This window comes from Seleniivibrio woodruffii (assembly GCF_029267515.1).
Taxonomy (GTDB): domain Bacteria; phylum Chrysiogenota; class Deferribacteres; order Deferribacterales; family Geovibrionaceae; genus Seleniivibrio; species Seleniivibrio woodruffii_A.
In genome coordinates, this window is record NZ_JAJUIS010000007.1 from 114,720 (window position 1) to 165,404 (window position 50,685).

At 47.8% G+C, this 50,685-nt stretch carries 46 protein-coding genes (1 of these 46 cut by a window edge); 14 read left to right on the top strand and 32 right to left on the bottom strand.

Going from position 1 to position 50,685, the window contains the following annotated elements; translation table 11 throughout:
• The 3 genes from Q7P67_RS09045 to Q7P67_RS09055 form a co-directional block, all read right to left on the bottom strand.
• Positions 1 to 1,386: the 5' portion of a methyl-accepting chemotaxis protein gene (locus Q7P67_RS09045; RefSeq protein WP_303851639.1), read on the bottom strand. 261 nt of this gene lie to the left of the window's left edge; only the first 1,386 of its 1,647 coding nucleotides appear in the window; its start codon is at positions 1,384 to 1,386; the stop codon falls past the left edge of the window.
• A 140-nt stretch (positions 1,387 to 1,526) separates the two neighbouring features.
• The gene (locus tag Q7P67_RS09050; RefSeq protein ID WP_303851640.1) at positions 1,527 to 3,341 is read right to left on the bottom strand and encodes a KUP/HAK/KT family potassium transporter; all 1,815 of its coding nucleotides are present in this window, start codon (positions 3,339 to 3,341) and stop codon (positions 1,527 to 1,529) included.
• A gap of 70 nt (positions 3,342 to 3,411) precedes the next feature.
• Entirely contained in the window at positions 3,412 to 5,184 is a 1,773-nt protein-coding gene (locus Q7P67_RS09055) for a histidine kinase dimerization/phosphoacceptor domain -containing protein (RefSeq protein ID WP_303851641.1), read from the bottom strand.
• A gap of 120 nt (positions 5,185 to 5,304) precedes the next feature.
• Between Q7P67_RS09055 and Q7P67_RS09060 the strand changes: the two genes are divergently transcribed.
• The 4 genes from Q7P67_RS09060 to ccsB all read left to right on the top strand — a co-directional run bounded on the left by Q7P67_RS09060 (position 5,305) and on the right by ccsB (position 10,018).
• Positions 5,305 to 5,661 (top strand): response regulator, encoded by a 357-nt coding sequence (locus Q7P67_RS09060; protein ID WP_303851642.1) that lies wholly within the window; start codon positions 5,305 to 5,307, stop codon positions 5,659 to 5,661.
• Positions 5,662 to 5,851: 190 nt separating this feature from the next.
• Positions 5,852 to 7,498 carry an ammonia-forming cytochrome c nitrite reductase subunit c552 gene (locus Q7P67_RS09065; RefSeq protein ID WP_303851643.1) on the top strand — a complete coding sequence of 549 codons (1,647 nt, stop codon included), beginning with the start codon at positions 5,852 to 5,854 and terminating at the stop codon, positions 7,496 to 7,498.
• Between the two features lie 80 nt (positions 7,499 to 7,578).
• On the top strand, positions 7,579 to 8,940 hold the full coding sequence (locus tag Q7P67_RS09070) for a cytochrome c biogenesis protein ResB (RefSeq protein ID WP_303851644.1): 1,362 nt from the start codon (positions 7,579 to 7,581) through the stop codon (positions 8,938 to 8,940).
• Between the two features lies 1 nt (position 8,941).
• Positions 8,942 to 10,018 carry a c-type cytochrome biogenesis protein CcsB gene (gene ccsB / locus Q7P67_RS09075; RefSeq protein WP_303851645.1) on the top strand — a complete coding sequence of 359 codons (1,077 nt, stop codon included), beginning with the start codon at positions 8,942 to 8,944 and terminating at the stop codon, positions 10,016 to 10,018.
• Between the two features lie 184 nt (positions 10,019 to 10,202).
• On the opposite strand, the gene Q7P67_RS09080 is transcribed toward ccsB, so the two are convergent.
• Positions 10,203 to 10,994 (bottom strand): mechanosensitive ion channel family protein, encoded by a 792-nt coding sequence (locus tag Q7P67_RS09080; protein WP_303851646.1) that lies wholly within the window; start codon positions 10,992 to 10,994, stop codon positions 10,203 to 10,205.
• 134 nt (positions 10,995 to 11,128) lie between these two features.
• On the opposite strand from Q7P67_RS09080, the gene ilvA reads away from it, so the two are divergent.
• The 3 genes from ilvA to Q7P67_RS09095 are packed head-to-tail and all read left to right on the top strand — an operon-like array spanning position 11,129 to position 16,067.
• Positions 11,129 to 12,325, top strand: coding sequence for a threonine ammonia-lyase (gene ilvA / locus Q7P67_RS09085; RefSeq protein WP_303851647.1), 1,197 nt, complete (start codon positions 11,129 to 11,131; stop codon positions 12,323 to 12,325).
• On the top strand, positions 12,322 to 13,290 hold the full coding sequence (locus tag Q7P67_RS09090; RefSeq protein WP_303851648.1) for a hypothetical protein: 969 nt from the start codon (positions 12,322 to 12,324) through the stop codon (positions 13,288 to 13,290). Before ilvA ends, Q7P67_RS09090 begins: the two co-directional genes overlap by 4 nt.
• Positions 13,291 to 13,337: 47 nt before the next feature.
• Entirely contained in the window at positions 13,338 to 16,067 is a 2,730-nt protein-coding gene (locus tag Q7P67_RS09095) for a ChaN family lipoprotein (RefSeq protein WP_303851649.1), read from the top strand.
• A gap of 85 nt (positions 16,068 to 16,152) precedes the next feature.
• On the opposite strand, the gene Q7P67_RS09100 is transcribed toward Q7P67_RS09095, so the two are convergent.
• The 5 genes from Q7P67_RS09100 to Q7P67_RS09120 all read right to left on the bottom strand — a co-directional run bounded on the left by Q7P67_RS09100 (position 16,153) and on the right by Q7P67_RS09120 (position 23,853).
• On the bottom strand, positions 16,153 to 17,895 hold the full coding sequence (locus Q7P67_RS09100; RefSeq protein WP_303851650.1) for a YgiQ family radical SAM protein: 1,743 nt from the start codon (positions 17,893 to 17,895) through the stop codon (positions 16,153 to 16,155).
• Positions 17,882 to 19,783: a long-chain fatty acid--CoA ligase gene (locus Q7P67_RS09105; RefSeq protein WP_303851651.1), complete on the bottom strand. Its 1,902-nt coding sequence runs from the start codon at positions 19,781 to 19,783 to the stop codon at positions 17,882 to 17,884. The genes Q7P67_RS09100 and Q7P67_RS09105 overlap by 14 nt, the downstream gene beginning before the upstream one ends.
• Before the next feature lie 728 nt (positions 19,784 to 20,511).
• On the bottom strand, positions 20,512 to 22,518 hold the full coding sequence (locus Q7P67_RS09110) for a chemotaxis protein CheW (protein WP_303851652.1): 2,007 nt from the start codon (positions 22,516 to 22,518) through the stop codon (positions 20,512 to 20,514).
• A gap of 10 nt (positions 22,519 to 22,528) precedes the next feature.
• Complete coding sequence (locus Q7P67_RS09115; RefSeq protein ID WP_303851653.1) at positions 22,529 to 23,413, bottom strand: P-loop NTPase; 885 nt, start codon at positions 23,411 to 23,413, stop codon at positions 22,529 to 22,531.
• A 2-nt stretch (positions 23,414 to 23,415) separates the two neighbouring features.
• Complete coding sequence (locus Q7P67_RS09120) at positions 23,416 to 23,853, bottom strand: DUF2062 domain-containing protein (protein ID WP_303851654.1); 438 nt, start codon at positions 23,851 to 23,853, stop codon at positions 23,416 to 23,418.
• A 321-nt stretch (positions 23,854 to 24,174) separates the two neighbouring features.
• Here Q7P67_RS09120 and Q7P67_RS09125 point away from each other — a divergent pair, with 321 nt between their 5' ends.
• On the top strand, positions 24,175 to 24,990 hold the full coding sequence (locus Q7P67_RS09125; RefSeq protein ID WP_303851655.1) for a helix-turn-helix domain-containing protein: 816 nt from the start codon (positions 24,175 to 24,177) through the stop codon (positions 24,988 to 24,990).
• Between the two features lie 230 nt (positions 24,991 to 25,220).
• Here the strand turns inward: Q7P67_RS09125 and Q7P67_RS09130 are convergent, their stop codons facing one another.
• On the bottom strand, positions 25,221 to 26,480 hold the full coding sequence (locus Q7P67_RS09130) for an ammonium transporter (protein ID WP_303851656.1): 1,260 nt from the start codon (positions 26,478 to 26,480) through the stop codon (positions 25,221 to 25,223).
• Positions 26,481 to 26,500: 20 nt separating this feature from the next.
• A complete protein-coding gene (locus Q7P67_RS09135; protein WP_303851657.1) occupies positions 26,501 to 26,839 on the bottom strand; it encodes a P-II family nitrogen regulator in 339 nt (112 codons plus the stop codon).
• Positions 26,840 to 27,052: 213 nt separating this feature from the next.
• On the opposite strand from Q7P67_RS09135, the gene Q7P67_RS09140 reads away from it, so the two are divergent.
• Positions 27,053 to 29,293: an ATP-binding protein gene (locus Q7P67_RS09140; RefSeq protein ID WP_303851658.1), complete on the top strand. Its 2,241-nt coding sequence runs from the start codon at positions 27,053 to 27,055 to the stop codon at positions 29,291 to 29,293.
• Here Q7P67_RS09140 and Q7P67_RS09145 read toward each other — a convergent pair.
• Genes Q7P67_RS09145 through Q7P67_RS09220 form a run of 16 tightly spaced genes read right to left on the bottom strand, consistent with a single transcriptional unit; the run spans position 29,290 to position 41,413 of the window.
• Positions 29,290 to 29,511, bottom strand: a complete 222-nt coding sequence (locus tag Q7P67_RS09145; protein ID WP_303851659.1) for a hypothetical protein — start codon at positions 29,509 to 29,511, stop codon at positions 29,290 to 29,292. The two genes, Q7P67_RS09140 and Q7P67_RS09145, sit on opposite strands and share 4 nt — an antisense overlap.
• Positions 29,508 to 29,783, bottom strand: a complete 276-nt coding sequence (locus Q7P67_RS09150) for a hypothetical protein (protein ID WP_303851660.1) — start codon at positions 29,781 to 29,783, stop codon at positions 29,508 to 29,510. Before Q7P67_RS09150 ends, Q7P67_RS09145 begins: the two co-directional genes overlap by 4 nt.
• The gene (locus Q7P67_RS09155; RefSeq protein WP_303851661.1) at positions 29,780 to 31,183 is read right to left on the bottom strand and encodes a LamG domain-containing protein; all 1,404 of its coding nucleotides are present in this window, start codon (positions 31,181 to 31,183) and stop codon (positions 29,780 to 29,782) included. Before Q7P67_RS09155 ends, Q7P67_RS09150 begins: the two co-directional genes overlap by 4 nt.
• A 14-nt stretch (positions 31,184 to 31,197) precedes the next feature.
• Positions 31,198 to 32,277, bottom strand: coding sequence for a hypothetical protein (locus tag Q7P67_RS09160; protein WP_303851662.1), 1,080 nt, complete (start codon positions 32,275 to 32,277; stop codon positions 31,198 to 31,200).
• 2 nt (positions 32,278 to 32,279) lie between these two features.
• Positions 32,280 to 33,251 carry a hypothetical protein gene (locus Q7P67_RS09165; protein ID WP_303851663.1) on the bottom strand — a complete coding sequence of 324 codons (972 nt, stop codon included), beginning with the start codon at positions 33,249 to 33,251 and terminating at the stop codon, positions 32,280 to 32,282.
• Positions 33,251 to 33,970: a carboxypeptidase-like regulatory domain-containing protein gene (locus Q7P67_RS09170; protein WP_303851664.1), complete on the bottom strand. Its 720-nt coding sequence runs from the start codon at positions 33,968 to 33,970 to the stop codon at positions 33,251 to 33,253. The genes Q7P67_RS09165 and Q7P67_RS09170 overlap by 1 nt, the downstream gene beginning before the upstream one ends.
• Entirely contained in the window at positions 33,963 to 34,466 is a 504-nt protein-coding gene (locus Q7P67_RS09175; RefSeq protein WP_303851665.1) for a hypothetical protein, read from the bottom strand. The genes Q7P67_RS09170 and Q7P67_RS09175 overlap by 8 nt, the downstream gene beginning before the upstream one ends.
• Complete coding sequence (locus Q7P67_RS09180) at positions 34,463 to 36,091, bottom strand: hypothetical protein (protein ID WP_303851666.1); 1,629 nt, start codon at positions 36,089 to 36,091, stop codon at positions 34,463 to 34,465. The genes Q7P67_RS09175 and Q7P67_RS09180 overlap by 4 nt, the downstream gene beginning before the upstream one ends.
• Position 36,092: 1 nt before the next feature.
• The gene (locus Q7P67_RS09185) at positions 36,093 to 37,262 is read right to left on the bottom strand and encodes a hypothetical protein (RefSeq protein ID WP_303851667.1); all 1,170 of its coding nucleotides are present in this window, start codon (positions 37,260 to 37,262) and stop codon (positions 36,093 to 36,095) included.
• A complete protein-coding gene (locus Q7P67_RS09190; protein WP_303851668.1) occupies positions 37,262 to 38,212 on the bottom strand; it encodes a hypothetical protein in 951 nt (316 codons plus the stop codon). The genes Q7P67_RS09185 and Q7P67_RS09190 overlap by 1 nt, the downstream gene beginning before the upstream one ends.
• Position 38,213: 1 nt before the next feature.
• Positions 38,214 to 38,582, bottom strand: a complete 369-nt coding sequence (locus Q7P67_RS09195) for a hypothetical protein (RefSeq protein WP_303851669.1) — start codon at positions 38,580 to 38,582, stop codon at positions 38,214 to 38,216.
• Positions 38,583 to 38,584: 2 nt separating this feature from the next.
• Positions 38,585 to 38,938 carry a hypothetical protein gene (locus tag Q7P67_RS09200; protein ID WP_303851670.1) on the bottom strand — a complete coding sequence of 118 codons (354 nt, stop codon included), beginning with the start codon at positions 38,936 to 38,938 and terminating at the stop codon, positions 38,585 to 38,587.
• Positions 38,935 to 39,306 (bottom strand): hypothetical protein, encoded by a 372-nt coding sequence (locus tag Q7P67_RS09205; protein WP_303851671.1) that lies wholly within the window; start codon positions 39,304 to 39,306, stop codon positions 38,935 to 38,937. The genes Q7P67_RS09200 and Q7P67_RS09205 overlap by 4 nt, the downstream gene beginning before the upstream one ends.
• Before the next feature lie 55 nt (positions 39,307 to 39,361).
• Positions 39,362 to 40,345 carry a major capsid protein gene (locus Q7P67_RS09210; RefSeq protein ID WP_303851672.1) on the bottom strand — a complete coding sequence of 328 codons (984 nt, stop codon included), beginning with the start codon at positions 40,343 to 40,345 and terminating at the stop codon, positions 39,362 to 39,364.
• A gap of 9 nt (positions 40,346 to 40,354) precedes the next feature.
• Positions 40,355 to 40,717, bottom strand: coding sequence for a hypothetical protein (locus tag Q7P67_RS09215; protein ID WP_303851673.1), 363 nt, complete (start codon positions 40,715 to 40,717; stop codon positions 40,355 to 40,357).
• A gap of 9 nt (positions 40,718 to 40,726) precedes the next feature.
• Positions 40,727 to 41,413, bottom strand: coding sequence for a hypothetical protein (locus Q7P67_RS09220; protein ID WP_303851674.1), 687 nt, complete (start codon positions 41,411 to 41,413; stop codon positions 40,727 to 40,729).
• A gap of 152 nt (positions 41,414 to 41,565) precedes the next feature.
• On the opposite strand from Q7P67_RS09220, the gene Q7P67_RS09225 reads away from it, so the two are divergent.
• On the top strand, positions 41,566 to 42,525 hold the full coding sequence (locus Q7P67_RS09225) for a lipopolysaccharide assembly protein LapB (RefSeq protein ID WP_303851675.1): 960 nt from the start codon (positions 41,566 to 41,568) through the stop codon (positions 42,523 to 42,525).
• Between the two features lie 297 nt (positions 42,526 to 42,822).
• On the opposite strand, the gene Q7P67_RS09230 is transcribed toward Q7P67_RS09225, so the two are convergent.
• Both Q7P67_RS09230 and Q7P67_RS09235 read right to left on the bottom strand, forming a co-directional pair.
• Complete coding sequence (locus Q7P67_RS09230; RefSeq protein ID WP_303851676.1) at positions 42,823 to 44,994, bottom strand: S8 family peptidase; 2,172 nt, start codon at positions 44,992 to 44,994, stop codon at positions 42,823 to 42,825.
• Between the two features lie 29 nt (positions 44,995 to 45,023).
• A complete protein-coding gene (locus tag Q7P67_RS09235) occupies positions 45,024 to 45,383 on the bottom strand; it encodes a helix-turn-helix domain-containing protein (protein ID WP_303851677.1) in 360 nt (119 codons plus the stop codon).
• Positions 45,384 to 45,492: 109 nt separating this feature from the next.
• Here Q7P67_RS09235 and Q7P67_RS09240 point away from each other — a divergent pair, with 109 nt between their 5' ends.
• The gene (locus Q7P67_RS09240; protein ID WP_303851678.1) at positions 45,493 to 45,744 is read left to right on the top strand and encodes a helix-turn-helix domain-containing protein; all 252 of its coding nucleotides are present in this window, start codon (positions 45,493 to 45,495) and stop codon (positions 45,742 to 45,744) included.
• Between the two features lie 89 nt (positions 45,745 to 45,833).
• Here Q7P67_RS09240 and ftsY read toward each other — a convergent pair whose 3' ends face one another.
• The 3 genes from ftsY to Q7P67_RS09255 form a co-directional block, all read right to left on the bottom strand.
• The gene (gene ftsY / locus Q7P67_RS09245; RefSeq protein ID WP_303851679.1) at positions 45,834 to 46,832 is read right to left on the bottom strand and encodes a signal recognition particle-docking protein FtsY; all 999 of its coding nucleotides are present in this window, start codon (positions 46,830 to 46,832) and stop codon (positions 45,834 to 45,836) included.
• 106 nt (positions 46,833 to 46,938) lie between these two features.
• A complete protein-coding gene (locus Q7P67_RS09250; protein WP_303851680.1) occupies positions 46,939 to 47,982 on the bottom strand; it encodes a spore photoproduct lyase family protein in 1,044 nt (347 codons plus the stop codon).
• Positions 47,963 to 48,766 carry a hypothetical protein gene (locus Q7P67_RS09255; RefSeq protein WP_303851681.1) on the bottom strand — a complete coding sequence of 268 codons (804 nt, stop codon included), beginning with the start codon at positions 48,764 to 48,766 and terminating at the stop codon, positions 47,963 to 47,965. Before Q7P67_RS09255 ends, Q7P67_RS09250 begins: the two co-directional genes overlap by 20 nt.
• 261 nt (positions 48,767 to 49,027) lie before the next feature.
• On the opposite strand from Q7P67_RS09255, the gene Q7P67_RS09260 reads away from it, so the two are divergent.
• From Q7P67_RS09260 to rsmH, 3 genes are read left to right on the top strand one after another with little or no spacing between them, the layout of a single operon-like run.
• On the top strand, positions 49,028 to 49,474 hold the full coding sequence (locus Q7P67_RS09260; RefSeq protein WP_303851682.1) for a division/cell wall cluster transcriptional repressor MraZ: 447 nt from the start codon (positions 49,028 to 49,030) through the stop codon (positions 49,472 to 49,474).
• A 22-nt stretch (positions 49,475 to 49,496) separates the two neighbouring features.
• Entirely contained in the window at positions 49,497 to 49,721 is a 225-nt protein-coding gene (locus Q7P67_RS09265; RefSeq protein ID WP_303851683.1) for a hypothetical protein, read from the top strand.
• Positions 49,669 to 50,595 carry a 16S rRNA (cytosine(1402)-N(4))-methyltransferase RsmH gene (rsmH, locus tag Q7P67_RS09270; RefSeq protein ID WP_303851684.1) on the top strand — a complete coding sequence of 309 codons (927 nt, stop codon included), beginning with the start codon at positions 49,669 to 49,671 and terminating at the stop codon, positions 50,593 to 50,595. The genes Q7P67_RS09265 and rsmH overlap by 53 nt, the downstream gene beginning before the upstream one ends.
• The last annotated feature ends 90 nt before the right edge of the window (positions 50,596 to 50,685 follow it).

Here is a 50,685-nt window from a genome sequence, read left to right on the forward strand (position 1 = left end):
GCCGTTTTCAACCTTTTTGCTGGCTGCCTTCATGTTATCCGAAGCCACAGACGATTCTTTCTGAAGGTTTAGAATGATAGTCTCTATCTCTTTGATAGCCTTCTGGGAGCGCTCCGCAAGTTTCCGCACCTCGTCGGCAACAACAGCAAAACCGCGTCCGTGTTCCCCTGCCCTTGCTGCCTCTATTGCCGCATTAAGAGCAAGAAGGTTAGTTTGATCTGCTATATCGTTTATAACGTTAAGTATGTTTCCTATCTCCTCGGAAGAGTTGGAAAGCTGACCAATGGTTTTGCCGAGGTTTTCCACTTCGTCTTTAATTGATATGACGCTGGAAACAGCTTCCAGAAGCATTTCCCTTCCGTCGTGAATAAAGCTGTTTGCCTGTTCCGCTTTGTCCGTAACGTCCTGAACAGAGCGAACAACCTCTGATGCGGAGGTGCTCATTTCCTCCGTTGCCGATGCGACAGCGGAGAGCTGTAATGTCTGTTCATGGAAGTTCTGCGCCAGTTTTTCAGATGTTGCGGATAGTTCCGAGTTGCCTGAAGCTATGCTGTCAGAGTTCTGTTTAACTGTGTTTATGATATCTCTGAGTTTATTTATAAACTGATTGAAGTGTTTGGCGAGCTCGCCCACTTCATCCCCTGAGGTCACGGGGAGCTTTTTCGTAAGGTCGCCTTCGCCCTCTGAAATGTCTTTAAGCATACCGGCAGTCTGTTTGATGCTTCTGACAATCACCGAACCGAGTTTAAGAGCAACAGCCGCGCCGACAAGAAGACCGAAAATAATGACGCTTATGAACATGTATTTGGCTGTGGTAAAGGTGGTGTTTGCGGCGTTGTGTTCTCCCTCTGCGTCTTTGAGGTTGGTTTCTGTAAGGGTGTTCAGGTTTTCACGCATGGCGTCGAAAAGTTTACTCGCTTCGCCGTATGAGAGGGCGGCTGCGGCAAGTCTGGAATCTTCGGTGTTTTCCGCGGAAAGTTTGAGCACCTGCTGTGATACAACCTTCCACTTTTCATAATCCGAGTGGAATTTGTCTATAGTATCCGCAGTTTTGTCAGTTCTGCTCAGTGCCTCATATTTACCGAACCGGGTCAGAACCTGTTCCATATTTTCGTTGTAAGAGTCAAGAAAATCCTTATATTCCGCTGCATCCGCAGGTGTCACAGTCAGGGCGCGTTCCGCCAGCAGAAGCTGGTGCAGATCCCTGTCCGCCTCAATAAGGTAGTCCATGGACGGCAGACGGACGGAAAAAATTGAGGCCTGTGTGTTGTTTATTTTGGTAAGCCCGAAGTGACCTATCACTCCGCATATAGAGAGCATGAGCATCAGCGTGCCCAATCCAAGGTTGATTTTGGTTCTTATGGAAAGATTAGCAAGAAAATTCATAGTAACCCCACAGGAAGGATCATTTTTTGTATTTATTATGATTATATGTGCTCAAATATGAGAATCAAAGCAAAAAATCTGAAGTTTAGAAAATAATAATGTTTATTAATTTAAAGTTAAAATAGTTAGAGTATAATTTGTTATAGATTAACTCGGGTGACAACACCGTGGAGCTTATCCGCAGGAAGCCTGTAAAACTGCACGAACGATGGGGTTACTTTTCTGATAAGGGAATAAAATTTCCATATGGGGTTGTCGGTCATGATGTCCTCCACTCCGTAGAAAACAACCGCTTCGTTTATCCCTGCATTTTTGAATATTTTATCGATATCGACACCGGATACCATATAGCCCATGCGCACGTCGAATACGCGCAATCCGTCGGAAAGGTCTTCCTTGAACTGCCAGCTTATTCCGAACGGCTCATCCGTGACGTTTACGGATATAAAGATGTTGTCTTTGTAAATTATGTTATTGATGAATATGGTCTTTGCTATATACGGAGGGATAAAGTTAACGTCCCTGATAAAGAAAAGCCCGGTACCGTCCAGCTTTGAGGAATTGAGGTATTTTACTTCATACTGTTTTAAGAAGTCCTCTATCCGCACAGGCTTGATGGCTCTGTACATCCTTTTTCCGCCCTTCGTGTATACAACTATCACAATAAACGGAACCGACGCTATCAGAAGCGACCAGAAACCGCCGTGGGGAATTTTCAGCATGTTTGAAGAGAGGAACAGTATGTCGATAACAGTTACGAAAACAGCAACGTAACATTTAATATAATCTTTTCTTATAAAGAAGATGCAGGAAATGATTATGCCTGTTATGGTCATAGAGCCTGTAACGGCGAGACCGTATGCCGCTGCCATGTGTTCAGAGTTCTGGAAAACGAACATAGCTATGAGAACGCAAAACAGCAGAAACCAGTTTACCGTGGGAATATATATCTGCGAACGCATTTCGTCGGAGGTGTAGTCCACTTTTAAAAGAGGGAGAATACGTGTTGTAATAGCCTGATACATAACGGAGAACATTCCGCTTATCATTGCCTGTGATGCTATTATGGTCGCCATAACGGAAAGCAGCAGGAAAGGAATGTAAAAAACAGGTGCCTGACTGTATACCATTTCAAACAGGATGTTCTTGGCATCCGTGTGCTCCAGAAGGAATGAAGCCTGCCCCATGTAGCAGAATACCAGCACGAAAAAGACCATCGACCATGCTCTTATTATGGGTGCTCTGCCGAAATGTCCCATGTCTGCATAAAGCGCCTCGCCGCCTGTTGCGCAGAGTATCACCTCTGACAGAACGAAAAAGCCCACGACACCGTGGGTGCCTACAAATTCAACAGCATAGAACGGGTTAACCGCAAGAAGAATCTCCGGATGGCGTGAAAGTGACGCTATGCCTGTGATCAGCAGTACGGAGAACCATACCAGCATCACAGGACCGAAGAACACGGCAACCTTTTCCGTTCCCTTGCTCTGCACGGAGAAAAGACCTATGGCTATCAAGGCGGCTATAAATATCAGAAGTCCCTGGGAAACACCTGAAAAAGCCGGCAACTGCCGCAGACCTTCCACAGCGGAAAGGATACTGATTGCCGGAGTTATAACACCGTCGCCGACGAGAAGAGAAACCCCTATATATGTGAGAAGGGTGAAAAAAGCAGTTTTACGACCTGATTTAAGAAGAGGAGTGAGTATTTCCATAAGAACGATGGTGCCGCCTTCCCCGCGTTTGCTGAGGCTCATGGACAGCCATGCGTATTCCACAGTAACCAGAAGGAACATCGTCCAGAAAATGAGCGATACAACGCCCATGATATTAACTTTTGTGGGTTCGAGAAGCAGAAAGATAACCGTCAGAGTATATATCGGGCTGGTACCGATATCACCGAATACGAGACCCAAAGATTTAACTATCTTTGCCCAGTCCGTACGTGTCAGCATTAAATGACGTATCCTGTTTTTAAAATTAGAAACATTTGCAGAAAATACGCCAGTTTCACCAGTGTGTCAATTATGATTTTTGTAACCTCGTGGGGAAGGTTATCACGGTGGTCAGTCCATTTGCGTTTTCAAACGTCAGTTTTCCGTAAAGCTGCTCGGTGAGACTGTGTATCAGCATCATGCCAAGACTGTCCTTCTCCTTGGCATTTTCGTCAAGTCCTTTGCCGTTGTCGCTGACTGTGAGTATGGCGTTTCCTCTGTCCTCTTTCAGACTGATGCGGATAGCCGGGAATTCAGTTTCCGCGAAGGCGTGTTTAATGCTGTTTGTCACCAGTTCGTTGATCAGCAGCCCGCAGGTGATGGTTGACGATATAGGAAGGTCAAGTTTGTCTATATCCGTATCAAATTTTATCATGCTGCCCGTATGGGTGAATGTTACTGAATAATAGTCAATCAGTTTAGCAAAATAGTCAGCCATATCAACGGTTGACAGATCCTCTGATTTATATAGGCAGTCGTGCATAAGCGCCATGGACATAACCCGTGACTGCGCGTTTTTAAGGATATCCTCCACAGACTGACCTGAGGAATCTGCCGTGTCCGCCTGTAAAGACAGGATACCGGAAACTATCTGGAGGTTGTTTTTTACCCTGTGGTGCAGTTCGCTTAATAGAATATCTTTTTCCTGCAATGCCTTGGCAATGGCTGTGTCTTTGGCTATTCTTTCCGTTATATCGAAGAAAGAAACCACTGCGCCTGTGGCTTTGCCGTCAAGAACTATTGGCGATGCAAACATTTCACCGAAAAATTCGGTTCCGTCTTTCCTAACAAAGGTTTCGACACAGTTGAGAGGTTTTAGCGTGCCAATTGCTTTCAAGATTATGCAGTCCGGTGATTCCACAGGCATCCCCTGTTCGTCCCTTTTGTGGGTCAGCAGGATATGGTTTTTGCCCACCAGCTCTTCTGATGTGTATTTAAGTGTTTTACTTAGCGCATTATTTATAAAGGTTATGCTGCCCAGCCTGTCCACACCGAAAATGCTCTCCGATGCGGATTGAAGAATGGATTCGCTGCGGCTCATGGCGGCGTTAAGCACCTCTTCGCGCTCATTGGCTCGGGTAAGCATTCTGACAATATTCAAATATCCTATTCTGAACAGGATAAGTATCAGAACATAAAGGATTATATGCCCGACGTAAGCAGACTTTTCAATATCCTTTTCGCCATCTATAATGTCGGTGATGTTTGTTACAACGCTGATTGCGCCGCGGATATCGCCGACTTTGTAACCCTGAAAAGCATGACATTTCAGGCATGGTTTCTCTATGAAAAACGGTGCCATTAATTTGAATTCATATTTTGCACTGCTTTTTTCCATAATATAGTAATCTTTTCCTGTTTTAAGCACCTTTTCGAGCGCTTCAACCTCCCAACCGTCCGGTACGTTAACAGGATTCAGCAGTTTGTCGCTGACCAGACGTGTACGCACAAGATTTGCATTTTTGTTGAATTCGTACATTTGGCGGACCATATAAGCCGGGTTAATCAGGGTGAGCGTCCGTCCGTCGGGAAGTTTTATGTCGCGGTCTTTTATATGCGAAAGGTACGGGTTAGGAATTGTGGTGGATGTAAAGGTGTAAACTCCGCCGTGTTTTGATGCCCACCTGCGGAACATTTTGTCTTTTTCAAGTGCCATGCGCCCCTGGGCAAGGGCTGTTATCAGGGTGTTTTTTTTCGCCGTGCTTATAGTCCAGATAAGTGATCCGCCAACAGCGGCTGTCCACATAAAAATGAGCACTACGAAGTAGTTCTGGATCAGTCTGATACTGTTCGGCTGTTTCATTTTTCACCTTTGGTAATTATAACAGTTTTTTTAAGTGTCAGCATGTAAATTTTACAACATAGACTTGTCGTTTCCGTTAATATGCTGCATAATACTGTATAGTATTAAACAGGTGAGGTTATGAACGTGCAGGAGATGACTGTTCTTTATGTCGAAGATGAAGCTATAACCCGCATGTACTTTGCCAGAATGCTGTCCAAAAGAGTGAAAGAGGTCGTTCTTGCGAAGGACGGTCAGGATGGTCTGGACAAAGTAAATGAGTCTGCGCCTGATATCATCATAACAGACATAAACATGCCTGTTATGGACGGAAGGGAGATGGTCCGCCGCCTGCGCGAAAAAGGTTGCGAAACACCTATAATAGCCCTTACGGCATATGAATATACAAAGGATGAACTGCGGGTTGACGACGTCATCCGCAAGCCTGTAAATCTCGAAAGGCTGATGTCCAGCATCTCCAGTTTATACGCAAGTTAAGGTTTAATACCATTCATCATATTCAGAGGGCGCCTTATGCGCCCTTTTTTCCGTTTTAAACGCCGGTCTTAACAATCTTTACTTCAACTTTAAATCATTAACACCATTCTGACAAAATTACAGTTATAACTTTATTAAGCAATATTGGTATTGACGTTTTTTAACCTTAAAAGGAGGAACAATGTTACGAATGGCTAAGTTCATTACGGCATTTGCGCTGACGGCTCTCATAACGCTCTTCGCGTCGTCCGCAATGGCCGCACAGGAAAAACCTGTTAACCCCAAGACCTGCTATGAATGCCACGATGTAGTTAAGGAACTGCACGCCGGCGGCAAGCACAAGAACGTTAACTGCGTTAACTGCCACTCAGGTCTGAAGGAACACCTTGCCGATTCTTCAAAACGTCCCGCGGTTGATACATCATGGGAAGCCTGCGGAAAATGTCACAAAAATCAGCACGACTCTTTCCTTCAGGTGAGCAAACACCGTCCCGCAAGAGACGAGAAATCGCAGCTCACAAACAGAGCACCCAATCCTTATTGGGACAAACTGATGATGGGACACGGTTTCACAAAGGAACACGGACTCACCAGAAGCCACCCCTTTATGCTTCTTGACCAGATCGTTGTTGACAGAGCTTTCGGCGGCAGATTCCAGCCCAAAAACGGCTGGGAATATGTTAACGACAAACCCGGCAAACTTTGGGACACCATTGTTGACAAAGAGCCTTCCACTGACGACCAGAAGGTCTTCATGAGACAGACTGCGACAGCGGTCAACCCTGTTTGCTTACAGTGTAAAACTCAGGACCACATCCTTGACTGGGCATACATGGGCGACCCCAACGTTGGTGCGCCTTTCTCAAGAAAGAGCAAACCCGTCGCTATGATACAGACCAAAAAGATTCAGCACGGACTCAACTGCTTCTACTGCCACGACCCCCACGCAGCTAAGCCCAGAGTCGTAAGAGACGCCCTTATCGACGCCCTTACAAGACCCGAAGCTGACACCCTTTGGCACAAAGACCCCAACCATACAAAATTCAAAGTGTATGAAATGGGTATGAGAGGCTATACAAGAAAGATAGCTATCCTTGAAAAATATGACTCAAGACTTCAGTGCGGTCAGTGCCACGTTGAGTACAACTGCAACCCCGGCACAGACTCAAAAACAGGTAAACCCGTTACGTTCGACGACCCCAGAACAAACCACTTCCCTTACAAAGACGTTCTGGATCTGTACGAGCATTATGAAAACCAGATACATTTCTACGACTTTAAACACGCTCTCACAGGCGGCTACCTGTGGAAAGCACAGCACCCCGAATCTGAGACACATTACAACTCGGTTCACGCGAAAGCGGGTGTAGGATGCGACACTTGCCACATGGAAAAAGTTAAAGGCAAAGACGGAAAGATGTATACATCACACTATGCTGTCACTCCTAAAGATCACATCAAATCATCATGTCTGACAGGCGGATGCCACAAAGGATGGACAGAGAAGGATGCTGTTTACGCAATCGATTCTGTTAAAGCCTACACCAAAGGCAAGATGAGAAAAGCTGAGTTCTGGATAGACAGACTTATCGACAAGATAGTCGAGGGCAAAAAGGCAGGTCTTGACCCCGCTGTTATAAAACAGGCTCAGGATCAGCATCTTAAAGCTCATATCCTTTGGGAATACTGGACGGCTGAGAACTCAGACGGTTTCCACAACCCCGAACTTGCAAGAGAATCGCTCACAAAATCTATGGACGAGTCTCAGAAAGGTATAAAAATCATCGACGATGCTATCGCGGCAAAAGCAGCTCCCGCTGCAGCGGCTGCGAAGTAACAGACATTAAACCTTTGCGGGGGACTGAAATGTCCCCCGTTTTTTCAGATTATTTGTTATTCTTACTTTGAGGTGTATCCGTGCTTAAAAAAATACTCGATTTCTGGGCTTCCGTTAAGCTCGCGATGTTTCTCTTTATCATGATAGCTTTAAGCTCTTCTCTGGGTACTTTTATCCAGCAGAATGATTCCGGTTCAAAAGCTGTTTTCTGGCTTTCGGACAAGCTGGGAATGAGCCACGAGCAGATGTATACATGGCTGGTTAAAACAGGGCTGGCGGATATGTATTCATCATGGTGGTTCATTGCGCTTCTGGTGCTTTTCGGTGTAAACCTGACCGTCTGCACTTTCTACAGACTGTCTCACGTTTACAGACAGCTTAAAACACCTGTCGCGATAAACAGAAATATTTTCGGTGAAAACTCCTTATCCTTCGAAACGGAAGGGGATGCCGAATCAAAGGTTAAAGATTTCCTCCGAGGCTACAGCGTTGTTGAGGAGAAGGACGGCGACACAGCTTATTTCGCCGCGGAAAAAGGACGTTTCGCAAGAAGCGGAGTTTACATTACACACCTTGGTATTATGGTCATCCTGATAGCAGCACTCGTAGGCGTTACTGTGGGATTTAAAGGCAATCTCGGTGTTGTTGAGGGGCAGAGCGACGATACTGTTATATTTCTGGACAAGACCACTAAAAAACTACCCTTCTCTGTGCGTCTGGACAACTTCGATGTGAAATATTACGAAAACTCGGTGAAACCTGAGCTTTACCGCTCCGATATAGCCATCGTTGAAAACGGAAAGGAGATATCGAAAGAGGTGATGGTAAACTCGCCCATCGAATACAAAGGCTATCGTATATTTCAGACAAATCACGGATTTTATCCGAACAGAGACCTTGCTTTTATCATTAATACCGGAAAAGAGGGTAATCTTAAAAAGATCGCTGTTCAGTTCGGTCAGAAATTTTCCATTCCGGGAACGGAAATCTCGGCAGAGGTGACTGACTTCGCGCCTTCTCTTGGTCAGGACAGTAAGGGCGAACTGGTTAACTTCAATACTCTTATGATGAACCCTGCCGTAAAGGTCGAAGCGTTTGATGAGAAAGACGTATCTCTCGGATATAAATGGGTATTCCAGAACTATCCAGAATCAGGTCAGGCTGGCGATATGAAGATTGAGTTTGTGGATGTTATAGGCGCGCAGTATTCAGTTTTCTCCGTAACTTATGATCCGGCTGACTACCTTGTATATATAGGATTTTTCATTCTCGGTCTTGGCGTTGTTATAGCTTTCTATTTCCGCCACGAGCGCATCTGGGTTCGCATCACTGATAACGGCGGTGTTAAAGAGATTTCCGCTGCTGCGGACAGAAGCAAGTTCAGGTCGGCAATTCCCGAACTGCTTGAAAAACTTAAACAATCGGTAACAAAAGAGGGCTAATATGAACAGCTCCGTTTTATTCGGTATCTCAAGTATCACATATATGGTCACAATGGCGGTTTACGTCGCATATCTTATTATGAAAAAGGAGATAATCGGCAAGGTTGCGTCATGGATGGTCATTTTCGGTTTCGTCTGCCACACCATAGCGTTCTTTCTGCGCTGGGTAGAGTTCGCAGATACATACAAACTCGGATTTTTCCACTCGATTCCGGTGACAAATCTATACGAATCACTGCTTTTCTTTGCGTGGTGCGTGGTGGCGGGCAATATCTGGATAGAGAGAAGATACAAAACAAAATTCATGGGTGCATTCCTTACGGCTATTGCCGGAATGGCGGTGGCTTTCGTTGATACCGTCGGTGCTGCAAAGGGTATACAGCCGCTTGTACCAGCTCTCAAGAGCAACTGGCTGCTGGCGCACGCAACAATGAGCTTCATAGCCTATGCGGCTTTTTCGATGTCTTTCGTTGCGGCGGTTCTGCATCTGGCATCACTCAGGCTCCCCCGCAGAAGCGGCGTTTATATCTTCTGGACGGTTGCGCTCGGAACTTTTGTTTTCGTCACCCTTTTTGTGGTCGGCGACTTCGCTGCGGCACTCTCCGCAAAGGCTGTTGAGGGTGCGTACAAACCCCTCTATTTTACGTTTAAAAAGATGGGTGCAGGCGGCTTTGCAGTTCTGTTCCTCGTTTATGCAGTTGTTTGTACCGTTTTTTGGTTTTCGGGCGGAAAACTTGCGTGTCTGATGGACAGATTTTCCATAGACAGCAAGGCAATGGAAGAGCTTACCTATAAAATGATATCCGTTGGCTTCCCTATCTTCACCGTGGGCGGGCTGATATTCGGCGCTGTCTGGGCGGACAAGGCATGGGGTCGCTACTGGTCATGGGATCCGAAAGAGACGTGGGCGCTCATAACGTGGCTGATATACGCTTTTTATCTCCACGCCAGATATGTTAAGGACTGGACAGGGGCGAAGGCTTCTGCGGTTGCCGTTGCGGGCTTTGTCTGTACGATATTCACCTATATCGGCGTGAACCTGCTGATATCCGGTCTGCACTCATACGGAGCGCTGTAGTCGGCGGTTATATGCTTCGCATCACGGCGTCAGGTCTTTAATTCCTCTGGTCATGTACTTCGGTGTACACTCCCCTGCGGAATTTATGACCTTCTTTATTTAAATGTTATTGTGTTCGAAAATTAGCTTAAATGGACTCATATGATATGTTAATCAAAAGAGGGGAGCATCACGCTCCCCTTGCTTATCTTGTGATATGTACGTCCATCTGCGGGAAGGGGATGGCGATTTTATTTTCGTCGAATTTCAGCTTAACGCTTTCCAGCGTGTCAAAATAAACGTTCCAGTATTCCGGCGAGTTTACCCACAGCCTGTACGCAAAGTTGACGCTGTTGTCTGAAAGCTCTGAGACGGCGATGGTGGGCGCAGGGTCTTTCAGTATTCTCTCATCCGCTTCCACTATTTCCTGCAATATCTCTTTAACGCGTTTAATGTCGCTTCCGTAGCTGACACCGACGGTGAGGTCAACGCGTCTGGTTTCTTTTGATGAATAGTTGGTTATGCAGTTGCTTATTATGGTCGAATTCGGCACGATAATTGTTTTATTGTCCGGAGTTATCATCTGTGTGGTGAAAATACCTATTATCTCAACAGTTCCTGTGGTTCCGCCCGCTTCGATAAAGTCGCCTATCACAAAAGGGCGGAAAATGATTATCATCACACCTGCGGCAAAGTTTGAAAGTGAATCTTTCAGGGCGAGACCAACAGCCAGACCTGCGGTTGCAAGCACGGCGACAATGGATGTGGTTTCAATGCCAAGCTGGTTAAGGGAGGCTATAACAACGACAGCCATACCCACATAATAGATAATTCCGGAAAGGAATTTGGACAGTGTTTTGTCCATTTTTCCCTTTTCCATAAGTCTTACAGAGAATTTAGAAAGGTATCTTGCTGCGTACCGTCCTATGACAAGAATAAGTATGGCAAAAACTATCTGCCACGCGTAGGTGGTCAGATCGGGTAAAATATCACTCATTTATAAAGGCTCCTTGTTTAGTGCTGATATGCAATATTACACCTAATAAAGCTCAGTTGTATAGAATTTATTGTATTGGCAACAATTGCAGCGGTTGTGGTTGCAATTATTATCAATAAGGCTAATATATCGGTATGTTAAATGCAATAACTCAATCCTACGACAGGATAAAAAGCTACATCAAACATCTGCCGCTGTACTACTCGAACAATTTTTCGGAGATAACGGGAGCGGATATCTATTTCAAACTGGAAAACCTCCAGCGTACAGGCTCTTTCAAGATACGCGGAGCGCTCAACTGTATACTGAAAAATCAGGAAATGTGCCGCGGCGGAATCATAGCCGCATCCGCTGGAAACCACGCTCAGGGAGTTGCTTTCAGCGCAAAGACACTCGGCATCAGGGCTGTAATCGTAATGCCTGAGTTCACGCCGATGGTGAAAGTTGCGAGCACCCAGAGCCACGGAGCAGAGGTCATTCTTTACGGTCAGTCATTTGAAGACGCGTACAAACATGCCGTACAGGTCGGCAAAGAGCGCGGACTTCATTTCATCCACCCGTTCGACGACCATGACGTGATAGCCGGGCAGGGCACCATCGCATACGAGATATTGTCTGAAAAACCCGATATTGACCAGATAGTTGTGCCGGTCGGAGGAGGGGGGCTGATTTCAGGTATCGCGGAATATGTTAAAGAGTTCAACCCCAAAATAAAAATTATAGGTGTTCAGGCTGAAGAGGCGGCGGGCATGGTAAGCAGCCTTTCCGAAGGCAGGGTTGTGAGTCTTTCAAGCTCTGCAACCTTTGCAGAGGGGATCGCGGTTAAAAAGGTCGGCGATCTGACTTTCCAGTCCTGTAAAAACTGTGTGGACGAGCTTGTCACTGTTTCCGAAAGCGAAATAGCTCTTGCGGTGCTGGAATATATAGAACGTGCAAAACTGGTTGTGGAGGGCGCTGGAGCCGCACCGCTGGCTGCTCTTCTGGCTGGCAAGGTTGATGTTAAAGGTAAAACCACCGTGCTTGTAGTTTCCGGCGGTAATATAGACGTTACCACCATCAGCCGTATAATCAGCCGCGGTATGACTGCGACCGGGCGTTTCATGACACTTTCAATCATTCTGCGTGACGTCCCCGGCGCGCTTACGTCCCTTTCACAGGAAATAAGCAATCTGCAGGCGAATATCCACCAGATAGCACACATCCGCAATGACCAGAAGGTGCCCCTGAACCAGAGCCGCGTCAACGTATCACTTGAAACAAGAGGACAGGAGCATATAGACAGAATAATGGCGAGACTCAGCTCACTTTACGAGGTTGAACGCATCGTATGATATACAGCGTCAGACATATCCTCGTGTCAACTGTCAGGGAGTCATTCTTCATACTCGTGACACTGTTCAGGATTCTTATTCCTATGATAATCCTGATAAAGGTACTGGATATGCTCGGGCTGGTGAGTCTGCTTGGGAGGATACTGGCTCCGCTTATGGTGATGACGGGTCTGCCCGGCGAGATGGGTCTTGCATGGGCATCCGCTCTGTTGACAAATATTTACGGCGGCATCATAGTTTTCGTATCACTCGCCGGGAAAACGGAGGTTACCGCAGCACAAGCAACGGTGCTTGCCTCCATGATGCTTATGGCGCACGCCATACCTGTTGAGGTGCAGATTGCCAAAAAGGCGGGAACGCGTTTTGCCGCCATGGCTGCGTTCCGCATAGGGTGTGCTCTTATTTACGGTATAATACTTAACCTCATATACAGTTACGGTGGGTGGCTGCAGGAGCCTGCCAGGATACTTCTGAAACCCTCCCCCGTTGATGCAACCATCATGGGCTGGGCGCTGGGCGAGGTGCAGAATCTGGCATATATCGCCTGTATAGTGACCGCTCTCGTTTTCATGATGAAGATACTGAAGGTCATCGGTGTGATAAACCTGATAGATTCCGCCTGCGAACCCCTTATGAAGCTCATGGGCATAGGTAAAGAGGCGGCGTATCTCACAATGGTGGGATTCACGCTGGGGCTGACATACGGCGGCGGGCTCATTATAAACGAGGCGCGTTCCGGTGTCATCACCCACAGAGATGTATTTTTCAGCCTCGCCTTTATGGGAATCTGCCACTCTATGATTGAGGACACCCTGCTTATGGTGGCGATAGGCGGACATCTCTCAGGCGTACTCTGGCTGCGCACGATATTCTCGATCCTTTTTACGGCACTTGCGGTGCGCATAAGCGCAAAACTTTCCGACGTCCATTTTTACCGCTTCCTTTTTCTGAACCAAAAAGGTTAGAATCTATCTTATTCTCAATATGTTCCCAATATAAATGCGAGGCGCAGATGAAAAGACTGTTATTTCTGTTTCTTTTAATCACATCAGTATTTTCTGTAAACGCCGCAACGCTGGTGAAAGCGAAAGCGGACATGACGGCAAAGGTCATTTCGGGCACTGTGGACGGAAAACCGTTTACAACCCAAATGAGGGATTTCGGCGGAACCTTCGTTCTTTACGACGACTGGTTCGGCGAACCGACAGATACGGGCTATGTTCTGGAACTGACTTTGCCGGAGGGTTACACAGCGATCGCCGAGAGCGACAGAGCCGAAAAGACGAAATACGGCTATAAATTTACACTGAAGCACGCAAATCACGGCATGGTTCTGGGCATCTCCGACAAATGGCAGATGCGCACGGAGAAATACAACGGCGTTGAGATCGCTGTTTACTTCTCAAAGGAGAATATGCAGTATGCCGATGCGTATTTCGACAGAATAAAGGAACTTATGAACATGTATGCAGATATGTTCGGAAAGTATCCCTACGGAAGGTTTGCAGTTGCCGACGTGCCATATCCGGTGGGACACGCTCTGGTGTCGCTTACCTTTATTTCGGAAAAAATAATTTCCATGCCTTTTCTGACACGCACTTCCCTCGGACATGAGCTTCTGCACCAGTGGCTCGGAGTCGCCGTTGATACGGACAGGGGCGGAAACTGGGCTGAGGGGCTTACCACCTATCTTGCGGATCACCTTTATGAAAAGCAGGAGGGAAAGGGTGCCGATTATCGTAAGGCGGCAGTTATAAACATCATGCAGAACGCCAGACAGAAAGAGGAGGGAGCAAATCTCCTCGGATTCAGCTATAACAGCGGAAAAGCGTCTCAGGCAGTTGGATATTCCAAAGGTCTGATGGTCTTTTCCATGCTTGAGGAGACCATTGGCTCAAAAGATTTCGGCAAAGGGCTGAAACTGATCTACAACAGATATAAGTTTAATAAAGCAGGATGGAACGAAATCCAGAAATGCTTCGAGGACGCATCCGGCAGGAAGCTGGACAAATTTTTTAACGGTTGGCTGACAGAAAATTACATAGCTGAGTTTGATGTTGACAAAGCGGGTTACAAAGCGGTTATGGATGGTTACGAGACATCGTTCGTAATAAAAAACCGCCTCGAAAACCTTAACTATCCATTGGAAGTTGTTGTCAAAACAGAGAAAGGCAATATAGTTGGCACGCAGTTCATCGATGCAAAAGACAAAGAAATCGTGATAAAGACCAAAGAACGTCCGTGTGACCTCATTATTGACCCGCAGTATAAAACAGCGCGTATGCTCGACCGTTCAGAGGTTTATCCGGTTTTTTATGCACTATGGAGCAAATATCCCAAGGCGGTATTTGTGAGTGAGAAAAATAAAACAAAATATGAAAGCGTTTTGAAGGCGATAGATAATGCCGAGGTTTACAGTGATGATGTAAATCCATATCAGTATAACGATAAAATCCTAGTATTTCTGGACAGGGATAACGCCGCTTATAAAAAGTATTTCGGAGTGAACGCCCCTGTGGTCAGATCTGATTTTGAAATAATTTCATCAATGCACCCGTTATATACCGACAGAATGACTTATGTTATACATGCCGCGGATGCCGCCGCCGCCTCAAAGAATATTTCACGGGCAAATCATTACGGTAAATACACCGCCCTGTCCCTTGAAAACGGCAGGCTGACGCCGAAACAGGCGGAAGCAGCACAGGGCAACAGATTCATCCTCTACGATGCAAAACAGGGGGAGCGCGTGCAGTCAGCTATCGACATTAAAACGATAATAGATGAAAATCCTTATGCCAAAGTATATTACGTTGGCGAGACACATACTTCATACGCTCATCATGAGAACCAGCTTGAGTTTATACGCAGGCTGACTGAAAGCGGTAAAAAAGTGGCAATCGGGCTGGAAATGGTGCAAAAACCTTACCAGCATGTGCTTGACGATTATGCAGCCGGTAAAATTTCCGAAAAAGAGATGCTTGTCAGAACTGAATATTATAAACGATGGAAGTTCGACTACAGGATGTATACGCCTATCTTCCGCTATGCGCGGGAAAACGGTATTCCGCTGGTGGCTCTGAACACCCCGCAGGAGATAACCAGAAAAGTGGCCGCGGGGGGCATTAAATCCCTTGACGCTGAGGATATTAAACAGTTACCGGACAGTATCGAGTATACTGACGGGGCTTACAGGGAGAACCTGACCACCATCTTTTCGATGCACCCTATGGGCAAGGATTTTGAGAATTTCTATGAAGCTCAGATACTCTGGGACGAAACTATGGCGGACAGCGCCGACAGATATATGAAGGCGAATCCCGAAAGGCTGATGGTGATTCTGGCCGGCAACGGACACATCCGCTACAGAACTGCCATACCGGAAAGGCTGTTCCGCAGAAATCTGCTGAACTACGTTGCGGTCGTTCAGGATGAAGAAAACAGACCGGGAATAGCCGACTATGTTCTTTATCCTGCGGAAGCCGAATACGACTCTTCGCCCCTTTTGGGTGTGGGGATAGACGAAAAGGACGGTAATCTGAAGGTTGCTGACGTTTCCGACAAATCTGCGGCACAGGCAGCGGGAGTGCAGAAAGACGACGTTCTTGCGGCTTTCAACGGTGTTGTGCTGAAAGACCTACCCACACTTAAACTTGAGCTGCTCTATGCCGAAAAGGGCAAAGACTACGACCTTAAAGTTATGAGAAAGGACAAGGAAGAGGTTCTGAAAATAAGATTCTGACAAAGATAAAATGAGTTCGCGCCGCGAAGGCAATTAAGTCTCTGCGAGCGTAACGCGGCATTCTCATTATATTTACCGGAGGGGGTCAGCGCCCCCTCTTTTTTTTGCTGTCAGCGTGTTTGGGTTTAAACTGTTTCTCCGCAGGTGCGATAAGCTCTTTCTGGGCTTTGCGTTTCTGAGGATCTTTTTCAACGAAAATATCTTTACCCGTAAAAGGGTCTTTTCCTGTATAATACATCAAGGCGGAATATGTGGAAGGAAGGGGCGTAAATATTTGCACCTGTTCGGGTTTTATACGCAGTTCCTTTGAGGTGAAACGTTTCAGGTCTTCCATATCTTTAGTTGTGCAGCCTGGATGCGCCGCTATCAGGTAATATGTGAGGAAGTTTTTTCTGACCTTATTTCGCTTCTGAAACTCGGCGACGAATTTTTTAAGCACTTCTGCCGAAGGTTTTCCCATAAGTTCCAGAATCTTATCCTGCGTATGCTCCGGTGCTATCTTCATCTGTCCGCCGACGTGGAAATTAACCAGATTGTCCAGATACTGCCCTCCGAACTGTCTGTCGTCCATTATTATGTCATAGCGTATCCCTGATGCGACAAAAACCCTTTTAACCCCGTGCATATTGCGGACAGCGCTCAGAAGACTGTTAATCTTTCTGTGGTCTGCGGGCATCTGCGGGCATTTTTGCGGGTAGAGGCAGCGTTTGTTGTCACATCTGCCGTGGTCTTTCTTTTTGCGGCATTCCATGCCGAACATATTTGCCGTTGGACCGCCTATGTCGTTTATGAAACCGTTGAAGTTTTCCGCCTCAATGAAGCGTTTGACCTCTTTTATAACGGAAGCCTCAGTGCGTTCGGCGATTGTGGTTCCCTGATGCACAGCGATGGCGCAGAAATTACATTCCCCGTAGCAGCCGCGGTGGGTAGTCACGGAGTTTCTGATTGTGTCCATTGCCGGGACGTGCCCATGCTTTGCGTAGTGCGGGTGCACCCTGTATGTATAAGGCAGCTCGTAATAGCTGTTCATTTCAACGCGAGAAGGTGTTTCCGACGGCGGATTCTGTACCAGACAGCGGGTATCAACCTTCTGCGCCAGACCTTTTGCAGTGATGGGGTCATTGTTCTTATAAAAGGTGTGGAACATCCGTGTGAAGGTGTCTTTGTTTGCTGTACATTCATCGTGAGCCGGCAGTTCTATGTAATTTTGGGGAATTTCTTTAGAGATATAGCACAGACCCCTTATTCCTGAGACGTCTGTTCCGTTCTTAAAAGCCTCCGCAAGGGCAAGAATGGTCTTTTCACCCATTCCGTAAACCAGAAAATCGGCTTTTGCATCGAAAAGTATTGATTTGCGCAGGTTATCCGACCAGAAATCATAATGGGTTACTCTGCGCAGGCTTGCTTCTATCCCTCCCAGAACTATCGGCACCGTGTTTTTGAAGTGTCTGCGTATGAGGTTAGTATAGGCAAGTACAGCTCTGTCGGGACGTTTCGTGTTCACGCCTCCGGGGGTGAAGTCGTCGGTTCTGCGTTTTTTCTTAGAAGCAGTATAGTTTGCCACCATTGAATCGACACAGCCGGAGGATACTCCCCAGAAAAGTTTCGGCTCGCCAAGAGAAGCTATTTCAGAGGTATTTATGTCCGGCTGGGCAATGATAGCCGTGCGGAATCCTGCCGCAGTCAGCAGTCTGCCTATGATTGCTGTGCCGTTGTACGGGCTGTCAATGTAGGTATCGCCAGAAACGAGTATTATGTCGGGTCTGTCCCAGCCGAGCTTTGATATCTCTTCGGCTGTTACAGGTATAAAGGTATTATTGACCATCATTTTGTTTGAAAAGACCGGAAATGAGCTCTTTATAACGTTTTTCAATGAAATGCCTGCGTTTTTTCAGAGTATTTGTAAGCTCCTCGCCCTGTTTAAACTCCTGTTCAAGAAAAGACAGGTTATGGAGTTTCTCATGGGTTTTGAAGCCTTTTTTGTTGCTAAGGAGCTTGTTTATCTCCCTTTTGACGTGGTCCACCACGGGTTTTGAGTTCATATCGAAATCCGTGCGGATATGTTCCAGTTTGGATGTCATGTAATCCCGCAGCTTATCCATGTCAGGGATAATGAGCGCTGCAAGGCTCTTCTGATCCTGCCCGACAAGCACAGCATCTTTTACGAAAGGAAGCATTGTTATGGCAGATTCTATGCGGGTAGGGTCTATGTTTTCACCGTTTGCCAGAACTATGATGTCCTTGATGCGTCCGGTGATTTTCAGTTCTCCTGTAAGCGTCAGCCTGCCAAGGTCTCCTGTGCGGAAAAAGCCGTCGGCTGTGAAGGATTTAGCGTTTTCCTCAGGCAAATTGTAGTAGCCGGAGAAGACCTGCGGACCCTTGACAACTATCTCTCCCTCCTGCCCGCGGGGAAGTTCCTTACCGGTTTCGTCGATAATTCTGAGTGTTGTTCCTTTAACCGGTTTTCCCAGGGTGCCGAATATCTGGCAGTCAAGCCCTCTGCCCGCTATAGCGGGTGCACATTCGGTCATTCCGTATGCGTTTACGATTCGAAGCCCGATGGCGTCCAGCCAGTCTTCCAGATAACCGGGGAGGCTTCCGCCGCCGCTGACAGCCAGCCTGAGTCTCCCTCCGAATTTCGCCTGAACCGCTTTGAACTTGTTCATTGCGAATATTTTCAGTGGCAGCAGCAGAATGACCTTTAAAAGGGCTTTCAGAGTGTCTTTTATCCTCTGTTTTATTGGAGTTTTTTCAAATTCCGGAAGTACACCGAGAAGATAGCGGGAATTGCGGTTGAACGAGGAGGATGCTCTTGCCAGAAAACGAAACATAAACAGTTTCAGCTTCGACTGCTTTTCCAGAGCCGCCTCAACCTTGGAATAGAGTGACTCCCACACTCTGGGTACGGAAGCAACTATTGTGGGCTTATACTGCTCCAGATCCTGCGCGAAAGTCTTCACGCCTGAATATACAGTACAGCAGCCGTTCATGACGGAGATAAGTTCAGCCGCCCTCTCAAAGATGTGCCATGTCGGGAGGATTGAAAGGAAGCTGTCTTTTTCTGTAAGAGCTACAATTTCAGGCATCACAAGCAGGTTGTGTATAACGTTGCCGTTGGAAAGCCCAACGCCTTTCGGGTGTCCGGTGGTGCCTGAAGTATATATTAATGTGTAGATATCTGAAATGTCAGTGGGGTCCAGGTCGCAGAAAACTTTCATCTCGTCTTCCGTGAAGGTCCGGTCAGCGAGAATTTCATTATAGGTGTGCACCTTGCCTTCGGGGTGTCCGTCAATGTCGCCTTCGATGATGAATATCTTTTTAAAATATTCGTCCATCAGCTCTGTTTTAGATGATTCATAAACCGCTTCAGTTTCAAAAACAGCAAAGTCAGCCTCCGAATGGGCTGTTATGTATTTCATCTCGTGTGGCGGAGTGTCGCTTCCTCTGGGGATGCTGATTGCTCCGAGGGAAGCAAGTGCCATGTCCGTGACTATCCACGCGTATCTGTTGTCGGAAATGAAGAGTATCTTGTCCCCTTTTCCAATCCCTTTGCGTGAGAAGCTGCGCGACAGAATGAACACGTCTTCAAGAAGTTTTTTGAATGTAACAGAAAACTCCTGACCGCCCACCCGGTATATAAAAGCTGTGTTGCTTTTGTACTTTCCGCAGGCTTCGATAAACATGCGGAAGACAGATCTTGTATGTGTATTTGCCATCAAATTGTTCCGTTTTAAAAACAATATTTTAGTTCAATCCATATGACTATGCAATATTTTATTAATAGAAGTGTATTAAAAAAGATACAGAAATAATTTTTTCAGTAAAATTACCTGCACAAAAAATGCCCAAAGCGGGTAACTGGTTTGTTTTTAATTGTTTTTTTACGTCTTTTATTTTTCTTTGAACAATTTCTCCACAAATTTGTGGATAAAAAAATGCTTGACAGGTGTAACCCTTGCTTGTCAAGTGTTTGAGGCAAGTATTTGTAAAATAAAGGATTATGTTTAAGCGTGATTAATAGTGTTTAAGACTGTTGAAAATACAGATATAATTTTCCACAAGTTATCCACAACGGAAGATTTGTTTAAATGATATTGAAAATACGGATAATACACTTTGGATTTTGTCATGGAGTTTTTAAAAAATGCGTAGATACAGTGGATACAGTTTCACTCTTTCAGGGGTTTCTAAATACGATATTGCATATGAAATAGCAGTAGAATAATACAAATAAGAGACCGTTTCGGGCATAAAGTCCCCGCGAAGACAGAAAAGAAAGCCTGTGTCTTGGCATCCCTTCCGGAGTAAGGCAGTCTCGTATTTCTTATCTGCGGGATAACTTACGTTAAATGCTCTTTATGAGATGTGCGTAGAGCGAGCGCAGCACGGATTTATTCCGTGCGCAGTGTTATTAAAAAACGACAGGAGGTCATTTTTATAAAATTTAATTAAGTCCAAACTCCGCAAGCAGTTTGTCGATATCGTCCTGAGAAGCATCTTCGACTGTTGTAGGGTCAACTTCCTGTTTCAGCTTGATAAAGCCGAGAATAGCGCCAAGTCTGCCGCCTATCTCGCGAACGGCGTTTATAACTTTGTTGAGTTTCTGTTCGGTGATATCCTGAAACTCAAGGGAATGGAGGATGTTCATTCCCATAGTGTCCGCCATGGCGGCATTGGTTTCAAGTGATTCCAGTTTTTTAAGGATAGCTGTCTGATCCTTTTTGTACATAAGGTCTTCAAGGTCTTCTATTTCGTTCAGAAACTCCTGATAATGCCCTGTCAGTCCGTCTGCTGCTTCCATAAGTCCCATTGTGGCTTCCTCGGTGGATTCTGTCACGGTTTCAAGGGACTTGACAAGGTTGGGGAGCTGTTCTTTGGATGTTATAAGGGTGGGTTCTATTTCGTCCACACGTCCTTTTGTGTCCATGATAAGGCGCAGCAGTTCGGAAACTTCTTTTTTAATTGATATTCCGAGGTCTATCTTTTCGCCGTCTATAATCTTTTTTGAAAGGGTTTTCAGCTTTTCAAAGGATTCCTGTTCGCTGACGTGTGTGGGTTCACCTGCTTTCAGATCCTGTATACTTTCAGCCTGCACCGGTTCGGAGGGGACTGATTTCAGTTCTTCGAGAAGCGAATCCACTGAATCGACCAGTTCGTCGCTTTCCGTATAGGTATCGGGAAGTCCTTTGCCGATTATCTCATCACCAATTTCCTGTTCAACGGGCTCCGGCAGTGTAAAGTCTTCGTGTTCTGCTCCGGCGACAGGCTCTTCCGTGTCGGCAGAGTCGAATCCGAACTCAGCGGCGAGGTCTTCTGGGATAACGAAATCATCTGTTTTTTCGGTTATATTTTCAGGTGTTTCAGCAGTATCTGTTGATTCTTTTGCGGCAAGTTCTTCCGCCGCCAGTTCGGCAGCCATGAGCTTTTCTATGTCGTCTTCTGAAAACTCAACCGGCGCTGTTTTGGCGGGTATATCGCAACTCTGACCTACAGGTTCAGTTACCTTTTTTTTTTTATTCAGCTCGTCTGTTTCTGCCTCGCGTTTTGCAAGTTCCTGCTGAATAAGGAAATCAAGCTCGTCCTGCTCAACATGACCTGTTGTTGACTGCATGGAGTTTTCTGACTGGTGAAGTGCGTCGTTCAGGATGTCGTCCATTGACTCCTGATCTATTTCAGGCTTTTTTTTTCCTTCAGAGTCCTCTTTTTTCTTGGAGTTAAGCTCGTCTGTTTCTGCTTCGCGTTTTGCAAGTTCCAATGCGATTAGATCGTCTATGGATGCGCTTTCGTCCGAGGGTGCAGACTGAGAACCCGTCTCTATTGCAGCCTGAGCTGAAGGTTCGTCTTTTGCTTCAAACTCTTTTTCCACAGCTTCGGCTATTTTGCTGAAATTCTCTTCCTGAGAGGGCAACGCAGTCTGTCCGGGCTGTGCGAGGAGCGATTTTTTAAGGTTGCTGTCAACAAGCGGTTTGCCGTCTGCAATCACGCTGTCGATATCCAGAAGGATGATGAGGCGGTCTGCATATTTGCATATGCCGAGGATATATTCCTGACCCACTGAACCGACGAGAGGAGGGGTGGGTTCAACCATTTTTTTGTTTATGCGGATGACTTCCGTGACTTCGTCAACGACGAAACCGATGTTTTCAGTCTCGAATTTAACGACGATGATGCGTGTTTCCTTATCAAAATCCATTTTGTCCAGAGAGAAGCGCACGCGCAGGTCTATAACCGGGATAACTTTACCGCGCAGGTTCATGACACCGAGAACGAATGCGTCGGTTCTGGGAACTGAGGTTATTTCCACAGTGCGGATTATTTCCTGAATTTTAAGGACGTCTATGGCATATTCTTCATCCCCAAGTTTAAGACCTACAAGCTGAATGACCTCAAGGTCATCAGAGTGATTGACATCCCCGTATTCAAGGTCTCTGACAGGCTGAAGATTGCTCATATAAATCTCCCTAAAGTTTTGTTATGATGTGGCTTCTGATATCGTCAATACATTTTGCCACATCACTGCGCATGTTGTTTATATAATAAGGCCGCATAAGTTTGATACTTTCGCTGACGCTAATATCATAGGGCATAAAACCTAATTTTTCAATATTAATACCGAGGTATTTTTTCGTTACGGACTCGAAACCGTAAAAAACATTCAATTCTTTTCTCGTACGGACGAGATTAAGCACCGTGCCTATTTTATAATCATCGACAATTTTCCGGATTTCTCCAGTTCCGGTGCTGTCCACCTGAATAAGCGCCTTCGTAATGGAGTCGATATTCGGGTAGTTCATGCTCTTGCTGCGTAGTTTATTGCATATCTCGCTGAACTTTGTGTCCTTGCGCAGGTGAAGTTCTATCTTTCTGTAAAGGGCAACCTTGAGAAAACCGTACGAGTTTTCAAGGCTAGTCGGCTCCGAGTTCATTATCATTATCTTTTTGTCGGCGAAGTTGAAAAAGTCTATCATATTAAAACTTGTTCCTGCGCCGAGGTCGAGAATTATGTATTTATAGTCCAGTTTTTTGAGTCTGTTCAACACTTTGAGTTTTTCAAAGTTCGTTATATGCGCCATGCCCAGAACGTCGCTTGAGCCGCCGACAAAGTCCACGCCTGCCGGTGTTTTTGCGATCACTGAGTTAATGTCAATCTTCTCTTTCAGAAATTCGTAAAGCCCTTTTCCCGGAACTTTCAGTCCGACAAAATCGTGCAGGTTTGCACCGCCGAGGTCAGCGTCAACCAGAAGGGTTTCGTTGCCCGCAGTTTTAAGTGACATTGCAAGATTTGATGAGAAAAAACTTTTGCCAACGCCGCCTTTCCCGCTGGCAACCGCGATGATTTCAGCCATTATCAGACTCTGCCTTTATATTTTTTCACTAAATAATAGGATAGAATATACGTTATTACTGCAAGAATCAACCCCAGCAGATGTGTTCCCACAAAAAAAGGGATAAAAAAGGTTTTTGCGGTGTGCATCATCGCCGTATATTCAAAATTGCTGAAATCCGGCATTGTGGATGCTTTTTTTCCGGTAACAAATACGCCGAACTTATAGCAGAGGGTATACACAGGAACGAGAGTGAAGGGGTTGGTTATGTATGCTCCGACGATAAGAGGATAAAGCGGAAGTCCGAAGAGAAACGAAGCCCCCATGGCAAGCCCGGTGTGAAACCCGACATAAGGCGAAAAACCGATGATTACGCCAATGGCGCAGGACATTGCAATCCTTCGGGGGGAATAATCAAGCAGCAGAATCTTCTTTATTTTGTGTCTTATGCGCTCAAGCATCTGCTTACATATCACCAAAAAGGGAAAAAGTCTTCACATAAAATTATCGTATAAAATATGAAAAAAATATGTAGATTACATCCCGAAATATGTCTATACAAAAAAACTATTGTCACTTTCAGTATAACGGATATTATTATGTTTAGAAACATTGGCTTTATAATTATTTCGGAGCATTCCGCAAGGTTGGTTTCTGATTAATTTAAAAATTCTGACCAGATCCGACATTTTTGCATATATGATTATACCATGCGTGTATATTTCAGGCATGTGTGCAATTAGTTGATTTACTGGTTATAATTAATGAGGTATGATTCACTCATGTTGGGAGATAAGATTCGTAAACTAATCAAAAGGAAGGGAATTAAGCAGATAGACGTTTGCCGTGCTGTCGGGCTTTCTCCTTCCAGGCTATCAAACTACCTGAGCGGCAGCAGAGAACCCGATCTTGAAACACTTTCCAGAGTAGCCAGATTTCTGGAAGTGAAACTCGATTACTTCGCCTATGGCGATAATATCAAAAACACAAAAGAGATCGGGGAAAACATTAAAAAAATGAGGGAAAAGAGAGGTTTTTCCAAAAGCGATCTGGCTGTTGTTGCGAAACTTGATGTCCAGTTCATTTCAAGACTGGAACTTGGGTATGGCGAGTTTGAAAGGGATTTAATCGAAAATCTTGCAGGCTGTCTGACTTGCAAAGTTTCGGATCTGATCGGGGAAGAAGAGGGATATTCGATGGATTTCGGAGCATCCTCCGCCGCAGAAGCAGAATCCGTTCTGTATGAACCTGAGGCGCCCGTAATCAGATTTAACCTGAACGACGTCGAGGACGGCAGATGTGAGAAGGAAAAAGGTGCGGTGTGGGTCGCTGTCAATGACGGAAGATTCGCTCCGAAGGTCAACGAATCAGATATTCTGTACGTTGAAAAACTCAGTCTGGGCGAGCTCGGAGACCGTGAACCGGTTCTCTATTTCGACGGTTCGTCACTGAAATATATGCGGGCATTCGTTTCCGCAGACAAAGTGCTCTTCGCACCGGAAGTGGGCGCAGGTGAACCTGTTGTTCACCAGAAAGGTTCGGAGTTGCCCTCGGACAGCCGGGTGTATAAGATACACTGGCACGCTGTAAAGTATTAAAGTAAGAAAGCCCTGCTTGTTCACGCAGGGCTTTTTTTTTGCGGCGGTTATCATAACCATCGCATTTCTTCACTATCCTTATAAAATCTGCATCACATGCTTATATGTATGCTCTCAGCCCGCTTTTACGCCAATCCCGTTTCTGCGAGCCGGAGGCTTGTCAGCCTCGTTCTTTAACAAAAAAAAGGCAGCCCATAAGAGCTGCCTTCAATATATGATACGGGCTTATTTTAGTTGTACGCTTTTTCGCCGTGTTGGTTGATGTCGGTACCTTCAGCTTCCTGCTCGGCAGAAACTCTTATGCCGATGGTTGCTTTAAGGATGAAAGCTATCACCAGTGTCACAACGAATGAATACAGACCTGCGGAAAGAACTCCGATTGTCTGAATACCTACCTGTGCAGAGTTTCCGCTGATAAGACCTTTGCCCTCAACAGCGAGAACACCTGTCATAACAGCGCCGAGGAAACCGCCGACACCGTGGATGCCGAAAACGTCCAGAGATTCGTCAATGTTGACTTTGAACTTGATTTTTATTGCATAACAGCAAACCACACCAACGAGAAGACCAAGAACAAGTGCGCCCCAGGGAGCAAGGAAACCCGCTGCCGGTGTGATCGCAACCAGACCTGCAACTATACCGGACGCAACGCCCAGTGCACTGGGTTTTCCGTGCATCCATTCGATAAGCATCCAGCTTACGCCGGCTGCTGCCGCTGCTATCATCGTGTTGGCAAATGCAACACCTGCGAGTGCGTTTGCACCGAGAGCCGAACCCGCGTTAAATCCGAACCAGCCGAACCACAGGAGACCTGCACCTACAAGTGTCTGTGTTACGTTGTGGGGAAGAATGGGTGCTTTCTGAAAATCTTTTCTGTTGCCGAGAACTATTGCAAGCGCAAGAGCGGCGCAACCGGAAGAGAAGTGTACAACAGTACCGCCGGCAAAGTCGAGCGCGCCCATTTTAAACAGCCAGCCGGAGCTCGCCCAAACCCAGTGTGCAACAGGGGAGTAAACTATTATCACCCAGAGAACCATGAAGATTATCCATGCTGAAAATTTCATCCTTTCAACAATGGCACCGGAAATGAGCGCTACCGTGATGATTGCGAACATGCCCTGAAACATTGCGAATACTGAAAGCGGGATAGTGCCGGAAATGGCTGTCATAAAATCGCCGCCCAGCATGAAATACTGCATACTGCCGACAAAGGGGGAATTAGTTTCGCCGAATGCCAGTGTGAAACCGATAACCGCCCACACAACGCCCACAACAGTAAGTGCTGTAAAGCTGTAAAGGAAGGTGGAAAGAACGTTTTTGGCTCTTACCATACCGCCGTAGAAAAGCGCAAGACCGGGAAGCATAAGGAGTACGAAAGCGGAAGATACCAGGAGCCACGCTGTGTCGCCTGTGTCAATTGTGGGTGCCTCGTCGGCGTATGCCGCAAAGGCGAAAGCAAATGTTGTTAAAGTTAAAAGAAGTTTACGCATTTTATTCCTCTCTGAATCACTTAGATGGAATCGTTGCCGGTTTCGCCGGTACGAATTCTTACAGCCTCGATGATATCAAGAACAAAAATCTTACCATCGCCAATTTTGCCTGTTTTAGCCGCTTCAGAGATAACGCCCACAGCCTGAGCAACTATTTCGTCCGGAACGACGGTTTCAAGCATAACTTTCGGAACGAAGTCGATCTGATATTCAGCGCCCCTGTAAAGTTCATGGTGCCCTTTCTGGCGGCCGAAACCTTTGACCTCATACGTCGTCATGCCGCTGATGCCAAGACCGTTGAGAGCTTCTTTCACGTTGTCAAGCATATGGGGCTTGACTATGGCTTTGATTAATTTCATGTTTTCCTCCGTTAGAAAAGCATTTACTTCTGTTTTATCAAAAGACGTGCCAGTTTTGTGAAATGCACATTTTCATTGAATAGAGTGATAAAAGGAATATATTGTGAAAAATACCCAAAGCGGTGTTTAAAAAAGATGCATCAGTGGTTAATTTTTCAGCAAAAATCTTTTCAAAGTGGTATAGTCGTATATTGATATTATTTGAGGGTTGAATTGAGCTCGGATTTCAAACTGTTCGATTTGTTGGCACATCCTATCGCCGTAATCGGTGCCGATTCGGAAATAGCATATTCCAACAAAGAGTTTAAAAGGCTTTATGCCGCTGGTAACTTTAATGGTCTCGGACGCGAAGGCGATACAAGATCGTTATTTTTCTGTGCCGACAGGGGTGAGATAAAGTGTTATCTTGCTTCCGTTTCGAAAGACGGCGAAAATACCGTCTGGTCATTTTCTGACGCAACCGCTCTGGTTAATCGCAAGATAATGCTTGAAACCGCCGCTATCGACGAATCCAAAATAACCGATGAAAACCTGCGTAAGGTCATTGAAAAGAACAAAAGGCTCACTGACGTTGTCGAGGCGATGGAATCCGGTGTGATGGTTGAAGGCGAATCCGGCAGTCTTGTGCATCTCAACAACAGCTTTCTGAAAATGATTTCCCCATATTTCAACGAACCGGACGCAAATGCTGACAGTGCAGCATTTTATCACAGGATACTTGAGCATATGGATCTTTCGGGGATGTACCGCGAAAAGACCGATTATATATTGAAAGAACGCCAGACAAGAACCTATTCCGATGAGTTCACCACCAAGGACGGGCGCACCTTTGCCCGCATACACATCCCTTTATATATTGACGGCAAACCGAAAGGACACCTTTGGAGGTTCCGCGACATCTCCGTTAAAAGGCAGATGGAGGCTTTCAAAAACGAGCTTGAGGCAATGATAACCGCTCTGGAATCAAGCGGCATGGTGGGGCTGTATATCGATTATGAGGGCTTCAGGTTTGCAAACAGCGGACTTTTGCACATACTTGGTGTGAGCAGAGACGAAGTGCTTAAAAACGGCATCTCCTATTATCTCGGCGACAGAGTATACGATTCCGGCGACGACTACATAATTTCATATTACTCACCGAAAGGGCGCAGAATAAACGTTCATGTAATTTCCGACACAATGAAGATCGCAGGAAAGACTGCGGAGATAATCAGTGTCATCGACATAACGGATAAGGTTCAGCTTCAGAGCAGTCTGAAAAAGAACGAGGCTAAGTTCCGCAGCTTCTTCGCGGACAACACAGCGGTGATGCTTGTTTTTGACCCGGAGACAATGGCGGTTGTCGATGCCAACAGATCTGCGGCGGACTATTACGGCTGTCCCATAGAGCAGCTTAAACTGAAAAAGATGTGCGACCTCACAGTGCACACCAGCCACGGCGACTGTCTGACCCTTGTGGGCAGCATACTTGAAAACAGGCGGGGCGCTAAGATACCTGTGCGTCAGTATACGGCTGGGGGTGCGGTTCGGGATGTGGAACTTCTCATCACTCCCGTGGAGATAGACGGTACTGTATATATGTTCATCATTGTCGAGGACGTTTCCCAGAGACTTAAATACCAGCGGGAGCTTGAAGATATCAACAACAACCTGAAAAATATAGTCGAGCAGGAGATAACCAAACGCCGCAGACACGAGGAACTTCTCATGGAGAAGATGCGCCTTGCGGAAATCGGCGAGATGATAGGCAGCATTGCCCACCAGTGGCGGCAGCCGCTAAACACGCTGGGACTTCTGGTTCAGGATATTCAGGACGCAAGGGAGTTCGGGGAGCTTACGGAAGATTATGTCCGCGACGTTGTTGAAAGCTCAATGCAGCAGATAGATTATATGTCAAAGACCGTGGACGATTTCCGCGATTTCTTCAAACCGTCTAAGACAAAAGAGGTGTTCGACGTCAAACACTCTGTGGAGCAGGTGCTCTCCATAGTGCGGGCGCAGCTTATCAACAACAGCATAGCCTGCACGGTTGCCTGCGAATGTGAAAATACAGGGCAGTCCATAACGGATTCGGACAAACTCACATATTGCGCCGACCACGATATGAAGGTCAGAGGGTATCCCAATGAGTTTAAACAGGTGCTTCTTAACCTGATATCAAACTCCAAAGACGCTTTAACAGACAGGAAAGAGCGGGCAATTCTTATAAATATCAAACGGTTCGACGGCAAGATAAAACTGGACGTTGAAGATACTGGCGGCGGTATCCCTGCGGATATTCTGGACAGGATTTTCGACCCCTATTTCACCACAAAGGGCAGCACAGGCGGAACAGGCATAGGTCTTTATATGTCGAAGGCTATCATAGAATCAAACATGAAGGGCAGCCTCGCCGTTGAGAACACAGACAAAGGCTGCCGTTTCAGTATACTAATGGACAGATACGGGAGTTAGATTATTTCATCCATTCTGTCGTGCACACGCGTAATGTCGGCATGGATAAGCTCGTGGCGGTGCTTGCATTCGTTCTTCGCAACATAGTCACGCGCAAGGATGACATTTGTGCGTTCCTGTCCTCTTCTCAGCTCTCCAATTGTGCGCCATATCGGCAGAAGCACCATGGCGGAGAGTCCTCCGAGATTCTGTATTATATCGGATATATCCATTGTCATATGAACACCCCGAATTTCTCAGGTCTGGCGGAGGTGACTGTTTCGCCGTTCTCATCCGTATATGTATGAGTCGGCTTATAGATGCGGTCGTATACCGCTTTTTTGGCTTCGTCTGCAAAGATATCTTCATAAGTTCCGAGTACCGTAACGCTTTCGGGAAGCTCTTCGCAGCGGCAGAGACACATTTTGTCCGTGCCGTCTGTCTGCGGCGGTGTCACTGTCAATCCCTCAATCTGTTTGTCTGTCTGATATATAATAATGATGTCCGTCATGCCGCATATACCTCCTCTGCTGTCAGTGCGCGGTCGTAGATGCGCAGATTGTTTATCTGTCCGAAATAATGACCGCTGGTGCCGTTTCTTGAGCCGATATAAAGATTTGTCTGATTTGCGGGAACGGCCGGAAGATTGTTGGAATTTCGGAGTTCACCGTTAAGATAAATCTGGATAGACATGCCTTGCTTTATTATACATACCCTGTAGGTATCGGAAACGCTGACCGTTGTTGAAGCACCTATGGTGATCCCGTTCAGGAAGAATTTAATGTCTCCTGTTTCATCGATATAGAATTTTATCCCTGATGCCAGATTCGCATCTCCGATGAGATACTGGGTTGACAATACACCGGATGGGGTGACGTCTGCAAAGATGCTGAAATCTCCGGTATACAATGGTGTGTTTTCCGCCTGAGGAAGCGAAAAATTATTGTAAGCTCTCGTTGCAGCAGTGGCAGTTGTCGGGATATAGCTTGTTGCGAAGGGCATGGCTTCAAGCTGCGCACCGAAAATGTACAGACCGGATGTGCCGTCTCCGGTGTAAACTATTGAGCCGCTCACCATCGAATACATGTCATGAGATACCGCTCCGGATACGCTGGGAGTATAAGTTATTGAACACCGAAACCAGCCGTTTGCATAAGGTTTTATCTTTGCACTGATACCTGAATCAGCAGATAAAACTGTACCTGCTAATACATCAAATCTGGCACCTATTGCTAATGCATCTGCAAACAGGCGTACCTGGCTTCGCTCTGCTGGTTTTGCGAAGATAGAAAAAGTATAAGTTGTGCCGGCTACTAATGATGCTACTTGTCCGATTCTATGTGAATTTGAACTCGTATCTTCAATCAGTTTATCAGCGAGATTAGTTCCGTAAGGGTCAGTTACAGCAGTTATATTTGCCGATACGGATGATCGTGTTTTCGTCCATGCAGCATTATCGAACTGCTCCGAATATATGAGCAGGTTAGTTGATGCGCCTTCAAGCAGGATTCCGTCGGCTGTGAAGCGCGGGGTGTCGTTTGCAGAGGCTCTAAGCACGCCGTACCTGTCGGTATAGGTCGCTGTGGATGCCCGTGTGAAAGTGCAGATGCTCTGTCCCTGTGTGGTCAGCAGGTTCTTTTTCAGCGGAAGGTGAGTCAGCGGTGCTGTTATATTGCCGACAGCCTGTGATATTGCAGTTTTTGCCAGCTTTGCCGAAAGCAGCGCATCCGTCTGGGTTTTGGTGTAGAATCCATCGGAAAGCCCCTGTATGCGCACTTTCAGCGCGGGGTCGCCCGTTTCGTCGGTTACTATGTTCAGAATTTCGCCCTCTGTCTTGTAAATCCCTTTGAGAACGGAATCCGAACTGTCGAAAACGTCGTTCAGAATCTCTTTAACACTTTTATAGCTCATGTTTCCTCCTTGTTTTATCTTTTTTTGAAGTAAAGGTTCAGATCCGGTTCGGCGTATTCGCCTCCGGAAAGTTCGATTGTACCGTCCTCTGCGCATGGAATAACGGTGAGAGCCGTGTCATAACCTTCCGGCGACCACGAATGGATGAACCGGACGTATTGCAGGGTTGATGAGGGTGCAACTACATTGGTGTTGTTGGAAGCGGTGAAAGGTGCTACGGAGCAGATATAAAATCCGCAGATGAATATGCTGGTATCTGTTTCATCTTCAGAGTAGAAGCCGTTTGCGTAATAGTTGAAACATTCTCCGTATACGGGGGACGATGCGCCTGTTATCGTACTGTAGGCGCTCGCCAGCTTCTGATGCACTCCCAGAGACGAATAGACGTAAAAATCGAAATCCACCCTGCCGGAAGTTCTCGGCAGCCAGTCTGTGAAGGTGTTTATCTGGTAAATGACGAACGCCTCTTCGCTCACTGGATCCTTGTATGCGCCGATGATGTTTGAGCGGGTACCGTTGAAGACGCCTGAAAACGTCTCTTCGTTATATGTTTCATAAATCAGCTCATCGCCGTAGTACATGCGGGTTAGGCGCGAATAGACGTTTGTTGTTCTGTGCTGCTGAACGGCGTAAAGCTGTCCGGTCATGTCTGCGGGCACAGGCTGGTCGATATAGTTGGTTTGTGTTATGTCGCATGAGTTGCGCGGCATGAGACGGTATATTTCTTTGAATAATGTCTTTTCGGAGCGGATGTATCCCGTCTGTGTGAAGAGCCCTGAGGACATCATTCCTGTGGCGGTTTCATAGGTATCCGCAGGCATTGGAACAAAGGGCCATAGTCCTTCTTTGAAACCTATGATGTGCGAAGGCACGCCTTCATATAGTCTGACGACAACGGAATCGTTGTTCGAAAACGCATATGATGACGGTCTGCCGTCTGCCGATTCGTAGACTATAGGCAGGTCGGAAAGGGTTTCTCCGTTAACGGACACAGTGATTCTGTCCGCGGTGTGGTCGGCTTTGACCACGCGTCCTTCTGCGTATGAAATTTTCCATGTGGGATCGAGTGCGTTCTGTGAGTATATTGCGTTCATATTCAGCCGCCGTAGAAGATTTCGGGCACAATGAAGTCTCCCGATTCGGAAAGTGTTCTTTTGGTGTTCAGATTTGAGATGTCAGCGTCCGGCACTCTCGGAAGTGAAAAGCTCTTTGCCACTGCAACGAAACTCCCGACGGCCGTTCTGCAGGGATAAACAGATTTAAGCCAGTATCGTTTTCCGTAATATTCAACGCACCAGCGCAGGTTTCTGTCGAACAGCCATTCTTCCTTCAGGCTGCTGCCTATGCCGCCTTTTATGGGGACATACTCGTATGAGTAGCCTTTGTCCGGATCGTTTTTATCGCGGTATACCTTTTTTCTAACCGTTATCCCGCAGCCCAGAAGGAGCGCTCCGGTGAAGATATCCGTCTGAAAGGCGCATGAACCCAGATAGTATTCCTCCGGCAGGTCGTACATCCTGAAAAACACGGATACGGTGCGACCGGGTATAAGGAGTGTTCCGGTGAGTGTTGTTGACAGCGGAATATTCCCGTCCCTGTTGTGGGTGTATTCGGGAAAGGCGGAGGTTATCCCGCCTGTTGGGTTTACGGTGGACGTGCCCATGCCCGCCGCGCTGTAATAGGAGACAAGCGCCGTTACCCCGCATGTATTTATCTCCGGCAGATATGCGGTGATGCTGTTACCGCTTCTTTCCCACGGCGAATCGACATCCGCATCCGTGTAGTCTGCGCAGGGCGGGGTGAACTCCTTCTCCGTTTTGCCGGTCGGCAGCAGAAACAGGTTTACGACGTATTCGCCGCCGTCCTCCTCGACCAGATACGCGTTGATGGAGAGGGTTTCAAAACCTATGGAGAGCCAGTCCGAAACAGGAGGAGTATCGTTAACAACATTGGTTGATATGTATGTCGAAACGCACCTGTCGGGGTAGCACATGCCCGATGGATTGTATTCTGCGGGGCAGAGCCATACTCCGACTGATGAGTATTCTTCCGTAACGTAGCGTGCCATCAGGACACCGTGAAAATGTCGTTGCAGATGTTGTCCGCATCCGTCCGTTTATATCCGTCTTTCTCCACAAGGAGGCTGTATGTGCCGCTCTTCATGCTGCCAAGGCGAACTCTGCCCTCACTGTCGCTTTTGCCTGCGTATTTTCCGTTCAGATAGACGTGTGCATCTTCCAGCTTCTTTTTTGTGCAGGCGTCCCGCACGGTGAGTATGACTGTCCGGTTGTAGGTTCCTGCGAGGTCGTCGGTGAAATCCAGTGCAAATATACCGCCGCGCCCGTCCTTTTCCGCGGAAATGAGACAGAAGACCGGATCGGGACAGGTTACATCCACAAGGTCGTACACGGTTTCGTATTCGATACGCAGAACCGCTGTAGTATTTTCTTTCAGTATCACCGAGCTTTCGGAGAATACCGGACTTCCTGCCTGCCTCCCCTGCCATACTGCGGACAGGATCTTTTCCACGGGGAAAGACGCGGAAGCCTTTCTGCTGTCCTTGAACACGACAAACTCGGTAACGGTCTGTCTGTATGCCGTCCCGTAAAATGAGGCACTGCCGCATGTGACCGAAAGTGATGGATTCATCCCGCCTGGAAAGAGTTTAAGCCGTGCAGTTCCGCCAGATGCAAAAACTGTGGTGCCGTTGTTCTCCTCCGGTTCGAGGATAAAGCGAAAGATGTCCGTGTCCGAAGTCTTTTTGAATGTGAAATCAGCATCAGCCATTGATCGCCTCCGCATACACCAGCACCGGATAGCTTTCCCTGTTGCGAAGCGGAAGGGTGATGCCGAAAAGGGCGTATGAGGTGCGATAGCTGATAAGCGCCGTGCCGAATTGTCCCTGCGACGGTTTCGGTTCAGCCGCGCACTGAACGGAATAGGTACTTTTTCTGGTGATTTCGCCGAGTGAGTTGCCGAGCCATTCAAAGCCGCTGACCGTCGCCACGGGTTTGTCCGTGTCAGCAGCGGCACTTTCAAGAAATACTGCGGTTTCATCCGTAATTTCCTCCGTAAAAATGCCCATGGAGGTGAGAATACCATCGGATGCGAACACAGCCGTCCTGTCAGGATGTTCGGCATATACGCGGAAATACGCCGTTTCGCCGTATGCGAAGGTTGACTTGGTTTTGCCGTATTCGTCGGTGTTTCTGTCCGTGTCGGGACTTATCAGTATTTTCGAGCCTTTGGATGAGGTCACGAAACTTATGGTTGTATCTGTCATGGCTGTACCTCGATTATATTTTTTACTGCGAGCGGGCTGCCTGAAGCCTTTATGACGGCAGAGACAAGCCTTCCGGAACCGAATCTGCTTTTAAACAACAGTCCTGCCGGAGTGCAAAGTCCATCCATGTGCGTCGTTTCAAGTGCTATTCTGTCTGTGGTGTCCGCCAGACTGTGCGCAAGTCTGAGTGCCGAAACCCTGTCACATAGAGCGGGTGCGCTGAAAGTGAGGCTCTGGCTCCCTTCAGAGAAGAGAAGAACAACGGCACTGCCGGCTGAGGCTGTGATATATCTTTTTGTGTCAGCGGCTTCCGTAATGCTGTAAAGGTCGTAAACCGCTGTATAGGAAACAGCTTTAAAGCCGTTAAGATTTCCGCAGACTGCATTTTTACCGTCGGCAGTCACTTCAGGCGTAAGTATGGTCTTTGCCGGAACTGAAAGAGCACCCTTGCCGTTTTTAAAAAGAATATCCTCCGTCACAGTCTCTGTCACATTGCGCACAAGCAGGGTAAGATACTCTGAATCACTTGTCAGAATGGCGTTTCCGGTGTGATAAAGCCTTATCTGTGCCGCCTCTCCTGTTTCCGCCTGCGAAGGCGCGGAAATATGGACGTAATTTGATTCGTATGAGCCGTAATTCACTGTTATCACACTATATTTCTGTTCATTTCTGTCGAATGTGCGTGAGAATACCCCTGAAGGAGCGAGGCTGACATCGGTTCCGCTGCCGGAAACGACTATATAACCGTCGGGCAGGAGCCGCACGGAAAGTCCGGCGCTGTCTGCCAGATACTGCGCCAGCGACATATGGGTGAAAGTGCCCTTTACGGAGGCGACAAAATCCCGCGCTGCCCAGATTATCTTTCCGGAAAGTTCCGCCGCTGCCTCAGAAGCTCGACATATGACATCCGCGCTGAACGAACCCTCCGGTTCCGGCATAGTGCCGCCAAGAACAGTTTTTCCGTCGGATGCGGAAACAGATGTAACATCAAACTGGTAGGTTACTCCGTTGATAACTGAGGAAAAGGTTTTTGCGCTCTTTATCAGCACAGACAGAGAGACAGTCGCCTCAGGGATGCCAAATAGGGAGATATTCATCTCTGACAGATATTCAGTGCAGTCTATGCCGTCTGTGAAAAGCTGAACAGTGTCGGCTGAAACCAGTCCTGTGAGGGAAGGGGTTGAAAGCGCCAGACTACCTGTAAAGCCTGTCAGAAGCAGAGGTGCGTATATCTCAGCCTCGCCGGAGTAACCGGAGTCGCCAAGGGTGTTCCTTATTGTGCACACGCCGCTTAGATTCTGACCGGATTGAACAGGAAGAGTGAAACGTCCTTCGGCTGCAAGGCAGTTGACCGTTTCAATGGCTGTGAACGAACCGTCCATTGCGGACAGGCTCAGCGATATTTCCCACTGTCCGGCGGATGCGGGCGGCATGGATGTAATGAGGACAACCGATTCCGAAATGCCGAGTGATGCCGATATGACGGCGGAACCGTCGGATATACCTGTTGTCATAAAAGATGTTCCTCCTGCTATGGTGAAGGGCGCGGCGAGCACCGAAACGCCGCATTCCGCGTTTGCAGGCGCAAAGCCCGCCGCTGTGTATTCTCCGGCGCAAACGTCCATGCTATGCCGTCCTGTACCATGCCGTACCGCTGCATATGAAGGTTGCCGATTCTCCTTCGCTGCTCAGTAGATAGTCAGACACCTCGTCCTTACTTATCTGTACCGGATCTATAGTTGCGTCGGTGCGGATAACCGTTACAGACTGACCCTGATGATCCGCAGGCGAACCGAGGTCTATGTATGCATACCCGTAGGCGGTGTCGGCGAGTATGCTTGAGATACCGTTTTCAAAACTGTAATAGCCTGATATCTTTACATATCCCCCGCTGGAAGAGCTGCCGCCTGTGGAGAGCTTTACAATGCCGCCGGATCCGGTCTGCATGAACCATACCGCGTCGCCGAAGTTTTTCAGTTCCGCAAACTGGTCTCCCGTTTGGCTGTAGATCGATACCCTGTTATCCGTGTCGTCCGCTTTCATCAGTATGGACGGAACGCCAGCCATGGCGGGATTTTCCTGAATGTAAAGATAGAGAGGATACATGGACGCGTCGGCGTATGCGATTGTGCCCAGCGAGTTGAGCGGACCGCTGGAGAATACCGTCTGTGTTGAGTGCGGAGAGAACAGTCCGGTACCGATGACTCGCCATATGGCGTCTGCCACAGTGAGGCGTATCGTGCACGAGCTTCCGAGGGTTATGCTCACCGCTCCGTTTATTCCTATGACATCGTTTTCCGCAGCGTTCAGAATCACATACTGCATGAAGGTGCTTCCGCAGTTGATGAGCGTCAGCATGTTTCCGCGGAAAAGTGCAGCCTCCGGAAGTGTACAGACCATAGGGGAGGTCTGTTCCCCGAAAGAGAACGCCACCACAGTATCTGAGGGGTCTATGCTGCTGCCGTCATTTGCTATGACCCTCAGCGGGGAGACGGAAGCGGATACGCTGTTCAGAAGTTCCGCCGTAACGACGTTGGCGATGAGGCTTCCGGTGTTCCAGTCCTTTGCCGCGGTGCTCTCCCTTCCCCGTTCAGCGGTTATGGTCTCTTCCGTTCTGGTTGCCAGCACAATTTCGCGGTTTGCATCGTCCGCTGGGGAGGCGAATCCTTTTCCCCATATTACCGCGGTGAAACTGCCTTCCGGGAATACGGATGTGTCCTCAACAGTGAGCTCGTTGCCGTCTGCGGGGAGATATGCGGCAAGACGGGAGCGTGCGAAGTTGGCGAATCTGTTCATCAGTCTATCTGCCAGTCGAGAGTTATTCTGTTGTCTGGTTCATGGGGGCATCCTGCGGGTACAACCTCTTTCAGCCAGAACCCCTTTGCCGAAGGAAGCGTGACCAGAGTCAGGCTGTTGCCCGCCTCAAAAGTTCCCGACCATGCTTCCGCCGGAATGGTGAAATAGGGTCTTCCGGTTTTGGGGTTCACGGGTGCGTACTGTGCGGTGGTCTGTCCCGAAGGGAGCGCACCGGCATAGAGTCCCGCAGATGAAAAGGAGAGAGCGGATGTGAAGGTCAGCGAAAACGTGTCGTATTCCGTGCCGCCGTTTGAAAGCACCACGAGACTGTGGTCGAACACCCCTGTGAGACTGTTCAGCGATGAACTTTCCAGCACAGGCTTAAGGTCGCCGAGCTCAAGCATCACTCCGCAGTAGGTTTCATCCGTTTCAAAGGAATAGGGGAGCTGCCCTTCAAGGGTGACAGCCGCCGTGTTTACGTTCTTTGAAACGGATGCCACGCGGATGTTACACGATTTCTCATCGTCCTGTATGAGCAGCAGAGCGCCCTGCGGAATTGAATAGTCGGATGATTTGAACAGCAGATTGATTGATGAATCCCCCGCCGTTGCGCTCTGGGTGAGCTTTCCGCATCCAGTCCATTCAGAGGGCAGATGCGCCTGTGTGTCGTCGATTTCGGCGGGGGCGATGTAGAATCTGTCCTGACCGTTTCCGGGGGTGCCGATGCAGACACACGCCGAATAAGCCGTTTCGCCGTTCACGTTTGAGTTGGCGATGAACGCCTTGCGGTATCGGGTGATTCCGGTTTCACGTTCGGCGGAGGTGACGCGGGGGAAAAGATTGAATTTCACGCCGGAAACCACCGTCGATGCAAAATCGGGTCTGCCTCCGTTCTGTTCAGTGTCGGTGATGCTTACGCTTCTTATGATGCTGATGTCGCTCTGGTTCATCTTAAACCTCCAAAAGTCGTATTGTGCCGCTGTATACGTCCGTGTCCGCCTGAATTTGTTTGGCATTCAGCGGTTTAAGCTGTATTGCGCTGCTGTCATGTATGAAAATGACGGAGAGCTGTTTTCCGTTTATGTCCGCATGAACGGGTGCCGCAGCAGCAGCCGCGCGGCAGAGCAGCAGCACGTCCTCCCGCTTCATGCCGCTTTCGGTAGCGGGGATGTAAATTTCTATGGTTCCGGCCGGTTTGCCCGCGTATATTATCTCTGTGCCTGAAAGGTCTGTCTCGGCAGTGGTTTCAGGCAGTCCGTATTCAGTTTCGTTGGTCCATACCGCCGTTTGGGGCAGTGTTATTCCTGCGATTGTTATCATTTTCAGCACCTGTATCCGCACTCGATGACAAAGGTCATTGTGCGTGTGTCAGTGGTCTGTATACCGCTTGAAAGGCTGTGTGGCATTGTTGCGTTAAGAGCGCTGACCGCAGTGTGAAACGGGGTCATATCCGCTTTGCCAACCGACAGAAGGCGGACGTAGACCCTGATATTGTGCTGTGTCACCCTGACCCCGTTGTCGTCCGCCGTTTCAAATCCGGCGTAGGCGACAGCCGCCAGCGGTTCTTTTCCGGTCATAACCTCCGTGCTGCCGTCTTTCAGCAGAACACGGGTAAAGACTCCGCAGTTCTCAAGCGCCAGCACTGTGTCGAGTGTGAGCTGTTCAGCCGTCCTCATCTGTATCCCTGCCAGTCTGTACGTCCGCTTTCGGTGTATCCGGCGGCTTTTTTGGGCAGTTCGCCGGATGCTGACGAGACGGGAGCCAGCGGAGCCAGAAGCTGTGAGGTCTCAGTTTTATACTGTTCAGCCGTTGTCCATTCAGCCGCATATATGTAAAGCTCCGCCAGAGTGCGTTTTTTAACAGCGAGGCGCAGAACGGCATCCGATTCGTCATAGTCCAGCCCGTAGCTGTCCGCCACCGCCTGAACGTATATGCGGGCGTTCTCCAGCGCTTCCTGCGCAACAGAGTCATCCCCCTGACATATGGCGAGGTACTCCTCTTCCCGCATGAGTTCCTGAATATCTTCAATTTCAATGAGTTCCATACGTTGCTCCTTTATCTGAAGGCAGGGCGGAGGTGCTCCCCCGCCCGAAAGTCTGTTAAAGCACAGTCGCCCAGCAGATACCTTTTGTGAAAGGCACGGGGAGGGGTTTGCTCTCCGCGATTATCTCTATGCTGGATGAACGCGCATCGCGCACCTGTTTAACGAAAAAGGGCATAGCCGTGAGGTTGCTGTCCAGATCGTCGATTACGCTGTAAACCATTTCAAATGGAGCGTCCGCAGCGAACGCCATGAGCTTTCCGCTGTCCACAACCTTAACCTGCGAGCCTGTGGCAAGGTCAGTGTATGAACTGTTCATAAGCTCCACGCGGAAACCTGCGATGTTGATGGTTTTTGAATCAATAACAGCGGTGAGAGATGAGTTGCCGATGTCCTGAACAACTTTGGCAAGCGCCATGAACGCGCCCTGACCCGCCCAGAAGCGGATGTCGGAGCCGTAGTGGCTGTTGTTCTGTATCTGCGCCTCCATACCGATGAGGTCGGCGAGGATATCGTCAAGGCTGATTGACGACTCGCTCCACGTCTCCTCAGGCGTGTGGGAGAGGGTTGTGCCGAAGTCAACGCCGTATGTTGCAAGCCCGCCGTCCATGTGCATTGGATAGGCTATGCTGCCTTTGAGCGACTGCGCCGCCATAGCCTCGGTTGAGGCTCTGACTATCCTGCGCAGACGGTCTATCTTGTTGTTCACGAGGAGCTGTATGCCCGATTCGTCGAGGAGTTTCAGGTTGTTAACGTCAACGCCGTTGAGCCTTTCGGACGGGCGGAAGGGCTGGGGTTCGATATGTGTTATGCTGCCGTTCTCCTCATAAACGGGTATGGGGTCGCCGCCTCTGCGGGTTACGGCTATGTTGGTGACGGGCTGCTGAAGGTCTGTCACAGAGACAGTGGGCAGCGGATGGCTGCGTCTCTTCGCTTCGGGGTATACGTTGTCCATGACGGGGGATTTCAGTTCCGGCATGGACGTTAGTGAGCGGACGATGGAATCGGTTGTGAAATATTTACCGAGGTCAAGCTGTATCATGTTCTCTCCTTAGAAAACCCAGACGGGTGCGTTTGTCTCAAGGGAAGTTATGTGTGCGGCGGATGATGCCGCTCCCTGTGTCAGAAGGCTTTTTTTCATTACTGTGCCGTGCACTGCCACGCTTCCTGCTGTGTTTACAGAGGTGTCGATGTCCTCAGTACAGACGCCCACGGGCGTTTTTGTGCTGTCTGATGCAGCGGGGTTAAAGCTCACAGCCATTCCTGATGCGTTCAGGGCGATTATTTCGCCCGCCCTGATAGTGCCTGCGTCTGACGCAAATTCCATGATGCGGATAACGGCAGGGTGCCTGCCGTCCGTAACCGTTTTTCCGGTGATGGTCTGTGTGCCCACCACTCCGTTAACTGTTGCCATGTTTCCTCCTTATATTTTCGAGAATATTGATGCCGCTGGCGTGCCGGAGGCTTTAAGCCCGTGGGTGCCCTGCGCAACGGGGTTCTTTACCGTGCCGAAGATACCGGCGAGGGTGTCGGATGCCTGAATTAACGGATTTTCGCGCTCCAGCTTGTCTGCAAAGCCTATGAGCGCCTGATAAGCCGACGCGGGGAGTTTGCCCGCCGCAGCCTCTTTCAGCCTGTTCAGTTTCTGTTCGAGGTTCATTGTCTTCAGCCTCGAAAATTCGCTCATTTCGCTGTCGGAGAGTACGAATCCGCAGTTGACGGGTGAAAATGTTATTATTTTCGTTCTGTCGCCCATACTGATGATTTTCAGGTCTTTGATCATGGGGGGCACCGCACCGAGAAACGCCACATGGTGCAGATAGAGGCTGTCGTCCTCTTTGCGCGCCGCACCGATGCTCCAGTTTTTGTATCTGCCCTCGGCAAACGCTTCCGCCAGCTCCGCCCCAAGCTCTATCTCGCCCAGAAGCACGCTGCCGTCTGCGGAAGCCTCCACAGAAGTTACCCAGCCGAACGCAGGCATACTGTCGTCCGACTCGTGCCCTATGGTCACAGGTACCTGCGGCGTAAAGTTTTCAGCCATACTGAGAATGTCCTCCGGTGTGATGACCACTCCGTTGTGATTCCCCGCTCTGGCAAGTTCCAGTTTCATATTTCCGCCTCCTTGTCTTTTCGGATTGGCAAATAATACAGGATTTGTTTGTTGTATATGTTTAAATAAGACAAATGAAATTTGTATAAAATCCTCTTTCAATATATTTGAATAGAGGCTATCCTTTAGAAAAACCAAAAGGGGACGCACAGATGCTTAGAAAGGGCTTTCTGCTGATATGTATGGCAATTTTCACCGCCTGCGCGGCTGACAATTCCGCCGTTTACCTTGATACCGCGGCACAGCTTAAAAATATGCCTGACGCCGATTCGGCTGTGAAAAAATATGAATCCACAGTGAGAAAGAGCGTACATTCGCACTTTTATTACGAAGGGCGCGGCGACCTTTATTTCGCATATGGGGAGTACGGAAACGCTGTTAACGACTATACAAGCTCTCTGAGGAATAAGGAGGCGACGGACGTTCACATGAAGAGGGGACGGGCATACATGAAGCTGGGCTTTTATCCGGACGCGGCTTATGATTTTTCATCCGTTATACAGCTTGGCGGTGAGAAGGCATATCTGGCATATTCCGAGCGCGCCAAGGCATATATTGAGCTTGGAAAATATAAAGAGGCTCTGAAAGATATCGACAAGGCGCGCAGCCATACAGAGATATCGGCGGAGCTTGATAAATCCATGGCGGAGATATACTACAAGACCGCAGATTATAACATGGCTAAAGTGTATGCACACAGAGCCGTTTCAGCACTTCCGGACGACGCTTCGCTTTATTTTCTACGTGGCAAACTGTTTTACAAAACCAGAGACGCGAATCAGGCGATTGCGGACTACCGCAGGGCAATTGAGCTGAAACCCTCGTTCACAGAGGCGAAGAGAGAGCTTGCCATGGTATACGCTACCTGCCCCGTTTCAATATACAGAGACGGCGGAAAAGCTGTTGAGCTTGCGCAGGAGCTTTATTCAGCCGACGGAACTTCCGACAATGCCATGACACTTGCTGCGGCATATGCCGAAACAGGAGATTTTGAAAAGGCGGCAGATATTTTGAAAAAAGCCGTAGATTCCGAGAAAGATTTTGTTAAGCAGGACGATATGCGGGTATACCAGAAAGCGTATGAAGAGAAAAGAACCATAAATAGCTGGTAGCAATAATTTAGGGCGTGCGCAGCCTGCGTACGCCCCTCTGTTTTTAAAATGCGTGATGTAAAAAAATTTTACGCATTATCTGATGGTCAAAAAACTGTCACTCTATGTAAGAACTCCACTGACAAAGGGTTTATATAAATCTTTCAACAGTTATTCCACAAATTTGTTGATAAAAAAATGCTTGACAGCCTAAATGCCTAAAATTCGGGGAGTTCGTGTGATTGTTCGTAATATCAGTGGTTTGTGGAATTATGTGGAAAGTGTGCTGATAAATCAGGTTTTTTTATGACAAAGTTTTCAACAGGTTTTCCACATTTTTGATGCAGGCTCAAGCAGTCCGTCGTATTCATTGTAATGAAGGTACATTTCATTAAATAGATTTTCCCTTTCATGAGTGAAAGATAGAACAATTGCGTATCTCGTTTCCTTATTTCCGGTGTAAAAGTCGCGTTTAGAAGGAGTGATTCTCAATACCAGTTGACGGGGCAGCCAAACGCTCTTCAGCCTTGTTTCGTACAGCTTAACAGGATTCCACTTTAAAACCTCCTTGGGAAGCTGTCGTTTTCCTGCTTCATCCGGCAGGGTCAGCAGGTTTTTTGACGTAACAAGTGCCTTCCAAGTGCCGTTTCTGTAATACCCAAGCGACAGTTCAAGGTTAGTGCAGCAGTAGTAGTGTGGAAAGTTCAGGTCTGTTGGTGTTTTATATACCAGCGTCATTTCTATGCTTCCGGCTGTTTTTCCGCACATGGACTTTGGTACGGGGATACCCTCCACCTCGCTTATACTGCCGTGGAGTACGGTGCCCTCATGGAGATAGACTGCGCTGCCGGGAATGTTTTCAAAATCATCACAGTCATCCGTTATTATGCCGTAACCTGTGTAAGGATCCGGTGCACGGCGGGTCCTCAGGCGGGTGTAGTGGAGAATTATTGCCTTTGTCATATCAGGGCTCTGAAACGCGTGTGAATATCTGTGGAAAATTTTTGCCGCGAGCGCTGCCGCCATTGGAACTGCGTGGGACGTGCCTGAATCTTCAGCCAGTTCATTGCGGGTTCCTATTGAGAACACACCAACAGGATATAGTCTGCCCATGCGTTTTTCGTGTGCCCCTCCATAGGCGCATATTTCCGGTTTGATAAATCCCCCTGTGGACGGACCGCGGCGTGTGAAGAGCGAAGGGGAGTGTCGGGGCTGCACGTTGGTGTCTTTATGGGTGATGGAGCCTACTGTAAGCGAATGTACGCTCTCTGCCGGAGATACAATGCGGTCGTTTTCCGCTGCTGATCCAGAAGGATCGCGCAGCCTGTCATAGTTGCCGCCGGAAATGACAAAAAGCACGTCGTAACGCTCCTGAAGAGTGTCAAGCACATGAGCAGCCGCGGAAAACCTTTCCATGTCCGACTGCTCGTTGGAGCCAAGGGAAATATTGTATATTTTTACTATCCTATGGTACATTTTAAGCAGTTTTTCCATCCTCTGGCTGAAATCAGAAAGCTGTATCCCGCCCCCTGCCGGAAGTATCTCTGCATTCAGATAGACGATGCCTCCGAAGCTGTCACCCTCAGTAAGCAGCCTGCCCGTCACAAAAGTTCCGTGTTTGGGGTCTCTTTCATCTTCATGGCAGAAACTGACTGTGTCCAGTTCCCATTCACGCAGGAAAGAGTTTTGTGCAACACCGGAATCCACAACCGCTGCCCGCGGATATATTCTGTCTGTTTCGCGGGGCTTCACACACTCAAGAGGAAGATTTTCATGTCTGATATAATCCTCTTTCAGCAAAAGACACGATGCGGGAGAAACCGACCGCACAAGGCTATGGGTCGCTATTGTGTCCAGCTTCGCCTTAATATCCGGTATGCGGGTCTGGATGATTTGATATCCGCCGATATCTATGACCTTTGCCGTGTATGCGGAGGTCTCGTTTTTCAGAAAACCTATGAGGCTGTCCCTGCCTCCGCCTGGCAGGGTATGGATATAGATACTTTCGTCGGCCTTCATATCTGAAAAGCCCGTTTCAAAAGGGCTGCTCAGAGTTATCTTCTCATAGGGCATAAAAGTGCGTATAGTCTCTATGTGGCTGAAAGAGGCGAGAAAATCCTTTCCGCGCCCGTAAAGTATGTGTCTGTTCAACTTTGCAAGATCGGTTGCGTCATTAATTGAGAAAACGATATCGGATAACGAAAGACTTGCTGCCGGGCGGATGCCTGTTGCAGAAAAGAAATGGTATCGCAGAGATTTAGAAAGTGAGTCCTGTCTTAGGTTAATGATGTTGAAAACCGGAAGGGAGCGGTTGTATTCAAATTTTTTGTAAAATCCGAATCCGGTCTCAAGAGAACCGGCGATCTGCTTTCTGTCCGGAAGTCCGCGGCAGGAGGTTCGCGGCGACCCGCCTCTTGCTATTCTTGGGTTTGGTCTGTGCATCGATCTGGAAAAACGCAGAATGAACGGATAACAGCCGCTGACTGTCATAGGGCCGATACCTCCCCGTAATAGACCGGTCAGCTTGAAAATTCTTTCAGCAAGGCTCGGATGACCGTTTCGATGAATCGTATCTTGTCGAAATCAAGATCGGAGATATCTTCCAGAAGCTCATGCCAGCCTGCGGGTATGTCCGGACCCTGTGCGCTGTTTGCGTGTAGAGTTGCGGTTTTGTAATATGACATGGGCTGTTCATTAAAAAAATATCTGATATCTATGTTGTATCTGTTTGCTATAACGGCAAGTTTTGCAGCATCAATGTTTCCGGTACATTCGTAGTGGCTGATTACCTGCTGGGTTACGTTAAGAAGATTGCCCAGCTCTTTCTGGTTTATTTTCAGTTCCTTACGGAGTTCTTTGAGTTTGTCGCCTATATTCATATCTAACTTATACAGATTATTTATGTCAGGTTCAAACAGAAAATATTTGTTGAAAAATACAGTCAATATGTGTATATAGATACAAATTATATATGTTACGGAGGGTGAAATGGCGGCGTCCTGTAAAGTTTGGGAAGAGGAAAGTATAACGAAACAGATGGCGAAGGTTGTTTCGAAAAACCTGACAATATATCAGGTTGCCAAGATGCTTCAGGTAAGCCACATAACGGTGAGGCGCTGGATAAAGGAGGCAAAGCTCATCGCATGGAACACGAATCTTGAAGGGCGCGGGAGATGGCGCGTTCCGAAAGAGAGCCTTGAGGAGTTTCTTCAGTCAAGAAACTGCATGAATATCGACTGAATAATATTAAAAAAGAGATCTCGTCGTCGTTACACTCTTTGCGAAGACGAACGGTCTTTAGGAGTGCAGCGAAGAAATCTTATTTCAGGTTACCTGTTAGTGTCAAACAGAGCTTCAACAAAGTTTTGAGCGTCGAAGGGCTTCAGGTCGTCTATGCCTTCGCCGAAACCGATGAACTTAACAGGAACCCTGAGTTCGTCCACTATACCTATGATGGCTCCGCCCTTTGCGGTTCCGTCCAGTTTTGTGAGAACAAGACCTGTGAGTCCGACGTCTTCGTGGAATTTAAGCGCCTGAGAAAGTGCGTTCTGCCCGCTGGTGGCGTCGAGAACGAGAAGTACCTCATGAGGGGCGTCCGGGAGTTCCTTTTTTGCCACACGGACAATTTTTTCAAGCTCTTTCATAAGGTTAACTTTGGTTTGGAGCCTGCCCGCTGTGTCGCATATCAGCACATCAAAGTTTTTAGCCTTGCAGGATTGGATAGCGTCGAATATAACGGCGGCGCTGTCGCTTCCTGCTGATTGCTTGACTACGGGTACATCCACCCTGTCCGCCCATACACACAACTGGTCTATCGCTGCTGCACGGAAGGTGTCTCCTGCCGCCAGACAGGTTTTAAGTCCTTGTTCCTTAAACATTTTAGCCATTTTGGCAATGCTTGTGGTTTTGCCTGTTCCGTTTACGCCAACCACCATCATAACATAGGGACGGTCTGCTGTCTGCACTAGGCTGTTATCTATATTCAGAATATTGAATATTTGTTCTTTTAGTGCATTTTTCAGATCTTCGGGATTTTTAAGTGTTTTTCTGTCAACCTGGTCGCGAACGGAATCGATTATCTTCATAGTGGTTTCGACACCGATGTCTGATGTTATGAACAGCTCTTCAAGCTCTTCCAGAAGGTCGTCGTCTATCTCTTTTCTGCCGAGGAAGATGTTTTCCATACCGCCGACGAGCTTGCCGGAGGTTTTTGAAAGTCCCTGTTTGAGTTTCTGAAAAAAGCCCGCGGAGGATTCAGAGGATTCCTGTTGTCCCTGCTTTTCAGGTTCAGTTTTTTCCGATTTTTTGAATATGCTGAAAAATCCCATTACGCCTCCAATCTTAAAGCTATGTATTATATGCGGAAATATAGATTAATACAAGTGGTAGTGTCCTTTTTTACCAGTCCCGTTCCATAGTTCTGCCTTTTTGGCATCATCTTATTTTTATTTGTGAATATTTTGAGCATGGAAAGTATTTTTCGAATTCCTCGCGTTCGCCGGGGTCGAAACCGAATACCCTTTCCCACACCGTTTCGTGTTCCATGCAGAAATATATGAATACGTTTTTCCAGTATTTCCGTACCTCGCGGACAAAGAAATCCAGCATGTAAACCCGCTGGGATTTGAAATAACGCATCTTCCCGTCCAGAGATTTCACATAACTGCCCTGAAGCAGCAGAGAACTTTCAAACTTACCGCGCACTATGTCCAGAAGCTCCGGCATGAACCGGAAAGTCGATACGCTTATGTAATTTACGGACGATTCCGGCACGGAACTGCACATCTCTTCTATGACCTTTGCGTAGTCTTTTTCAAAATCGGCTGAGTATATCAGCGGGTCATAATGAAATCCTATCCCAAGCCCGTGGGCGGCGCAGTCTGCGGCGGCTTTCAGTCTGTCCTGAATACGAGAGGTGCCGTGTTCCTCCGCCTCCATGATGGCTGGCGGGTTCATACTCCATGAAACCATGAGGTTTTTTGGGTTGCAGTTTAAAAGGTTAGAGACGTTTGCGGATTTTGTCTTGAACTCGAACAGAATGTTGTCCGACCTGTTTATTATGTCGGCTATGTAGCCGCTGAAATTGAATATATGGTCGAGAGCAAGGCTGTCGGTGAGTTCACCTGTGCCCAGCCTGAAAAACCTGTCTTTCGGCATATTTTGGATTTCACGTCTGACGTTTTCGAAGTCTGAGTAAACTTTGATATATTCGTGGTTAAGGTAGCTTTGCAGGATGCAGTAGGTGCAGTCGAACGGGCAGCCCTCGGATATATCGGTGACGTGATAATCACAGCAGCGGTATATCTTCGTCGCCGGACAGCGGTGAACGAAGGTGTTGTGCTCGTCTGCTATGTAGATGCTGGTTTTCTCATCCGGCACCTCGCAGGCTGAATCCACAAGTGTCACGTCCTTGTTTTTCAGAACCCTCTGTGCCGGTATGCTGTTTACAGCTTTTCGGCTAAGATATACCCTGCTCATCCAGAAATCCGTATATTTTTTGTATCGTCGATGTTTTTGATTCAACTGAGCGCAGTATGCGTTCCGCTTCCTCTGCTGTGCCTGCGGTGAAGCTGAATGTCAGTCTGCCTGTTTCGAAACTGTCAGGAGAACTGATTGACACCGGCAGTTCAGACGTGAGTCTGCCGAACCCTTCCATAAACGTCTGCCGTGCTTTGTCGCGTTCTGCGGAGAGATTTTTAACAACGTCGCCCCTAAGATGCTCCTGTGTTATCTGCGGCGTCATGTCGAACAGGATGTTCACAAGATTTCTGAAATCACCCAGAGAGATATCCTTTGCGGCGATGGTATCTGCGACATACCCTTTGCATATGTCGTTCAGCTTATTGAAGACCGCCAGAGTTTTCAGCGGTATGTCCTTTGACCGCAGATATTTTTTCAGCGGTTCGGGATATGACGCGACAGCTTCCAGCGTCTGAAAATTCTGCCGCCCCTTTATATTATATTCAGAGAAAACTTTTATATCAGAGTAATTGATGCACAGTTTAGTGCATATTTGTGAGATGTTTGCAAGTTCAACCATGCTGATTCTGCCGTGAACAGAAACGGAAAGATTCAGCGCGTGGGCGAGGGAGTGCGCCGCAAGTACATAATAGCCGTCTGCCTCTTCAAAGCCGCTGATAAAGAAGTATTCGCCATTAATATCCGCCACTGCGGGCGGAAAAACGGAAACTTCTTCCCTGTTCTCTGTCCATCTGAGAATATTAAGCGGCTTTATGCCGGTTTTAATTGTTCCGCAAACCATGTTTTTTCACCTGTGGCACGCACTTTACAGAAAAGAAACGGTCTTGTCCATAAGCCCTGTGAGTAAAATTTTTTTACATATTTTTATGCACATATTTTCTCCATATCCGAATACGCATACATATCAATCCCTTATCGCCTGAAAGCCTGTAGTGATGCTATTTTGAGCAGTTTCAATATCCCTTGACTAGCGAAATATATTTTGTTAACTTTGGCATAAATTGTACGATATTGTCATCAATAGGTATAGATTGGCACAAAAATGGCAGGAAGTTTCAGAGGGCAGTACCAACATAAAATCAGCGACACCGGACGTATCTCGGTTCCTTCAAAGTTCCGCGAGATACTGAAGGTCAAATATGGCAGTGACGAGCTTACACTGTTGTCCATGGGGGATCATCTGAGACTGTACCCTTCTGCCGAATGGGACAGAGAGGAAGCCCGGTTGGAGTCCGAATCCACCGACAACGACGAGTTTCAGGAGTTTCTGAGATACCTTTATTCCGACATGGACGAGCTTGCCATAGACGGAAACGGACGTATACAGATCACTTCCGAAGTGAGACAGCGTAACGGCATCCAGGGCGAATGTATCGTAAACGGTTTCAGAAACCATTTCGAAATTTGGCCTGCCGTTGTCTGGGGCGAAAAAGCCTCAGAGGAGAGAAAGGACGAACTGTTCAAAAAGTTCGCTTCCAAAATAAGATAAGGGCAGGTCAAGGAGCGGATAAATGCACATCTTTTCCCGGCTGACCCAACTGGTTTACAACCGCACCGATCTTTCGATTTTCGATCCGCACTATCGTGAAATCGAAGACATAGCGGTGCAGTGCAGAGAATTTATGCAAAAAGGCAGCTTTGTCGAGGTTGATTTCGGCATGGCGCAAAGGGCGGTAAGAGGAAATGAAGCACGTACCGGTAATGATAAGGGAGGTGCTCAAGTATCTGCCGGTTGATCCGGACGGGATAACTCTGGATATGACAGGCGGAGGCGGCGGACATTCGGCTGCCATGCTGAAGGAGATATCGGCAAAAGGACGGCTTATCGTTCTTGACCGGGATCCCGACGCAGTGGTGCGGCTGAAGGAACGCTTTGCGGAGCACACGAACGTTACCGTTATTCATTCCAACTTTTCCGACTTTGATCAGGTTCTCGACGAACTGGGCATTCGAAGCGTGTCCTCTGTTCTTGCTGATTTCGGTGTGTCGCTGTTTCACCTTAAAACGGCTGAACGCGGATTTTCATTCCGCAGTCAGGGACCGCTGGATATGAGGATGAACCCCGCAGACAGGCTTACGGCTGCCGAGGTTGTGAACAGCTATTCCAGAGAGACTCTGGCAAACCTTATCAGAAAATACGGCGAAGACGACTTCGCGTGGAATATTGCAACCGCTATTGTTGCGGCAAGGGCTATCAAAAGGATAGAAACCACCGTTCAACTGGCGGATATTATCGCGTCCGCTGTGCCGAAAAAGGCTCAGAAACCGGGTGTTCATCCGGCGACTAAGAGTTTTCAGGCACTGCGTATTTACGTTAACGGAGAACTTGACGCCATCGAAAAGATGCTGGGCAAGCTGGAAAAATATATGGACAAGGGCGGCAGGGCTGCTTTTATTTCGTTTCATTCTCTGGAAGACCGGCTGGTCAAAGACTATTTCCGCGAGTTTGAAAAGGAGTGCGTCTGCCCGCCGGGGATGCCGGTCTGTACATGCGGCAAGGTGCGCACCTTCCGCCAGATAACCCGCAAACCCCTGACACCGAAAGAAGACGAGATAGAGATGAACGCTCTTTCGCGCAGCGCAAAGATGCGCGTAGCGGAGAGGGTATAAAGGCACAGGATGTGCCTCACGGAGAACAATTTTAGCTGGTTTCAGCAAAAATTGTTTGAAGTGTGAGCGAAGTCGAGGCTTTGCCTGACT

What these genes read in the sequence shown, in the direction of transcription:
- Q7P67_RS09185 (WP_303851667.1), bottom strand. Translation starts at nt 37,262, where the DNA reads ATGAACAGATTCGCCAACTTCGCACGCTCCCGTCTTGCCGCATATCTC.
- Q7P67_RS09240 (WP_303851678.1), top strand. Translation starts at nt 45,493, where the DNA reads ATGGCGGCGTCCTGTAAAGTTTGGGAAGAGGAAAGTATAACGAAACAG.
- Q7P67_RS09170 (WP_303851664.1), bottom strand. Translation starts at nt 33,970, where the DNA reads ATGGCTGATGCTGATTTCACATTCAAAAAGACTTCGGACACGGACATC.
- Q7P67_RS09260 (WP_303851682.1), top strand. Translation starts at nt 49,028, where the DNA reads ATGGCAGGAAGTTTCAGAGGGCAGTACCAACATAAAATCAGCGACACC.
- Q7P67_RS09130 (WP_303851656.1), bottom strand. Translation starts at nt 26,480, where the DNA reads ATGCGTAAACTTCTTTTAACTTTAACAACATTTGCTTTCGCCTTTGCG.
- Q7P67_RS09175 (WP_303851665.1), bottom strand. Translation starts at nt 34,466, where the DNA reads ATGACAGATACAACCATAAGTTTCGTGACCTCATCCAAAGGCTCGAAA.
- Q7P67_RS09255 (WP_303851681.1), bottom strand. Translation starts at nt 48,766, where the DNA reads ATGGTTTGCGGAACAATTAAAACCGGCATAAAGCCGCTTAATATTCTC.
- Q7P67_RS09205 (WP_303851671.1), bottom strand. Translation starts at nt 39,306, where the DNA reads ATGGAACTCATTGAAATTGAAGATATTCAGGAACTCATGCGGGAAGAG.
- Q7P67_RS09180 (WP_303851666.1), bottom strand. Translation starts at nt 36,091, where the DNA reads ATGGACGTTTGCGCCGGAGAATACACAGCGGCGGGCTTTGCGCCTGCA.
- Q7P67_RS09225 (WP_303851675.1), top strand. Translation starts at nt 41,566, where the DNA reads ATGCTTAGAAAGGGCTTTCTGCTGATATGTATGGCAATTTTCACCGCC.
- Q7P67_RS09195 (WP_303851669.1), bottom strand. Translation starts at nt 38,582, where the DNA reads ATGATAACAATCGCAGGAATAACACTGCCCCAAACGGCGGTATGGACC.
- Q7P67_RS09165 (WP_303851663.1), bottom strand. Translation starts at nt 33,251, where the DNA reads ATGGCACGCTACGTTACGGAAGAATACTCATCAGTCGGAGTATGGCTC.
- Q7P67_RS09210 (WP_303851672.1), bottom strand. Translation starts at nt 40,345, where the DNA reads ATGATACAGCTTGACCTCGGTAAATATTTCACAACCGATTCCATCGTC.
- ftsY (WP_303851679.1), bottom strand. Translation starts at nt 46,832, where the DNA reads ATGGGATTTTTCAGCATATTCAAAAAATCGGAAAAAACTGAACCTGAA.
- Q7P67_RS09080 (WP_303851646.1), bottom strand. Translation starts at nt 10,994, where the DNA reads ATGAGTGATATTTTACCCGATCTGACCACCTACGCGTGGCAGATAGTT.
- Q7P67_RS09250 (WP_303851680.1), bottom strand. Translation starts at nt 47,982, where the DNA reads ATGAGCAGGGTATATCTTAGCCGAAAAGCTGTAAACAGCATACCGGCA.
- Q7P67_RS09125 (WP_303851655.1), top strand. Translation starts at nt 24,175, where the DNA reads ATGTTGGGAGATAAGATTCGTAAACTAATCAAAAGGAAGGGAATTAAG.
- Q7P67_RS09150 (WP_303851660.1), bottom strand. Translation starts at nt 29,783, where the DNA reads ATGACGGACATCATTATTATATATCAGACAGACAAACAGATTGAGGGA.
- Q7P67_RS09235 (WP_303851677.1), bottom strand. Translation starts at nt 45,383, where the DNA reads ATGAATATAGGCGACAAACTCAAAGAACTCCGTAAGGAACTGAAAATA.
- Q7P67_RS09060 (WP_303851642.1), top strand. Translation starts at nt 5,305, where the DNA reads ATGAACGTGCAGGAGATGACTGTTCTTTATGTCGAAGATGAAGCTATA.
- Q7P67_RS09090 (WP_303851648.1), top strand. Translation starts at nt 12,322, where the DNA reads ATGATATACAGCGTCAGACATATCCTCGTGTCAACTGTCAGGGAGTCA.
- rsmH (WP_303851684.1), top strand. Translation starts at nt 49,669, where the DNA reads ATGAAGCACGTACCGGTAATGATAAGGGAGGTGCTCAAGTATCTGCCG.
- Q7P67_RS09135 (WP_303851657.1), bottom strand. Translation starts at nt 26,839, where the DNA reads ATGAAATTAATCAAAGCCATAGTCAAGCCCCATATGCTTGACAACGTG.
- Q7P67_RS09105 (WP_303851651.1), bottom strand. Translation starts at nt 19,783, where the DNA reads ATGGCAAATACACATACAAGATCTGTCTTCCGCATGTTTATCGAAGCC.
- Q7P67_RS09050 (WP_303851640.1), bottom strand. Translation starts at nt 3,341, where the DNA reads ATGCTGACACGTACGGACTGGGCAAAGATAGTTAAATCTTTGGGTCTC.
- Q7P67_RS09055 (WP_303851641.1), bottom strand. Translation starts at nt 5,184, where the DNA reads ATGAAACAGCCGAACAGTATCAGACTGATCCAGAACTACTTCGTAGTG.
- Q7P67_RS09160 (WP_303851662.1), bottom strand. Translation starts at nt 32,277, where the DNA reads ATGAACGCAATATACTCACAGAACGCACTCGATCCCACATGGAAAATT.
- Q7P67_RS09265 (WP_303851683.1), top strand. Translation starts at nt 49,497, where the DNA reads ATGCACATCTTTTCCCGGCTGACCCAACTGGTTTACAACCGCACCGAT.
- Q7P67_RS09115 (WP_303851653.1), bottom strand. Translation starts at nt 23,413, where the DNA reads ATGGCTGAAATCATCGCGGTTGCCAGCGGGAAAGGCGGCGTTGGCAAA.
- Q7P67_RS09215 (WP_303851673.1), bottom strand. Translation starts at nt 40,717, where the DNA reads ATGGCAACAGTTAACGGAGTGGTGGGCACACAGACCATCACCGGAAAA.
- Q7P67_RS09095 (WP_303851649.1), top strand. Translation starts at nt 13,338, where the DNA reads ATGAAAAGACTGTTATTTCTGTTTCTTTTAATCACATCAGTATTTTCT.
- Q7P67_RS09145 (WP_303851659.1), bottom strand. Translation starts at nt 29,511, where the DNA reads ATGACAATGGATATATCCGATATAATACAGAATCTCGGAGGACTCTCC.
- Q7P67_RS09120 (WP_303851654.1), bottom strand. Translation starts at nt 23,853, where the DNA reads ATGCTTGAGCGCATAAGACACAAAATAAAGAAGATTCTGCTGCTTGAT.
- Q7P67_RS09200 (WP_303851670.1), bottom strand. Translation starts at nt 38,938, where the DNA reads ATGAGGACGGCTGAACAGCTCACACTCGACACAGTGCTGGCGCTTGAG.
- Q7P67_RS09065 (WP_303851643.1), top strand. Translation starts at nt 5,852, where the DNA reads ATGGCTAAGTTCATTACGGCATTTGCGCTGACGGCTCTCATAACGCTC.
- Q7P67_RS09100 (WP_303851650.1), bottom strand. Translation starts at nt 17,895, where the DNA reads ATGATGGTCAATAATACCTTTATACCTGTAACAGCCGAAGAGATATCA.
- Q7P67_RS09110 (WP_303851652.1), bottom strand. Translation starts at nt 22,518, where the DNA reads ATGAGCAATCTTCAGCCTGTCAGAGACCTTGAATACGGGGATGTCAAT.
- Q7P67_RS09190 (WP_303851668.1), bottom strand. Translation starts at nt 38,212, where the DNA reads ATGAACCAGAGCGACATCAGCATCATAAGAAGCGTAAGCATCACCGAC.
- Q7P67_RS09230 (WP_303851676.1), bottom strand. Translation starts at nt 44,994, where the DNA reads ATGACAGTCAGCGGCTGTTATCCGTTCATTCTGCGTTTTTCCAGATCG.
- Q7P67_RS09220 (WP_303851674.1), bottom strand. Translation starts at nt 41,413, where the DNA reads ATGAAACTGGAACTTGCCAGAGCGGGGAATCACAACGGAGTGGTCATC.
- Q7P67_RS09155 (WP_303851661.1), bottom strand. Translation starts at nt 31,183, where the DNA reads ATGAGCTATAAAAGTGTTAAAGAGATTCTGAACGACGTTTTCGACAGT.
- ccsB (WP_303851645.1), top strand. Translation starts at nt 8,942, where the DNA reads ATGAACAGCTCCGTTTTATTCGGTATCTCAAGTATCACATATATGGTC.
- ilvA (WP_303851647.1), top strand. Translation starts at nt 11,129, where the DNA reads ATGTTAAATGCAATAACTCAATCCTACGACAGGATAAAAAGCTACATC.